47 protein-coding genes and 1 pseudogene (1 of these 48 running past the window's edge) are annotated in these 42,370 nt (G+C 56.8%); 28 read left to right on the top strand and 20 right to left on the bottom strand.

Translation table 11 applies throughout. The features are described 5' to 3' along the window. The 5 genes from ACQ4N7_RS11075 to ACQ4N7_RS11055 form a co-directional block, all read left to right on the top strand. Positions 1 to 905, top strand: a 905-nt coding sequence (locus ACQ4N7_RS11075; RefSeq protein ID WP_430711657.1) for a HEAT repeat domain-containing protein, incomplete at its 5' end; no start/stop codon positions are given. A gap of 50 nt (positions 906 to 955) precedes the next feature. Beyond that, positions 956 to 3,127 (top strand): pentapeptide repeat-containing protein, encoded by a 2,172-nt coding sequence (locus tag ACQ4N7_RS11070; RefSeq protein WP_430711656.1) that lies wholly within the window; start codon positions 956 to 958, stop codon positions 3,125 to 3,127. Between the two features lie 133 nt (positions 3,128 to 3,260). After that, a complete protein-coding gene (locus ACQ4N7_RS11065) occupies positions 3,261 to 3,845 on the top strand; it encodes a DUF981 family protein (RefSeq protein ID WP_430711655.1) in 585 nt (194 codons plus the stop codon). A gap of 82 nt (positions 3,846 to 3,927) precedes the next feature. Then, complete coding sequence (locus ACQ4N7_RS11060) at positions 3,928 to 4,590, top strand: class I SAM-dependent methyltransferase (RefSeq protein ID WP_430711653.1); 663 nt, start codon at positions 3,928 to 3,930, stop codon at positions 4,588 to 4,590. Beyond that, complete coding sequence (locus ACQ4N7_RS11055; protein ID WP_430711652.1) at positions 4,587 to 4,853, top strand: helix-hairpin-helix domain-containing protein; 267 nt, start codon at positions 4,587 to 4,589, stop codon at positions 4,851 to 4,853. The genes ACQ4N7_RS11060 and ACQ4N7_RS11055 overlap by 4 nt, the downstream gene beginning before the upstream one ends. A gap of 188 nt (positions 4,854 to 5,041) precedes the next feature. Here ACQ4N7_RS11055 and ACQ4N7_RS11050 read toward each other — a convergent pair whose 3' ends face one another. The 3 genes from ACQ4N7_RS11050 to ACQ4N7_RS11040 are packed head-to-tail and all read right to left on the bottom strand — an operon-like array spanning position 5,042 to position 7,142. Then, complete coding sequence (locus ACQ4N7_RS11050) at positions 5,042 to 5,671, bottom strand: SRPBCC family protein (protein WP_430711651.1); 630 nt, start codon at positions 5,669 to 5,671, stop codon at positions 5,042 to 5,044. Between the two features lie 3 nt (positions 5,672 to 5,674). After that, the gene (locus ACQ4N7_RS11045; RefSeq protein ID WP_194052265.1) at positions 5,675 to 5,815 is read right to left on the bottom strand and encodes a hypothetical protein; all 141 of its coding nucleotides are present in this window, start codon (positions 5,813 to 5,815) and stop codon (positions 5,675 to 5,677) included. A gap of 4 nt (positions 5,816 to 5,819) precedes the next feature. Further along, positions 5,820 to 7,142 carry a sensor histidine kinase gene (locus ACQ4N7_RS11040; RefSeq protein WP_430711650.1) on the bottom strand — a complete coding sequence of 441 codons (1,323 nt, stop codon included), beginning with the start codon at positions 7,140 to 7,142 and terminating at the stop codon, positions 5,820 to 5,822. Positions 7,143 to 7,466: 324 nt separating this feature from the next. Between ACQ4N7_RS11040 and ACQ4N7_RS11035 the strand changes: the two genes are divergently transcribed. Next, the gene (locus ACQ4N7_RS11035; protein ID WP_430711649.1) at positions 7,467 to 9,155 is read left to right on the top strand and encodes an ATP-binding protein; all 1,689 of its coding nucleotides are present in this window, start codon (positions 7,467 to 7,469) and stop codon (positions 9,153 to 9,155) included. A 59-nt stretch (positions 9,156 to 9,214) separates the two neighbouring features. Here ACQ4N7_RS11035 and smpB read toward each other — a convergent pair whose 3' ends face one another. The 3 genes from smpB to ACQ4N7_RS11020 are packed head-to-tail and all read right to left on the bottom strand — an operon-like array spanning position 9,215 to position 11,406. Beyond that, on the bottom strand, positions 9,215 to 9,685 hold the full coding sequence (gene smpB / locus ACQ4N7_RS11030; RefSeq protein ID WP_430711648.1) for an SsrA-binding protein SmpB: 471 nt from the start codon (positions 9,683 to 9,685) through the stop codon (positions 9,215 to 9,217). Positions 9,686 to 9,696: 11 nt separating this feature from the next. Beyond that, positions 9,697 to 9,963: a YciI family protein gene (locus ACQ4N7_RS11025; protein ID WP_430711647.1), complete on the bottom strand. Its 267-nt coding sequence runs from the start codon at positions 9,961 to 9,963 to the stop codon at positions 9,697 to 9,699. Positions 9,964 to 9,996: 33 nt separating this feature from the next. Next, positions 9,997 to 11,406, bottom strand: coding sequence for a glycosyltransferase (locus ACQ4N7_RS11020; protein ID WP_430711646.1), 1,410 nt, complete (start codon positions 11,404 to 11,406; stop codon positions 9,997 to 9,999). Between the two features lie 280 nt (positions 11,407 to 11,686). Between ACQ4N7_RS11020 and ebsA the strand changes: the two genes are divergently transcribed. From ebsA to ACQ4N7_RS10965, 11 genes are all read left to right on the top strand, one after another. Further along, the gene (gene ebsA, locus ACQ4N7_RS11015) at positions 11,687 to 12,061 is read left to right on the top strand and encodes a type IV pilus biogenesis protein EbsA (RefSeq protein WP_430711664.1); all 375 of its coding nucleotides are present in this window, start codon (positions 11,687 to 11,689) and stop codon (positions 12,059 to 12,061) included. A gap of 190 nt (positions 12,062 to 12,251) precedes the next feature. Next, a complete protein-coding gene (locus ACQ4N7_RS11010) occupies positions 12,252 to 13,349 on the top strand; it encodes a phosphotransacetylase family protein (RefSeq protein WP_430711645.1) in 1,098 nt (365 codons plus the stop codon). A gap of 69 nt (positions 13,350 to 13,418) precedes the next feature. Continuing rightward, entirely contained in the window at positions 13,419 to 13,946 is a 528-nt protein-coding gene (locus tag ACQ4N7_RS11005) for a DNA recombination-mediator protein A (protein WP_430711644.1), read from the top strand. 23 nt (positions 13,947 to 13,969) lie between these two features. Further along, complete coding sequence (locus ACQ4N7_RS11000) at positions 13,970 to 14,386, top strand: MAPEG family protein (RefSeq protein WP_430711643.1); 417 nt, start codon at positions 13,970 to 13,972, stop codon at positions 14,384 to 14,386. Positions 14,387 to 14,418: 32 nt separating this feature from the next. After that, positions 14,419 to 14,910, top strand: coding sequence for a YajQ family cyclic di-GMP-binding protein (locus ACQ4N7_RS10995; protein ID WP_106868924.1), 492 nt, complete (start codon positions 14,419 to 14,421; stop codon positions 14,908 to 14,910). A gap of 87 nt (positions 14,911 to 14,997) precedes the next feature. After that, a complete protein-coding gene (locus ACQ4N7_RS10990) occupies positions 14,998 to 15,462 on the top strand; it encodes a YraN family protein (RefSeq protein WP_430711642.1) in 465 nt (154 codons plus the stop codon). Positions 15,463 to 15,679: 217 nt separating this feature from the next. After that, positions 15,680 to 16,240, top strand: a complete 561-nt coding sequence (locus ACQ4N7_RS10985; protein ID WP_430711641.1) for a hypothetical protein — start codon at positions 15,680 to 15,682, stop codon at positions 16,238 to 16,240. Positions 16,241 to 16,264: 24 nt separating this feature from the next. Continuing rightward, positions 16,265 to 17,023, top strand: a complete 759-nt coding sequence (locus ACQ4N7_RS10980) for a RibD family protein (RefSeq protein WP_430711640.1) — start codon at positions 16,265 to 16,267, stop codon at positions 17,021 to 17,023. A 6-nt stretch (positions 17,024 to 17,029) separates the two neighbouring features. Beyond that, complete coding sequence (locus tag ACQ4N7_RS10975; protein WP_430711639.1) at positions 17,030 to 18,202, top strand: GNAT family N-acetyltransferase; 1,173 nt, start codon at positions 17,030 to 17,032, stop codon at positions 18,200 to 18,202. 117 nt (positions 18,203 to 18,319) lie between these two features. Then, on the top strand, positions 18,320 to 19,873 hold the full coding sequence (locus tag ACQ4N7_RS10970; protein ID WP_430711638.1) for an adenylate/guanylate cyclase domain-containing protein: 1,554 nt from the start codon (positions 18,320 to 18,322) through the stop codon (positions 19,871 to 19,873). A 100-nt stretch (positions 19,874 to 19,973) separates the two neighbouring features. Continuing rightward, positions 19,974 to 20,381 carry a DUF4346 domain-containing protein gene (locus ACQ4N7_RS10965; RefSeq protein WP_430711663.1) on the top strand — a complete coding sequence of 136 codons (408 nt, stop codon included), beginning with the start codon at positions 19,974 to 19,976 and terminating at the stop codon, positions 20,379 to 20,381. Here the strand turns inward: ACQ4N7_RS10965 and ACQ4N7_RS10960 are convergent. Both ACQ4N7_RS10960 and ACQ4N7_RS10955 read right to left on the bottom strand, forming a co-directional pair. Beyond that, the gene (locus ACQ4N7_RS10960) at positions 20,378 to 20,749 is read right to left on the bottom strand and encodes a hypothetical protein (protein WP_430711637.1); all 372 of its coding nucleotides are present in this window, start codon (positions 20,747 to 20,749) and stop codon (positions 20,378 to 20,380) included. The two genes, ACQ4N7_RS10965 and ACQ4N7_RS10960, sit on opposite strands and share 4 nt — an antisense overlap. Before the next feature lie 365 nt (positions 20,750 to 21,114). Beyond that, on the bottom strand, positions 21,115 to 21,516 hold the full coding sequence (locus tag ACQ4N7_RS10955) for a YidH family protein (protein WP_430711636.1): 402 nt from the start codon (positions 21,514 to 21,516) through the stop codon (positions 21,115 to 21,117). 133 nt (positions 21,517 to 21,649) lie between these two features. Here ACQ4N7_RS10955 and ACQ4N7_RS10950 point away from each other — a divergent pair, with 133 nt between their 5' ends. Continuing rightward, positions 21,650 to 22,045: a YidH family protein gene (locus tag ACQ4N7_RS10950; RefSeq protein ID WP_430711635.1), complete on the top strand. Its 396-nt coding sequence runs from the start codon at positions 21,650 to 21,652 to the stop codon at positions 22,043 to 22,045. 117 nt (positions 22,046 to 22,162) lie between these two features. Here ACQ4N7_RS10950 and ACQ4N7_RS10945 read toward each other — a convergent pair whose 3' ends face one another. Together ACQ4N7_RS10945 and ACQ4N7_RS10940 are read right to left on the bottom strand one after the other, a co-directional pair. Then, the gene (locus ACQ4N7_RS10945; protein WP_430711634.1) at positions 22,163 to 22,546 is read right to left on the bottom strand and encodes a YidH family protein; all 384 of its coding nucleotides are present in this window, start codon (positions 22,544 to 22,546) and stop codon (positions 22,163 to 22,165) included. A gap of 4 nt (positions 22,547 to 22,550) precedes the next feature. Beyond that, positions 22,551 to 24,017: an LCP family protein gene (locus ACQ4N7_RS10940; RefSeq protein ID WP_430711633.1), complete on the bottom strand. Its 1,467-nt coding sequence runs from the start codon at positions 24,015 to 24,017 to the stop codon at positions 22,551 to 22,553. Between the two features lie 397 nt (positions 24,018 to 24,414). Between ACQ4N7_RS10940 and ACQ4N7_RS10935 the strand changes: the two genes are divergently transcribed. From ACQ4N7_RS10935 to ACQ4N7_RS10925, 3 genes are all read left to right on the top strand, one after another. Further along, on the top strand, positions 24,415 to 25,473 hold the full coding sequence (locus ACQ4N7_RS10935; protein ID WP_430711632.1) for a mannose-1-phosphate guanylyltransferase: 1,059 nt from the start codon (positions 24,415 to 24,417) through the stop codon (positions 25,471 to 25,473). Positions 25,474 to 25,668: 195 nt separating this feature from the next. Next, the gene (locus ACQ4N7_RS10930; protein WP_430711630.1) at positions 25,669 to 26,508 is read left to right on the top strand and encodes a hypothetical protein; all 840 of its coding nucleotides are present in this window, start codon (positions 25,669 to 25,671) and stop codon (positions 26,506 to 26,508) included. A gap of 145 nt (positions 26,509 to 26,653) precedes the next feature. Continuing rightward, the gene (locus ACQ4N7_RS10925; protein ID WP_430711629.1) at positions 26,654 to 26,800 is read left to right on the top strand and encodes a hypothetical protein; all 147 of its coding nucleotides are present in this window, start codon (positions 26,654 to 26,656) and stop codon (positions 26,798 to 26,800) included. Positions 26,801 to 26,991: 191 nt separating this feature from the next. Here ACQ4N7_RS10925 and ACQ4N7_RS10920 read toward each other — a convergent pair whose 3' ends face one another. Continuing rightward, positions 26,992 to 27,381 (bottom strand): hypothetical protein, encoded by a 390-nt coding sequence (locus tag ACQ4N7_RS10920; protein ID WP_430711628.1) that lies wholly within the window; start codon positions 27,379 to 27,381, stop codon positions 26,992 to 26,994. A gap of 525 nt (positions 27,382 to 27,906) precedes the next feature. On the opposite strand from ACQ4N7_RS10920, the gene ACQ4N7_RS10915 reads away from it, so the two are divergent. From ACQ4N7_RS10915 to ACQ4N7_RS10900, 4 genes and pseudogenes are all read left to right on the top strand, one after another. After that, positions 27,907 to 28,908 (top strand): nuclease A inhibitor family protein, encoded by a 1,002-nt coding sequence (locus tag ACQ4N7_RS10915; RefSeq protein ID WP_430711627.1) that lies wholly within the window; start codon positions 27,907 to 27,909, stop codon positions 28,906 to 28,908. 297 nt (positions 28,909 to 29,205) lie between these two features. Further along, positions 29,206 to 29,415, top strand: a complete 210-nt coding sequence (locus tag ACQ4N7_RS10910) for a hypothetical protein (RefSeq protein WP_430711626.1) — start codon at positions 29,206 to 29,208, stop codon at positions 29,413 to 29,415. Between the two features lie 5 nt (positions 29,416 to 29,420). After that, positions 29,421 to 29,828: a hypothetical protein gene (locus ACQ4N7_RS10905; protein ID WP_430711625.1), complete on the top strand. Its 408-nt coding sequence runs from the start codon at positions 29,421 to 29,423 to the stop codon at positions 29,826 to 29,828. Positions 29,829 to 29,957: 129 nt separating this feature from the next. Continuing rightward, a pseudogene (locus ACQ4N7_RS10900) lies at positions 29,958 to 30,413 on the top strand (GFA family protein). A 202-nt stretch (positions 30,414 to 30,615) separates the two neighbouring features. Here the strand turns inward: ACQ4N7_RS10900 and ACQ4N7_RS10895 are convergent. The 3 genes from ACQ4N7_RS10895 to hemE all read right to left on the bottom strand — a co-directional run bounded on the left by ACQ4N7_RS10895 (position 30,616) and on the right by hemE (position 34,924). Further along, positions 30,616 to 32,649, bottom strand: coding sequence for an elongation factor G (locus ACQ4N7_RS10895; RefSeq protein WP_430711624.1), 2,034 nt, complete (start codon positions 32,647 to 32,649; stop codon positions 30,616 to 30,618). A gap of 355 nt (positions 32,650 to 33,004) precedes the next feature. Then, complete coding sequence (locus tag ACQ4N7_RS10890; protein WP_430711623.1) at positions 33,005 to 33,802, bottom strand: PD-(D/E)XK nuclease family protein; 798 nt, start codon at positions 33,800 to 33,802, stop codon at positions 33,005 to 33,007. A 60-nt stretch (positions 33,803 to 33,862) separates the two neighbouring features. Then, the gene (hemE, locus tag ACQ4N7_RS10885) at positions 33,863 to 34,924 is read right to left on the bottom strand and encodes a uroporphyrinogen decarboxylase (protein WP_430711622.1); all 1,062 of its coding nucleotides are present in this window, start codon (positions 34,922 to 34,924) and stop codon (positions 33,863 to 33,865) included. Between the two features lie 295 nt (positions 34,925 to 35,219). Here hemE and ACQ4N7_RS10880 point away from each other — a divergent pair, with 295 nt between their 5' ends. Continuing rightward, a complete protein-coding gene (locus ACQ4N7_RS10880; protein ID WP_430711621.1) occupies positions 35,220 to 35,738 on the top strand; it encodes a phycobiliprotein lyase in 519 nt (172 codons plus the stop codon). Here the strand turns inward: ACQ4N7_RS10880 and ACQ4N7_RS10875 are convergent. Together ACQ4N7_RS10875 and ACQ4N7_RS10870 are read right to left on the bottom strand one after the other, a co-directional pair. Beyond that, positions 35,731 to 35,979 (bottom strand): hypothetical protein, encoded by a 249-nt coding sequence (locus ACQ4N7_RS10875; protein WP_430711620.1) that lies wholly within the window; start codon positions 35,977 to 35,979, stop codon positions 35,731 to 35,733. The two genes, ACQ4N7_RS10880 and ACQ4N7_RS10875, sit on opposite strands and share 8 nt — an antisense overlap. 185 nt (positions 35,980 to 36,164) lie before the next feature. Further along, positions 36,165 to 36,506 (bottom strand): NfeD family protein, encoded by a 342-nt coding sequence (locus ACQ4N7_RS10870; RefSeq protein ID WP_430711619.1) that lies wholly within the window; start codon positions 36,504 to 36,506, stop codon positions 36,165 to 36,167. Between the two features lie 230 nt (positions 36,507 to 36,736). Here ACQ4N7_RS10870 and ACQ4N7_RS10865 point away from each other — a divergent pair, with 230 nt between their 5' ends. Then, positions 36,737 to 38,224, top strand: coding sequence for a hypothetical protein (locus tag ACQ4N7_RS10865; protein ID WP_430711618.1), 1,488 nt, complete (start codon positions 36,737 to 36,739; stop codon positions 38,222 to 38,224). 24 nt (positions 38,225 to 38,248) lie between these two features. After that, the gene (locus ACQ4N7_RS10860) at positions 38,249 to 38,932 is read left to right on the top strand and encodes a helix-turn-helix domain-containing protein (protein ID WP_430711617.1); all 684 of its coding nucleotides are present in this window, start codon (positions 38,249 to 38,251) and stop codon (positions 38,930 to 38,932) included. A gap of 350 nt (positions 38,933 to 39,282) precedes the next feature. Here the strand turns inward: ACQ4N7_RS10860 and lysS are convergent, their stop codons facing one another. The 4 genes from lysS to upp all read right to left on the bottom strand — a co-directional run. Continuing rightward, entirely contained in the window at positions 39,283 to 40,824 is a 1,542-nt protein-coding gene (lysS, locus tag ACQ4N7_RS10855) for a lysine--tRNA ligase (RefSeq protein ID WP_430711616.1), read from the bottom strand. A gap of 180 nt (positions 40,825 to 41,004) precedes the next feature. Then, on the bottom strand, positions 41,005 to 41,289 hold the full coding sequence (locus ACQ4N7_RS10850; RefSeq protein WP_035985781.1) for a YggT family protein: 285 nt from the start codon (positions 41,287 to 41,289) through the stop codon (positions 41,005 to 41,007). Between the two features lie 120 nt (positions 41,290 to 41,409). Beyond that, a complete protein-coding gene (locus ACQ4N7_RS10845) occupies positions 41,410 to 41,733 on the bottom strand; it encodes a hypothetical protein (protein ID WP_430711615.1) in 324 nt (107 codons plus the stop codon). A 301-nt stretch (positions 41,734 to 42,034) separates the two neighbouring features. Beyond that, positions 42,035 to 42,370: the 3' portion of a uracil phosphoribosyltransferase gene (upp, locus tag ACQ4N7_RS10840; RefSeq protein ID WP_430711614.1), read on the bottom strand. The gene runs 318 nt beyond the window's last position; 336 of the gene's 654 nt are visible here — the last part of the coding sequence; the start codon falls outside the window, past its right edge; the stop codon is at positions 42,035 to 42,037.

The raw sequence follows: 42,370 nt of genomic DNA, 5'->3' as shown, positions 1-42,370 counted from the left end.
ATCAACAAGATCGCAACGCTGCGGCAAACGCGCTCGGTGGAATAGGAGCTGATGCAAAGGAGGCAGTTCCTACGCTGATTTCGCTCCTAGAGTCTCAACATCAGGAGGATCGCAGCGCTGCGGCAAACGCACTGGGCAGGATAGGAGCTGTTGAAGAAGAAGTAGTCCCCGCTCTCATAACGCTTTTAAAGTCTGCAAATGTAGATGACCGTTATAGCGGTGTTGAAGCCCTAGGCAATATAGGGCCTGATGCAGAGGAGGCGGTTCCAGTCCTGATTCCGCTTTTGGCTGACAACGCTGTGGATTCAGGGGCCGGTGTTTTCCCTGTTTCAGAGGCCACTATGGACACTCTAGGAGCGATTGGTCCAAAAGCAAAAGCCGCCATTCCTGACCTAGTGGAGCAACTAGGAAATCCGAACGACAAAGATAATGCACAATCTAAAAGCAGGGTGGCTGCCATAAACCTGCTTCATATTGATCCCTTTCTTAATGTGTTGCTTGAAAATTTGACCTCAAACAACAACCTGGCTCAAGAATCTAGTGCCTTTGCGCTTGGCCTAACAGGGTCAGCAGATCAAAGAGTAATAGACAATTTGCTTGGTATTGTAAACGACCAAGCCGAAGTTATAGAAGTTCGGCTGGCGGCAGCTCAATCGTTAACGCTATTCAATCAAGATGTGAGTTGGTTTTATTCTGAAAATGGGTTTGATTCAATTTACAAGGAATGGCTTAGTTGCCCAGTTCATCCGTTGGAAGGAGTACCAGCAAAGGGTAGTAAATTATTCTTCGATCCCGGCTTACGTGAATGCACCGACCTTATGACAGGATCTGGGACAGGACCCGGCCCTTTAGTCATTGGCGATAGGATTCTGCCTCCGCCGCCACCTCCGGCAGGCAAAAACTGATGACTTGAAGTACATTCTTCATTTGGTCCAAGCCTATTTTTTCTGTTTCCATGATTCCCAACTTCAGACGCCAGAAGCTGCGAAAGCAAAACTTTAAAGGGCAGGATTTATCGACATCAGACTTCGATGATGCTGAGATTAAAGGAATCGATTTCTCAGATGCCATTTTATTAGATGCTAAGTTAAGACATGCAAAGGCCGGGCTAAACCCAGTGTGGGATTTAGGTCTTAAGCTCAGCCTAATAGTGTTATCGATACTTTATAACTTCGTCATCGGCTACTCTGGGACATTTATGGGCGCATGGCTGCCACGAATTGAATTTTTAGCAAATAAATTTCTGGCACTTACCTTCGGGCTAAGCTTATTTATTCTGTTTATAGTGGTCGCCATTCGACGAGGACTTGGCGCAGCTCTGTCATCGTTTGCAATTATTGTAGTTCTTGCTTTAACTGTTTTAGCAGCTTTACCGGGAGATAACAATACCAAAGCAGGCATAATCTTTTACGCAGTGGGAATCGCAGTCGGAATTTCTGGAATGGTTCCTGGAGCCATTGCAGTTTCAATCGCACAAATTCTTTCCGACAGGAAGATTTGGGCAGTCATTATGCTGGCTGTACCACTTGCTTCAGTAGCAGGCATAAAAGCAGGAGTCGTGGGAGATATATACGATGCTCAAACAATCAGATTAGCAGTAATAGGTGCAGTTCCAATTACGATCGCTTTAGTTGGCCTAAGTTTCTACATCGGTACACAAGCAATTTTAGGAAATCTTAAATATGGCTTGATTCGTAGAATTGCTATTGCTATTAGTAACTATGGCGGAACTAGTTTCAGGGTGTCTAATCTAACAAACGCAGATTTTACCCAAGCTGACTTGAGACAAACCGACTTCCGAGAGGCAAACCTAACCCGCACCCGCTGGTTTCAAGCTCAGAACTTAGCTCAAGCGCGTACAGATGATACTTATCTTGAGAATCCTAAAATTCGTCAGTTAGTCGTTACCCTAAACGGGCAAGATCAAAATTTTGATCATATGGACTTACGTGGCCTCAATTTGCAGGGGGCCAACTTAGCAGATGCCAGCTTCATTGGCACCAAGCTCAGCGAAGCAACATTAGAAGGTGCTAATCTTGATCGAGCAAAGCTTGTACAGACGCAGCTTTACGGCGCAAACTTGAGCGGTGCTAGCCTGACTGGGGCCATTATTCAAGACTGGAGCATTTCAACCGATACCAATTTTGAAGGAGTGAAATGCGACTACGTTTACATGCAGTTGCCAACCAAAGCAGATCCTGACCCTTGCCGCAAACCTGATAATCGCAACGAGAACTTTCAGTCGGGCGATTTTGCTGATTTCATTGCACCAATTATCAAAACCCTCAATCTTTATCAAACTCAAAATGTTGATCTGCGGATTGTCGCACAGCAGTTCAAAACGCTAGATTTATTTCACCACGAAGGCATTGACCCAACGGCAGCGGCAGTCGCTCTCAAACAACTAGCAGAACATCATCCTGAAGCCGACTTAGAAGTCGTTGCCTTGGAAGGGCGAGGAGAAGACAAAGTGCGGTTGCAAGCGAAAGTTAAAGGAGTTGCCGATCGCTCTATGCTCAGCACTGAGTACTTTGCGACGTATCGAAAAATGTCGGCCATGCCCTACGCCGACTTACAATCCCTACTAGCAGGAATGGCAGAAAAAGACGAGCGCATTCGCAGTCTCGAAAATATGGTGACGACAGCGATCAAAAGCGACAAGTTTTACGTGGAAACCTTATACAGCTTGGGGGATACCGTGACCGAAAAAAGCTCAATCAATATTAATGCAGGCGGCGACATCGGTAGCGTCAGCGGTATTGTGGGAGGCGATATGACTGGCGTCATGAATCTTGGTACCATCAGCGGCAACGTCACCAACTCCATTGGCCAGATCCCAGATAACTCCGTAGAAAAAGCCGAACTAAAGTCTTTGCTAAAGCAGCTTCAAGCCGCGATCGAAGCCGAGCCAACCCTTGAACCTGAGGATAAAGCCGAGGCATTATCACAAGTTCAGGTGTTGGCAGAGGCTGGTCAAAATCCTGAAGATGGTGCCATGAAAAAAGCTGCTAAAACAGCCATGAAAATCCTGAAAGGCACCACCGCAGGGTTATCTGAAACGACTAAATTTGTGGCCGAGTGTGCCAAACTGCTTCCTGCGATATCGGGTTTGCTGCTTCTGCTGTAGGCGCTTGGCCAGATTTTCAGGGTTGACTGTACGAGAGAGTTACCAAGAGCGGCAATCGGTGGAGGCGATCGCACCTCTGTACCCCTGTCCCATCGATCGATAGGATAAAGAGCATTGCGTTCAATCTGCCCCAATGTTTATCGACTACATCACCCTCATGCTGATCAATATGGTCGCGGGCCTGGTGCTGCTGGCCGACTTTGTCTACCGGGGGCTGGATGGGGCCAACCTGAAGCGATGGATACCGGGCTTTGGGCTGGTGGGGGCGATCGCCCTCGTCACTGGTCTGCACATGACGCTGACCTGGCCCGTGCCCGGCAGCTTCAACATTTCCTTTGGCGAAACCACGGTGCTGTTTGGCGGGCTATACATAGCGGCGGCGATCGCGATCGCCCAGGGCTGGGATTTGCTCTCGCTGACCGTTTATGGCTTCTTTGCGGGCCTCACCTCAATTGTCGTGGGGGCGCGGATTATCAATCTGGGGCAAACCCAACAGCCGCTGGTGGCGGGACTGGGCTTTATTATCACCGGGCTGGGCGGGGTATTAGCCGCCCCCACCCTGGTGTACCTGCGTAACAACAGAACCTGGCGCACGGTAGGAGCCGTGGTGCTGCTGGTGGCGGCGCTGATCTGGGCGATCATCGGCTTTCGGGCTTACTGGGGTCACATGGAAGGCTTTAGCGAATGGCAGCCTCCGGTGATGCGGGGCGAACCTTAAGGCGATCGCTCCAAAGAGCGCCGCCGTAGCCTCTGGCTTAATCTTTATTTACACTGAGAGCAGCCCCTAAGTTTCTCTCACTATGTTGCTTCAGCCTAACCAGCGCACCAAACTCGACGAGTCCAGCGATACTTTTTTCTACGATGCGCCCCGCTTTGTCACCCACGTAGACGACAGCTTTATTCAGCAGCTCACCGATCTGTACCGCGATCGCCTGACGCCCAACAGCCGCATTTTCGACATGATGAGCAGCTGGGTATCCCATCTGCCCAAGGACATGACCTTTGAGTGGGTCGAAGGCCACGGCATGAATGCCGAAGAACTGGCCAAAAACCCTCGCCTCGACCACTACTTTGTGCAAAACCTGAACGAAAACCCAAAGCTGCCGCTAGACGATCAATCCTTCGACGCGGTGCTGAACACGGTGTCGGTGCAGTACCTACAGCAGCCCGAGGCGGTGTTTGGCGAAATCTATCGCATTCTCAAACCAGGTGGCATTGCCATTGTCAGCTTCTCGAACCGGATGTTTTACCAGAAAGCGATTGCCGCCTGGCGCGACGGCAGCGAAACTCGACGGGTCAACCTGGTCAAGAGCTACTTTGGCTCGGTGCCAGGTTTTAGCACCCCCGAGGTCGTGACTCATACCCCCAGCGTTCCCGCCATTCTGCAAATGCTGGGTATGCCCGGCGGCGACCCCTTCTACGCTGTTATTGCCGAGCGGCTGGAGCCTCTGGCACAGCCATGACGTCTGACCTCACCGATATTCCCGGCATTGGCAAAACCTTTGCTCGCGACTTTGCCCGCCTGGGTATCCGGTCTCAGCGCGACCTGGTGGGTAAAGCTGCCGAAGATCTCTTTCAGCACTTGGTTGAGGCCAATGAGCGGGAACGCCACAAAACCAGCAAAAATTACCTCTACGTCATTCGTATGGCGGTCTACTATGCTGAGGGCGGGCGCGACCCCGAGCGGCTAAAATGGCACGCCTGGAAAGAGCCGCTCTCGTCCTAGAGCGCCCAATCTTCGGGTTTGCTGAATACAGGTATGAACCAAAAAATAAACGTCTCTTGTAGGGGCAAACGGCCGTTTGCCCTCACTCAAGTTCATGCCTTAATTCAGCAACGTCCCTTCTTCAATCGCTATAGTTTGGCATTGCAGAAGTAGCCCAGACCATTCAGGCTCGGGCAGCAAGCCTGCGGTTAAGTGCCAAAGACAATGGCAGTGCGATCGCTGATCGCTTTCAGATTGCGGGTCAGGTCGTGGCGAATGTGCCGCTCGATCAGCGCCACCGGCATGGCGCGGGGCGGCCGAATGACCAGGTCATAGCCCAAACGCACAGTTTCTCCCCGAGCGTCCACCACGGGCTCCAGCGTCCAGCGTCCTTCAAACTGGCGAAAGTCGCCCTCTACCATTGAAAAGCGCAGCTCTTTGGGAAAGGCTTCGACCATATCCAGCACAACGCGGGCGCAAAACTTGATGTTAAGGAAACACTGAGAGCCAATTTGCTCTAGCCGAATCCCACCCTCGGGGTGGTTGAGCCGCTGACTCAAGGACAGGTTAGGAATAAAGCTTGACAGGTTGTCGTAGTCGGTCAGTATTTGCCACACCTGTTCGGCGGTGAAGGGAATATCGGTGAAGGCGAGAATACGTCGCTGCTGACCTTCCAGCTTCTCAGTCTGAATCGTCACCCCTGCGGCCTGGGGGGTGCCAATATCCAGCCCCAAGTCTAGCCCAGCTGCTGCTCCAGACTCTATGTCTGCGACAGCGGTATCGCCAGCGCCCAGAGATAGCGCTTCAAGGTTAGTGGTGTCAGGAACGTTCGCAGTCATGGGTTAAAACCAGCCGATAACGGTGTAGTTTGGCCAGGCCACCACGCCTGTGCCCAGAATACCAGCAAATTTTGCTGATGCGGTGTTGCCCTCGTAAATTTTGGCTCGACTCAGGGCCCAACAAATTTGGCGTAAATTTGTCATAGCGCTAGACCTCGAGGGTAAAGCAGGTCTGCCAGAGCTGGGATGCGCTGGGCTGGCTCGACACCTTTATAGTGCCCTTAAGCTGCTCTACCAAACCACGCACCAGCGCTAGCCCAGTGCCGGTGCCCGCAATGCCATCTTTGGTGGCGCTGTGGCCCCGCCGAAACTTGTCAAAGATGTGGGGCAAATCGTCCGCCTCAATGGCCACCCCCAGGTTGCTCATTTGCAGGGCTACCCGTCCATTTTGAGGCCGAGCGTCTGAGAGTGAGAGGGTGACAGTCGTTTGCGGAGCCGAGTATTTGGAGGCATTGTCCAACAGTTCGCCCAGCACTTTGCTCAGTTGTTGTGGGTCTGTAGACAGCACAACAGGCTCAGGCGGCAGCTGCAAATCTAGAGTCAGCCGGGCCTGCTGGAGTTTTGCTTGAGACTGCTCGGCCAGTTCAGTGAGGAGTTGCCCCAGATCAGTGGCTTGATGAACGGCGGCTGACGCTTTAGACTCCAGCGTTTGCAGCATCAGCAGATCGTTCACCAAGTTAATTTCGCGGCTGCACTGCTGCTCCAAAATATCCAGGTACATGGCCGCCCGCTCAGGCGTGAGGTCGGGGCGGCGCAGCATGCGAATGGCCAGCATCATGCTGGTGAGCGGCGTGCGCAGCTCGTGGTTGAGGGTGCTGAGAAAGTCTTCTTTGAGATAGTTGAGGTAGCGCAGCTGCTCGCTATGGCGCACCGCCTGCCCCTGCAAATAGTGCTGATGAAAGGCGATCGCCCCCAGGCTGGCCAGGTTGGCCTGCACCGTTGGCTCAATTGCTAATCCGTTAGGCCCCAGCAGCAGCATTGCCCCCTGTAACCCTGAACCGTCTACGGCAATTGCGGTGCAAGCGGCAACGGCTCGCAGCCAGGCAGGGGGGTCGTTCTCCTCGCGCAGCAGCGCCGCCAGGCCCTGCTGCCATCGCAGGCGATCGCCTCCGACCGCTGGCTCAACCGTCTGCTGAATTAGCCCCAGGGCCACTCGACGCTGCCAGTCTAGCGGCGACCCGGCCTCAGCGGTGCCCAGGCAGCGACTGGTCGGAGCCGCGCCCTGGTGCCAGCAGGTATAGATCAAGTCGTTGGCACTGGGGTAGTGGCAGAGCAAGAGACAGGCTCCGGCCCCCAAATGGCTACCCAATACCTCAGCTAGGGCGGGCAGGGGGTTGGGATCGTTCAAAGTGGCCGCCAGAGCGTGAATCAGGGGCCATGTCTCCCGCCCGTCGGCAAGACTGGATGAGGTAGGCGCGCTCCCCTCGTAGGGACGAGCCTGGAACAATACGGGGGAATTTTCAGATGCCATGGGCAACCATCGAACAACGGGTTCCTGACCTCCTGAGCCGGGGGCGAGGCGAGGCTTCCCTGACCTCGCCTCCGACTATCCTTAGCCTATCTACTCCTCCGCCAGGCAGTATCCGTGAATTCGCCAATTTTTCTGCCGTCATCACATTAAAGATCCGCAATCTCCGTGTCCGCGTCGACTCAGCTTAAAGCTGCCTTATGTATTCTTTACAAACGAATAACGCAGCCCCTACCTTAATTACCAACAGGACATTAGTATTAATGAAGTCTGAACCAGGGCGCGTTCTCTAGCTAAACTGGCAGCAGGTTCTCTAGCGGGGTTTCTATGGCACGGTCACCAAAGACGTCAACGTCTCCAGTTATCGGCACCGTTAAAGGACCGGGGGAAAACGGCAATCAGTACGTGTTTATTACCGCCAATAACAACCAGGTCAAAATTGGCGAGTTTGTCTACTACACCGTCGATCTGACCGACACGCCCAACGCTCAAATTTTAGGCAAGATCTCTGACCGTCGCCTGATTGATCACCTGCCCGATCGCATTTTTGCCGACCCCGACATCGACCCAGAGGCGATCGCAGCCCTGGTTGGCTTTGCCCACCCCAACCCCGAAATCTATGAAGTCACCGTCGATGTGGTAGGCCACTTTCACCCCGCCCTGGGGTTTATGAACCCTAGAGTCTCGCCTAATCCTGGGACCAAAGTTACCCTGGCTGACGATGACAGCCTGCGCCAAATTATCAACAAGAAGCAGCCTCAGGATGTGGGCTCGGCCCACATTGGCTCGCTGCTGCTGCGCCCCGGTGGCCGGGTGCCTGTAGCCCTCGACGTAAAAGAGTTGGTCAGTACCCATATGGCAATTTTGGCTGGTACTGGGTCTGGTAAATCGTACACCGCAGGGGTACTGATCGAAGAGCTGCTCAGCCCCTACAACCGGGCGGCGGTGCTCATCTTTGACCCCCACGGCGAATATGGCACGCTGACCGACATGCGCGGCCACTCCAGCTTTGCCAGCGATGACGGCTACAGCCCCGAGGTTAAAATTCTTACCCCAGACGACATTCGCATTCGCATGTCGTCGCTCGACTACTACGACATTCTCACCCTGCTGCCGGATATGAGCGATCGCCAGCAGGCCATTCTCAACAAAGCCTTTACCCTGCTGGGCAAGCACAAGTTTGGCGAGCACCGCTGGGATGTGCAGGATCTGATCTCCGCCTGCTACGAATCAGACCGCACCACAGACGACGAGGGTAACGAGAAAACCGGCTCCTCAGCCCCGGCCCTGGAGTGGAAGCTGGGCAAACTGGAGCGATCGGACTACTTTCATCGGGTGCAGCACCTAGCCCCCAAAGATCTCTTTGCCCCTGGGCAGGTTACGGTACTGCAGATGAACGAGATTAGCCAGGAAGAGCAGCAGGTAATCTGTGCAGCCGTGCTGCGCCAGAGCTACCAGGCCCGCATGAACACCGCCAAAGACAAAATCACCGCCGAGGACGAAAACTACCTGCCCTATCCGGTGTTCATTTTGATCGAAGAGGCCCACCGCTTTGCCCCCGCCCACGAGCCAGCCCGCTGCAAGCAAATCTTGCGCACCATTCTCAGCGAAGGCCGCAAGTTTGGCATGGGGGTCGGCCTGATCACCCAGCGCCCCGGCAAGCTCGACTCCGACGTGCTGAGCCAGTGTATGAGCCAGTTTCTGATGCGTATCGTCAACCCCGTTGACCAGGACAGCCTCAAGTACGGCGTTGAGGCCGCCGGGCGCGACTTGCTGAAAGAATTGCCTTCGCTAACTAAAGGCCAGGTGATTGTGTCGGGGGCCTGCGTCAACACTCCGGTGCTGTGTCAGGTGCGCAAGCGACTAACCAAGCACGGCGGCGAAACCATGAATGCCCCAGAAGCCTGGTTGAGCCATTTTCAGCAACACCGCCAGCAGGCCCGACAGCTCGAAAAAGCGGCTCCAGCCCGCATCGGGAAAAAAGCTGAAACCTTCAGTGGCGTGAGTATTGAATAACACCCGCTGACCCAGGTCATTCCTCGTCTTTTCCTAGGCAGCAAGCCGTAAAAACCTGTTTAATCCCTTCCACTTAGAGCCCGTGCGGTTTCGCGGCCTTCCTGCTTGCGCTTGAGGCTTTCGCGCTTGTCGTGGAGTTTTTTGCCCTTGGCTAGAGCAATAGTGGCCTTCACCCAGCCCCGCTGGAGATAGAGTTTGAGCGGCACCAGAGTTAAACCCTTCTGCTCGACTTTGCCGATCAGCTTGCGAATTTCATCGCGGTGCAGCAGGAGCTTGCGCGTGCGCTTGGCATCGTGGTTGTAGGCCTTGTTAGTCATGGTGTAGGGAGAAATATGCACGTTGTGCAGCCATAGCTCTCCATCTCTGATTGAGGCGTAGCCGTCGCGCAGGTTGACTTTGCCCTGACGAATCGATTTGACCTCTGAACCCATCAGTTCAAGGCCAGCCTCGTAGGTTTCTAAAATTTCGTACTCGTGGCGAGCCTGGCGGTTGTCGCTGACTATCTTGTACCCGTCGCTAGAATCGGCCACAGCTTTTCCTCCTACTCCACGACCACCCGCCATTCATGCAGCTCGTACTCGACGCAGTGGTTTTGAATCAGCGGGTCGGCGGCTACAATGGCGCGGGCTTCGTCTAATGAACTGGCCTGAAACAACAGCATACCACCCCAAAATTCGGCCCAGTAACCGCTCTTGGCGGCATGGCCCTGGGCGATGAGGTCTTTGACGTAGGCTACGTGGGCGGGCACAAACTGATCAAAGACGGCTTTGTTGACAACACCTTTCTCAATTTTAACGAACCAGGGCATAGCGTGCGATCGCAGAATACTCCGGGAGCTAGCTTAGGGCAGATCAACTTGAATATCGTCTTCGTTGCCCAGGTGAGTGGTTTTAACCCAGCGCAGCCGCTTGGGCCGTACCGATAACCGCATTGTCATCGTAGCAATCACCAGCAGCCAGTGCAGCATGTAAAGGTTGCCCCACAGTGTTTGTAGACCGCTCACCCATATCGACTGCTGCCGGGTGCGCCGCAGTCCGCAAAACATGCCTACCATCGACAGGGTCAGGGCCAGGCTAGAGACTGGCAGAAACAGCGGTAGCCGGTGCCGCAGCAGCGCCATCACAAAGTCGGGCAACGCCACCGTGGGCAACCCGTACTGGATCATCCAAAACGCAGCCATATCGAAGGTTTTAGATGGTGCCAAGCGATGCTGAGCAATCAGTCGCCAGTAGTCGAGGTAGCGCTGGTAGCCCCCTTCGGCCCAGCGATTGCGCTGGTGCCACAGGCCCAGGGGTCGCTCGACCCCTTCCTCGCCCACAGCCGGGTGCAGTAAAAACTGAATCTCCCAGCCGCCAAAGTGCAGGCGCAGGGTTAAGTCGAGGTCGTCGGTAATGGTTTCTTCGTTCCAGCCGCCGCACTGGGCCAGGGCTGTCCGCCGCACAAACTGACCGTTGCCCCGCAGTTCGCCAATGCCGCCCAGGCTAATTCGCTGCTGCTGAAAGTAGCTGTCAAGCGCCATCTCGGCCTGCTGCCCCCGAGTCCAGAGGTTTTTGGCTCGGTTAACAATCGCTTTCTGCACCTGCACTGCCCCCACATCAGGCTGATCGAACATCGGCACAACGTGGCGCAGCAGGTCTTTGGGTACCCGCGCATCGGCGTCAAAAACACCGATGATGTCGCCTTTAGTGTCGGGCCAAACCTGGTTGAGCGCTCCTGACTTGCCGCCGCTGGCCCCGGCACTACGGCGCAGCACCCGCAGCTGAGGATAGCGATCGCGGAGAGCTTGCAGGCGACGGGCCGTACCATCAGTGCTGTGGTCGTCAACAATCCATACCTCATACCGGCAGGCGGGGTAGTCGAGCTGACACAGGGCGGTAACCAGAGGTTCGATGACGGTTTCTTCGTTTTTGGCGGCCACCAGCAGCGAGACGTAGGGCCAAGTTTCCCAGGCCTCGACCTCAGAGGCAGAATGAGCAACAGGGTGATCGGTTGCAGGCAGCGGGGCTGGCGGCAGCACGGGCCGAGTGAGCAGAATGCGGAGGGCATGGGTGCTCAGAATTGCCGTCAACCCCAGCACCAGCAAGGTGCCCCAGGACACCAGGTGCAGCACAATCGTGACCCCCCACAACAAGCTTAGGGTGAGGGCAGCCTTCGACCGACGACCAGAAAAGCCCGGAAAATCTTCGATTTCTAGCTCGTCAAGGGGAGTGAAAAAGCGTTCGGAGGCAAAGCGTTCAGGAAGATCAGCCATGAACTCAGGTAGTGAAGCACGACAAAAACGGCAACGGCCAGGTTGCCACGCCTGGAGAGAATACCTGCCCCCAAGCATGCCCCTGGCCCAGGTCTATCATCCCCGATTTTGCAAGAAAATATTGGTGATACACCCAGTACCATCCTAGGGAATGCTAGCTGTGTGTAAACAATCATCGGTTCACTAGACAGGGTAGGTATTTACTATCCTAAGCCGCTAAACCGGATGAACGCCGGCATAATCGTTGGTTAAAACTCGACCTAAGGCCAGACCCATGAGTATGACGTTTGAGGCAATTCAGCCCGCAGGTAAGCAAGATATCAGCGTTTATATGCCCTACTACCAGGGCAGTAAACGCAATGCGCTGCCCTACGCCATTTCTCTCTACAAGCAGGGCAATCTGGAGGGGGAGCGCCAGATTGAAGGAGGCAACAGCATTGCCTTCGTCGCCACCTGGAATGTCTCGGTGCTACCCGCCGACCTGACCCGCTGTCGCATGCAGTTTGATGGCGATAGCGATCTGAGCTACGAAATCACCATGGCGACCTTTGAATTTGTTGACTTTTTGTTTGACGTCATTGTGGCCCTGCGGCAAAAGCGCGCCGCTGATTTTTCCCAGGGGTTTTACCGTAAGCTACTCCGACTCGACGATTAGGCTATCCCAGTTCTGGCTGGGAAAGGGTTTTGCCAGGGCCGAACGCTACATCCGCTTAAGTGGCAGAATGAGTGTGGTACTGTGCCTACTGGCGTCACATTGCGGAATTTCAATGTGGTGCAGGGTTGCTGCACGGTGACAACGCCCGGCAGTAAAAGAGCAGTGCATTGCCCCACGGAGGAGTTGCAGCGTGCCCAGTTTAGCAAAGCCCAGTTCAGCAAAGCGTTTAGTGATTGGTTCAACCGAGTCCTACAGCGGCAAATCGGCGGTGCTACTGGGCGTTGGGCTCCAGCTGCAGGCGGCGGGCATGGATATTGGGTTTGGTAAACCCATGGGCAGCTCTATTGGCGGCAATGACGCTGACCCCGACCTAGACTTTATTGTTAAAACCCTGAAGCTGTCAGCTGCTCGGTTTTATCCACCGTCTATTTCGCTGACTGAAACGGCGGTCGCCGATCGCCTCGCTCACGGCGGCCAGGTGCCGACTCACTACAGCCTACAGAGCTACACCGAATGCCGAGGCGAAGATCTGCTGCTACTGGAAGGGCCGGGGAATTTGACCGAGGGCACGTTACTCAGTCTCTCGGTGGCCCACATTGCCGTCGAAATTGATGCAGCGGTGCTGCTGGTTACCCGCTACGACTCGCTGCTGCTGGTCGATCGCCTGCTGGCAGCCAAAGCTCAGCTGGGAGCCCGCCTGATCGGGGTGATTGTCAACGATATCCCTGCCGATGCGGCTGAGTCCTGCGCCGAGCTAGCCCGTCCTTTTTTAGAAAGCCAGGGGATTCCGGTACTGGCGCTGCTGCCGCGATCGCCGATTATGCGCAGCGTAACCGTGCGCGAGATTGTGGCTCGCCTCAATGCCGAAGTGCTCTGCTGCCCCAACCGCCTCGACTTGATGGTCGAAACGCTAACTATCGGGGCCATGAACGTCAACTCAGCCCTGCGGTATTTCCGCAAAGCGACCAATATGGCGGTGGTGACCGGCGGCGATCGCACCGACATCCAGTTTGCCGCCCTGGAAACCTCTACCCAGTGCCTGGTGCTAACGGGTCAGATTCCCCCCTCGCCAGAGATTTTAGAGCGCGCCTCTGACCTGGAGGTGCCCATCGTCTCGGTTGACTCTGACACCCTTTCAACGGTCGAGCGCATCGACGAACTGTTTGGCCAGGTGCGCCTGCACGAACCCATTAAGGTGCGCTGTATTCAAGACCTGATTGCTACTCACTTCGATATGGAACGGCTGCTGCAGCTGCTCGATCTAAAGCTGCCCGTATCGGCTAGCTAAGCTAGATCGACGCTCCCTGTAGCCTTACCCTCGCCTTCTGATACAATTAGCGCGTTATTCTCGCATTCGGTGCAGCCTTTGAGTCAGTCCATTGAAGCGTCGTCGCTCGAATCCGCTAAAGTCGACACGTTTTTGCAGGAACTCGCGGCTATTCAACAGTCGGGGTCTAAGCGGGTGGCCATTTTGGGGTCGCGCCATGTGCCTATCACGCACCAGCAGCTGATTGAGCTGATGACTTACGCCCTCGCCCTGGGAGGTAACCGCATCATCACCTCCGGGGCCACCGGCACCAATGCTGCGGCCATCAAAGGAGCCATGCAGGCAGACCCCAACCTGCTGACGGTCATTTTGCCCCAGAGCTTAGCGCGCCAGCCCCGCGAGTCGCGCGATCAGCTGGAGCAGGTGATGCACCTGGTTGAAAACCCGGCCAACGACGCCATGTCTCTCGCCGATGCCAGCTCCCTGTGCAATCAGGAAATTATTTCTCGCTGCCAGCAGCTGGTCTGTTTTGCCTTTCACGACAGCCACACCCTGCTTAAAACCTGTCAGGATGCGGAAGATCAGCGCAAAATTGTCACGCTGTTCTACTTCGACTAAAACGTTATTACGATTGAGTTCTCATGGCATCTGTTTTGATCATGCCGGGATTTTTGCTGGTCAGCATTGGGCTGGCGGCGCTGCTGGTGTACCTCCCGTTTTTGGCCGTTGGCTACGGGCGGTTTACGGTGGGCTATGACCAGGCGGCCCCCAGGGCGATGCTGCCCAAGCTGCCCCCCTACGCCCAGCGAGCCACCTGGGCCCACGAGAACGCTTTTGAGTCGATCATTCTGTATGCTCCGGCGGCGCTGATGGCCTATGTGACCCAGCAGCAGTCGGAGCTGGCTTTGGGGGCCGCGATCGCCTACCTAGTAGCCCGCACCCTGTACCCAGCGGCCTACATTTTCAACCTGCCGATCGGGCGATCGCTGATGTTTGCCGTCGCCAATCTGAGCACCTTTACCCTTTACTTCTTGAGCTGTCGGTCGGCCTTGATGTAGTCTGTTGGTGCGCAGATACCCGACATTGCCCTATGGCTTCTAGCTATTCCTTTGATATCGTCAGCGATTTCGATCGCCAGGAGCTGGTCAACGCCCTTGACCAGACCCGACGGGACGTGACCAGCCGCTACGACCTCAAGGATACTAAAACCACCCTTGAGCTGAGCGACAGCACCATCACCATTGAAACCGCCAGCGACATGACCCTGGATGCAGTCAAAGACTTGCTGCACCAGAAAGCAGCCAAGCGCAATCTGTCCCTCAAGATTTTTGAGTACGGCGATGTAGAAGCGGCCAGCGGCACCCGCGTGCGGCAGACGGTCACCCTCAAGAAGGGCATCGAGCAGGAGATGAGTAAGCAGATTACCAAACTCATTCGCGATAACCTCAAGAAGGTGACCGCCGCCATCCAGGGCGATGCGGTGCGGGTGACGGGTAAATCTAAAGACGACCTCCAGCAGGCCATGCAGCTGGTCAAGCAGGAAGACTGGCCGGTGGCGGTGCAGTTCACCAACTACCGCTAGCGTTGATTTGAGCGTTTAATGGCTCAGGGGTCATAGGCGATCGCCCCAGTTTGGGCAGGCTAAGAACAGCCATCTGCCGGAGCCGCTATGACTGCCGAACTCAGCAAAACCGAACTGGGCACCCTGGGCGAAACCCTAGTGGCCAACTGGCTGCAAACCCAGGGCTGGCGACCGTGCGATCGCCAGTGGCACTGCCGCTGGGGCGAACTCGATTTGGTCATGGCCAAGGGGCCTGCCAATCGCGACGGCCAGCTGGCCTTTGTGGAAGTCAAAACGCGCAGTCAGGGCAACTGGGATGCCTACGGCCTGATGGCGATTACCCGCAGCAAGCAGGCCAAGCTGTGGAAGGCTGCCCAGCTCTACTTGCTCAAGCATCCCCAGTGGGGCGAGGCCACCTGCCGCTTTGACGTGGCGCTGGTGGCCTGCCGCTATCAGGCAGGCGGAGCACCACCAGCATCACCCAACCCAGCTCGCCAGATGGCGTTAGACGATCGCCGCTACCTGGTGCTGCAAGACTACATCGACAACGCCTTTGATGTGCCGGGCCGATAGCGTAGAGCACTCTGCAAATTACTTCAAAGAGCACTTCGCGGCCAAGCCTTAAGTAAACAATAACGCTCTATTAACAGCATCTAGCCGGTTATAGCCTAAGCTGCTATGTAGAGGTATAGTCGTTGGCCTGCCTCTATCCCTAGCGTCTGCCTTTCTTTTGTTAGCTAGAGCAGGCTCAATACCGTACTTCCCAGCCCGTTGTTTCTCTGGGAATACCATGACCAAGTTTGCTATTTTTGTCTGCCCAACCGGCACCCTGGCTGAGCAGATCAAGCAGTTTCTGGCCCAGAGTGGCGATGCTGAAGGAGCCCCCGGAGCTAAGAGTTCTGTGCCTGGCTTTACCCTAGTTGAGGGCTTTGAGGAGCAGGGCAGTGCCGCCCCGGTTTACACCCAAAGTCTCGATCGCGCCTTTAACCGGGGTCTGAAATCACGCCCCTCCCCGGTCGTCACTATGGACGGGCTAGTGACCAAGCCCGACGGTTGCGGGATGGCGATTACGGCCCCCTGGCTGAAGCAGGTGATGGTCAATTTTGCCTGCACGGTCAAGTCACCCACCCGCAAAACGCCCCTCCGCATTCAAGAGGCACTGGATATGCCCCTGGCCTGTGGTGTTGACCAAAAGCAAATTGATGCCATTGTGGCTCAGGCCGAAGCCGCCATCGACTGCCAAACGCCCACCCAGTGGGAAATGCGGTTTTACCAGCGATCGTCGCCCAACCAGGGCTGGGTTTGCCACCGCAGCTGGGATCTAGGCGGCGGCCAACCCTCGCTAAACTAAAGAGGCCCTGCCTGACCTGTAGCCTTGGCGATCGCCCCCGAGTCTGACCCCGCCATCCCCCATACCACCCTGGTGCTGGCCATGAGCCTGGACGGCAAAATCGCCGATGTTCAGCGGGGGGCGGCGCGGTTTTCATCCGCCGCTGATTTGGCCCATCTAGAGAAACAGGTGGCGGCGGCAGATGGCGTGCTGTTTGGCGGCGGCACCCTGCGGGCCTACGGCACCACCCTCAGCGTGCGCGACGCCGAGTTACTGGCCCAGCGACGGCAGCGGGGCCAGCCCGAGCAGCCTATTCAGATCGTCTGGTCGCCCTCGGCCAATCTGGACCCCAACCTGCGCTATTTTCGGCAGCCGGTGCCCAGGGGCTTAGTCACCACAGCGGCGGGAGCCCAGGGCTGGCAGGCCGACCAGTTTCACCACATTTGGCCGATACCTAAAGACAAGACCCAGCCCTGGGATTGGGCCTGGGTTTTAGCCCAGTTCAGGCAGACCGGAACAAACCGTTTGGCGCTACTGGGGGGCGGGGGGCTGGCCGCCGATCTGCTGCGCTGCCACTGCGTCCACGAAATAGTTATCACGGTCTGTCCTCTGATTTTGGGCGGCACAACGGCTCCAACGCCAGTAGAGGGGGCCGGTTTTTTAGCGGATTTGGCTCCCCGACTCAGGCTGATTTCGAACCATACCGTAGGCGATGAGGTGTTTTTGCACTACCGGGTGCTGCCCCTGCATAGAACCGCAAATTCCTTTACCCTGGAGAATAACCAACCGTCTCCTACCGGCTAACCACCTATGGGCTACCCCGCCGTGCCGTCGCTCACCGCTACCTGGCTGCGTTCTATTGAAGAGGTGCCCGAAGCGGTGTGGAATGAGCTGGCCATGCCCCTGGCCACACCCTTTTTGGAGTGGAGCTGGCTGCACAATATGGAGCGATCGCACAGCGTGGGGGCAAACTCTGGCTGGCTGCCCTGCCATCTCGCCCTCTGGCAGGGCAAAACCCTGGTGGGGGCAGCCCCCATGTACCTGAAGGGGCACAGCCGGGGCGAGTTTGTGTTTGACCACCAGTGGGCCGACCTGGCCGAGCGGCTGGGGATAGAGTATTACCCCAAGCTGCTGGGTATGTCGCCCTTTACCCCGGCAGAGGGCTACCGCTTTTTAATCTCGCCCGACGCCGACGAAGCGGTGATTTGTCGAGCGATGGTAGAGGTGATTGACGACTTTTGCGATCGCAACGGCATCTCTGGCTGCCACTTTCTCTACGTGGACCCTCAGTGGCGGGCCACTATGACCCAGCTGGGGTTTTCAGAATGGCTGCACCACAGCTACGTGTGGCAAAACCAGGGCTTTCAGAACTTTGACGACTATCTAAGTATTTTTAATGCCAACCAGCGCCGCAACATCAAGCGCGAGCGCAAGTCGATGGAGACGGCGGGCCTGCGCCTGGAAGCTATTACAGGCGACGCGATCAGCAAAACCCTATGCAACCAGATGTACGACTTTTATGCCGACACCTGCGACAAGTTTGGCTGGTGGGGCAGTAAATACCTGAGCCGCAAATTCTTTGCGCTGCTGCACCACGACTACCGCCACCGCATGGTGTTTTTTGCGGCCTACGGTGACGACGACAGCGACCCGATTGGCATGTCGTTTTGCCTCACCAAGGGCGATCGCCTCTACGGTCGCTACTGGGGCTCCACCATGGATTTCAACAACCTGCACTTTAACGCCTGCTACTATGCGCCGATCGAGTGGGCGATCAGCCACGGCATTACCTCGTTTGATCCGGGGGCTGGGGGTCGCCACAAAAAGCGGCGCGGCTTTCCGGCTCTGGGCAACTACAGCCTGCATCGCTTCTACGATGGGCGGTTGGCAAAGCTGCTAACTCGCTACATTACTGAGGTTAACGAGCTAGAACAGCAGGAGATTGACGCTATCAATGCCGAACTGCCCCTCAAGTTACCCTAGCCAGCGCGATGGTTTGGCGCAGTCGCCCTGGATGGCTAGATCGGCCCAGTAGGGCGATCGCCCCGTAGCTGGGAACCCTAAACGCGGCGGCAGCAGGGCAAGTAATGGACAGGGGCAGTGGCAGAACTGGAGAGCATTGAGCGCAGCCTGCGAGAGCTGGTACCCGCTGACCTCTACGCAGCGCTGTGGGTTGACCCTTCTGCCCAGAGCTTAGGCAAGGTCTTTGACCACCTGCGCACGCTACAGCACGTGCTCATCGACTACGTGCCGCGAGATGTGTCTCAGCGGCCCCCTAGCCGTTCACAGGTGCGCCACCGCTGGCACCAGGGCAGCCTGTTGTTCACCGATCTAGCCGGGTTCACGCCCCTGTTTGCGGCCAACGCCGCCGCTGGGCCAGCCGGAGCCGAGGCTCTGCTGACCATCATCAACCGCTACTTTGCCCAGATGGTGGAGCTGATCAGCAAGGCTGGCGGCAATCTGCTGGAGTTTACCGGCGATGCCATGCTGGTGCAGTTTCGCCACGAAGCGTACCAGTCTGACAACGGCAGTGCAGAGTTGACCCAGGCTATCTACGCTGGGCTGCGCATGCAGCGGGCGATGGCCAACTTTGTCAACCTTGAAACCACCCAAGGCCCGCTGTCGCTGCAGATGCGGCTGGGCATTCACCCAGGGCCGTTTGTGGCGGCTGATATTGGCACCCCTATGCGTCGGGCCCACGTACTGCTGGGCCAAACGGTGCTGCAAGCTAAGCAAACCGAGGCAACCGGAGCCGTGGGCCGAGTCTGCCTCAGCCCAACGGGGTGCGATCGCCTGCAGGCCAACTCGCTGCTGCGGCTGGAGCCGAATTCTGGCGGCGGCGGCCTGGTGGTAGACGATGTCAGCCCTAAAGCCCTGGGCGAATACGACCTAACCCTGAACCGCCGTCGCGCAGCTGGCTCAGTGCTGTTTGACCGCAGCGCGCCCGGCCTGATGCAGGAAATTGAGGCCAGCCTGCAAACCCTGGAGCCGCTGGCCAGCTACCTGCCGCGATCGGTGCTACAGCTGCTGGTCAATACCGCCGCCGCCCGCCGCATTCCGCCCGCGTTTCCGACGGCGGCGGTAGCCTTTGTCAACCTGATGGGCCTGCCCGAGGCGGTAGATGCCGACTACCCCGACGATACCGACGGCATTGTCAGCTGCTTTTCCCAGGCCTTCGCCCTGATCAACGGGGCGGTAGAACGGCGGCGCGGTATTCTGCAAAAGGTGACCTACCACTCCATCGGCTCCGACATGCTGATTCATTTTGGCGTGCTCAATCCTGAGACCGACGCTCCCCAGCGGGCGGCCGAAACCCTGCTGGCCATTCGCGATCTAGTGGCTAACTTGCGCGCCCCTACTTGCCAGGGCCAGCCGTTGCCGATTACCTGTCGCATGGGCTTGACCTACGGCCAGGTGTTTGCCGCCGAAATTGGCGAACCCCGAGGGCGGCGGGAGTTTAACGTGCTGGGCGATACGGTCAACACGGCGGCACGGCTGATGAGTCGCGCCGCCCACAGCCAAATTCTGCTGGATGCGGCAACCTACCAGGCCCTAGGGGCCGACTCTAGCTACGACTGCCGGTTTTTGGGGATGCTGGCGCTGAAAGGTAAGGCCAATCCCCAGGCGGTCTACAGTTTAGCCAGCCGCCTCTAAGCCCGGTTCCCGACTGGAGAAAGCGTTGGGACGATAGCCTGACGCGCTACCATAGAAAGCCTTGACCCTGTACAGGCCGCGATCGCTGCGCCATCCTGCGATGACTTTACCCTCTAGCACTCAGCCCATTGATAAAGCCCAGCGCCAGGCCCTCGATGACCAGCTCTCGAAGCGCTACATCGAGCTAGACCCCGGCGGCTACTTCTTGATCTATTTGGATGTAGCGCAGGGGCTAATTTGCGCCAAACACTTTGCCAACATCATCAACGACAAAGGTCTGGCCTGCGACCCGGTCACGGGCAAACCCCTGCCTGTGCGAGGCAGCGTAGAACGGGTGCCTACCCGCACCTACAGCGGCCGCACGGCCAAAGAACTCTGCATTGCCATTTTTGAAGACCCGGATATCCCCTGCCCCATCACCTATCTAGACCATGCGGCCTACCTGGGGCGCGAGTTTGTGCGGGCCGAAGCCGCCCTGTCAGCGGGCGAGCCCTATATTCAAGATTAATGAACCCGAGTAGACAGCAGCTGTTCTTCTAGCGCCGCAATTCGGTTGTAGGCCGCCGTTAGCTGGGCCGTCAGCCGCTGAATTTGAACGTCTTGGGAGAAAGTAGTCTCTGTATTTTGGCGATCTAAGTCTAAATAACTGCTGTCTAGCAGAACATCTTTGTGTTCGCAAACACTGTCTAGCAGGCCAGGATTCTGCCGAGAGGACTTGCCGTAGGCAAAGCGCCCGGCCCCAGCATCGTCGGGTGTAATGGCACAGGCCTGGGTCGCAATTAGCGCCGAAACCTGATCGTTAACCTGATCAATCATGTGGTGCAGGGCGTCAATCTTGTTTGTCAAAAGAATGACTTGGGTTTGGATAGAGTCCATGTGACGCCTGGTTTTTTAAATTTCCCCATCATCCTAGACTCAAGCCTATGGATTACGGCGGGTCTCCTGAATCATTTAACCTTTATTAGCAAGGGTTCGCACAAGATCTTAAACCCCTGTGGAGGCTATCTCTCATCCTAAAAAGCGTGAAGAGAGGCTTTACTTTGTAAACTTATCTACCAGGATTGTTACATGCTGCCCCTGGCCAACCACAGCCATTTAACGCTTTATTCTACTTAGGAAAAATTAGATATTTAGCTCACAATTCAGTTGTTTTGATGGGTTTGAGTAGCCCTATCTCTTAGCTATGGCTGAGCTAACTCAGCCTGAAAAATGCTGGGCCTCAGCCGTGTTTACTCTAATTTTCAAGAAACTAAAGGGCCGATTAAAATACCGATAAAGGCGATCGCCCCCAGCCCCGCGAGAATGTAGGCCACCACCAGGGCTGGAGAACGCCGCGATCGATAGACCAGATCGTTGCGCTGAATGCGGCGCAGCTGATAGTTGTGATCGAGGGCGGCACTCAATAGGGAAAACGTGCCCAGCGCCACAAACGACAGCCCCAAAATTCGCGACAGGGGCAGAGGGTTAACGGCATCGCCCAGGGTTTGGTAAATAGCGGCAACAATGCGCTCAATGCCAAACCCAAACCCAATCAGCGCCAGTGAGGTGCGAATCCAGGCCATCAGCGTGCGCTCTTCGGCGGCGCGATTGCGCTCTTTGGCCAACTCGGTGGCGGGGTTTGGGCCTCGATTAGACGCACTCATGGCAGCACCGGCCTGAATAAAGCCGCAAAAACTCAACTAGAGTACTGTACTCTCAGATTAGCTAAATCTAGCCCCCAGGCCGTGCTCTGCCGCCATTTTTCCCTGACGATTTACAGGGCCGCAGCCCAGATCTATGCATGACGCACCACCGCCCGAACAGGTGAGCACCACAAACGAACTCGCCCGAGAACGGAACCGCGCCGCCGCCGAACGCACCCTCAACGCCTGGATTGGCCTCTGCCTGAGCCTGATTGGGTTTGGGGTTGCCTTTGAGCAGATCGGCCGCCGTCTAGGACAGCAGGCCGTTCTCAAGCTGGTGCCAGCTAACTCAACCCCGATGGGCATCGGTTTTGTGGGGGTGGGGGTAGTGCTGCTGGGGTTAGCGCTGGTTCAGCATCGGCTGGCGCTGCGGGCTATCGAGCAGCAAGACTACGTGCTGCTGCCCATTCAAACCCTAAATCGCTGGGCCGTAGTCACCATTGTGCTAGCAGGGGTTACAGGGTTAGGGGTAACCCTGCTGTGGCCATAGCCGCCAATGCCAAACATAATGGTGCTGGCCACAGGTGCTGAAACCGCATCTAAGGGAGCAGAGCCTTCACTGGATGCAGTTGGAAGCCTGTCCTGACCATTCTGGCGATCGCCAGGTTCAGGAGATCAGGTCTAAACTTAACCAGCCCAGGGCTACCGCACCGATCGCGAGGACAGCCAAGCCGGTGGCCTCGGCAATGGACCAGCGGGGCCGGTAGCGGTAGGTCGGCGATCGCAGCCGTCTCCGCTCAGTCTGGTAATCGGCGATGGCCAAGACCAGGCTCAGCACCCCCACCCCGACGTATACCAGGCTCAGGCCATAGACCCAGGCATCGATCGCGCGATCGCCCGCCCCGATCGCCGTCAAAATCTGATCCAGCGCAACGCCAAGGCCAATCAGCGTCAGGCTGCTGCGCGCAAAGGAGAGCAGCGTCCGATCGGCGGCCAGGCGGTTGCGATCGCGAGCCAGTTCAGCTTGGACATCGGCAGGGGGGCTGGGCATCGGGCTACTGGAGCGGAGCCTCAGGGGCTTGGCTGGCGCGCTCCACCCAGTCTTGCCCCACCCGAATGGTAATGTCAGAGCCCAGGTCGCCGGTTGACTCCGACAGCGCTCGCCCCGTGCCCAACAGCGACTCAACGACACGGGCGCTATCGACATCGCCCTGCTGAGCTACCACTTCCGTACGTGCTATGGTGCCAGACCAGTCATTGATGGTGTAGACGTTGCTAAACCCGTTCTCGCGCAGGTAGTCGGCCACCGAGGCTGCCTGATCGGGCTGCCCAGAGGCATTTTGAACCGCGATCGCCAAATCGGCCACGTAGCGCTCCGGGGAATTGTTGGCGTAGACGCCAATCGCTTCGGCCTCAAAGAAGTTCTGCATCACCGTGGCCGAAGCTTCCCAGTTGGGCAGCCAGTAGCTGGCGTTAAACTCGGCTGGGGTGCTAAATCGACCGGGCAGCATGACCATTTGCAGCTGATCAGACTCGATCTCGAGGCCAAAGTTGGCGATCGCCAGCATTTCTTCCAGGGTGAGGTTGGTATCGACATAGCGCTGCAGCACCCGAATCGCCTGGGGCAGTTTGGGAATAACGGCAGGGTTGGTCAACCGCTCGCGCAGGGCTTTGAGCAGCATTTGCTGACGCTGCACGCGGCCAATGTCGCCGCTGTCTTTGCGGTAGCGGGCAAACTGCTCGGCCTGATCGCCATTGAGGGTCTGCCAGCCGGGGTAGAGATCGATGTAGAGGCCCTGGGTGCGATCGGTGTACTCCATGCGAGTAGGCACATTGACCTCAATGCCCTCCACCAGATCGACCATCTCCCGAAAGGCGGCGGTGTTGATGCGCACGTAGCGGTCGATCTGAATGTTGCCCAGGTTATAGCCCAGGGTTTGGGCTACCAGCTCTGGCCCACCCAGCACGTTGGCCTGGTTAATTTTATCCATGCCGTAGCCCGGTATCTCCACTCGGGTATCGCGGGGAATTGACATGACATTGAGGGTACCGGCCTCAGCATCAACCCGCACCAGCAGCAGCGTATCGGTGCGGCCCGAAAATACCTCGTCTGAGGTGGGCTGAGCATTAGGCACTTCGTCGATGCCCATGACCAGAATGTTGACTGGCCGCGTCACCTGGTAGCGAAAGCCCGCCTGCCAAAGGTCGCCAAAGCTGCCGGTTCGGTTGGTATCGCCGCCCAAAAAGTCGGGCAGCGGCGCGGTGAGCGCGATCGCCGCCCCCACGACCGCCGCCCCCGCCGCCGTGCCCACAAACAAACTACCCCACAGCAGTGAGTTGAGCAGACGCCGCGCCGCGCTGGGCTGAGGAGTCAGATTGACCACAGTCGTCCCTGGCTGAGTAGGATAGCTGACTGAAACAACCGGCTCGGCCTGTTCAACGGTTGGCTCGACACCGGCCGACGGAGCGGGGTGGGCGGGGCTATCTGGCTGAGACTCAACGTTTTGCAAAGGGGTTGTCATGGATACCTACTTAACCTGCTGCGACGCCCTACCAACATAGCCCCTGTCACGACCTGCCGCTGTAGCCTCAGCACGGGTTTAACGCTAAAGGGCAGGCTAGGGCTAAATTACGCCGTCCCTGTAGGCAGGACCGGAGTCAACCCTGGAGCCCTGCTAAATCTTCGCAGCAGGTGATGTGTTAATCAATATTAAGCGAATTTTACCCTTAACTCTCCCCCTAGGGGATAGGATCAAGCCACTTAATGTCGGTGGATCTACAGGTCAACGAGCGCGCGGTGGTAACGCTGAAGCCCAAAAAGCTGATTTCAACCTGAGGCCAGCTATTTTGGCTATTTCTCAGGATCACCGCTGCACTACTGCGACTACATCATCTTTAAACTCTAGAGACAGAACTATTATGGCTGCACTTATTCCTATTATTTTGGCTGGGGGCAAAGGCGAACGGTTTTGGCCCGTCAGCCGCCTGGCCCGCCCCAAACAGTTTTTGTGCTTAGACGGCAGCGATCGCAGCCTGCTACAGGCCACCGCCGATCGCCTGCTGCCCTTAGCCGAGGGCTGGGAAAATATGTGGGTGATTACCGCTGCCCACCTGGCCGATCGCGTACGCGAGCAGCTGCCCGAACTGCCCGAAGCTAACTTGCTAATCGAGCCAGTGGGGCGCGACACTGCCCCGGCGGTGGCCTGGGGCACGCTAGAGGTGGCCCAGCGCTACGGCGACGATGCCCTGGTGGGCTTCTTTCCGGCTGACCACTGGATCGCCGATCAAGACGCCTTTTGCCAAACTCTAGAAGCGGCAGCAGAACTGGCGGGCCAGGGGGCGATCGCAACCCTCGGCATTGCGCCCACCTACCCGGCCACGGGCTATGGCTACATCGAGCAGGGCCAGGCCACCGGCACCTACGGCGACCTCAGCGCCTACACCGTCAGCCGCTTCACCGAAAAACCCGACGCCCTCACCGCCCAAACCTTTATCGACAGCGGTCGCTTCAGCTGGAACAGCGGCATGTTCGTCTTCCCTGCTGGGGTCATGATCGACGAGCTTAAAACCCACGCCCCCGACCTGATGCAGGCGCTGATCGCCCAAGGGGTAGAGGCCTACCCCAGCCTCGACAAGCTCAGCATTGACTATGCCGTTATGGAGCACACCGATCGCGCCCAGGTCATGCCTGTCACCTTCGGCTGGGATGACCTGGGCGACTGGAACGCCGTCGAGCGCCTGCTGAAGCAGCCCGGCGATCAAAATGTGGATCTGGCTACCCACGTGGCCCTCGATACCGCAGGCAGCATCGTCTACTCGGCTGACCCCGACGAAGTAGTGGTCACCATTGGCCTGGAGGATGTGGTGATTGTGCGCGACGGCAACGCCACCCTGATTGTGCGCAAAGACCGCACCCAGGACATCAAAGCCGCCGTCAAACAGCTCGGCGCTGAAGACCGCTTTCAGCACCTGCTGTAGCCTGGCCACAACCCACGGCTGATCTCCATCCCAAGACCTGTATCGAGACACATGTTGGGATGGAGATCAGGGTCGGGATCCTCAGCCTTTGCATCAGAACGATCCAGGTTGGACAACGGTTGATATAATTTCGGGATCAGCCGTTTATACCTGCGCTATGCTGCGGAACTCTGTGGCGTGCGGCAGCTTTGAGCCATGCATCCAACCATTGACGACATTGACTTCCAGGCCCGCCAGGGGAGTGTAGCCGCCATCATTCAGATTTTGAATGAGCACTTTGCGGAGGAAGGCATTCGCACCCGCGCCATTCAAGACAACGGCATTCTCCAACTGTTAGTCGAAGCGCCCAGCGCCGATGCCCTGCCCCGAGAGGCCGTGGTCGACCAGGTTCGTCACGTTCTGGAGACGATTAGCCCCAGAGGCATTAGCCGCGTCAATATCAACAGCCGCATTGTGCAGGAGCAGCAGCTGCTGTGGCTCGACGAAATTAAGCGCGACCCCGAAAACAGCCTGCTGTGGTCAGAGCCGATCGTGCTCAAGCGCCCCAACCCAGCGGCTCGTCTCTGGCGCGACCTGCGTGCCCCCCGCCAGCGCAACCCTTTCTTAGACGACGTCTACAAAAAGAAACCGACCAGCAGCCGCAGCGCCTTCTGGCGCGGAATTATTGGCGGAGCCAGTTTGGCCCTGCTGCTGCTGCTGGTGGGGTGGGCCACCAAAGACTGGCTAGGGGTCGATCTGAGGTTGGGCGCACAAAATGGCACTCCTAGCGAGGCTGAGCCCACCGCTGCCCCAGCCGCCCCAGCGGGGCAAGACCCCTTTGTGCTGGCCGTACGCATTGCCCAACAGTCGGTCGAAGACGGCAAATCGGCCACTACGGCTGCCGAATGGCTAGACTTGGCCGTGCGCTGGCAGCGGGCAGCTGACTTAATGGCCGAAGTGCCGCCTGAGGATGAGCGCTACCCGGTCGCTCAAGATCGGGTGCAGACCTACTCTGCCAACAAAGCCATGGCCCTAGCGGAAGCCGAAAAGTTCTAGTTTTCTCAGCCTTTTGACATAGATCTGGGGCGAGCGCCCACTTCTATGCAAGACCTAGCCAGGTCGATGCAAAGGGCGCATAACGCCGTAGCTAGCGCCTGGAGAGATTTGTTATATCAGAGCTATAGAAGCTCTGTATATTGCTATGTCTACTTTAAAGTCCTCGCAGCCCGCCTCTGCCCCCTCTACCTCCGCCCGCAACGCCCTCGAAAACCGCGAAGACTTTAGCCTCTGGGCCGAGGCTGTCAAGCAGCAAATGCTAGAAGCTCTGCAAAAGCGTCAGCGCAGCTAGGGTCTGTCATGAGTGCGATGCGATCGCAAGCTGCAATCAGCAATCTGAGCCTCTAGATTTTTAAACTGCTGTGCCACATTGGCGATCGCGGGGCACAGATTACAAGCAGAGGCGATCAGGTACCGGGTTCCTGGTACTGTTGACCAAAACCAGGCGACAGCCGGGGAACCCGGTACCTATAACAACGAGACTTACTCAATCAAAACGGTTTTGGTGAGAATCGCCATCCACGTCTCGGCTCCGCTCGACGACCTCGGCTCGTCTCCGCTCAACGATCGTGGCTCGTTTCCGGTCGCTGAGCGGAGTCGAAGCGACCAGGTTGCGTCACCCGCGACTCCGTCGGGCGGCGCGGGGATGGGTTCGCTCCAGTCGTTGGGGTCGGCGTAGCCCAGGGCGTAGAGGATTTTGATGGTGCGATCGATGCCCGCCAAACTGCCAAAGAGCATATGGCGCACCTTCTCGGGGTTTAGGAGCCGGGTCCCTTTGCCTTGGCCCCCAATCCCTGGCGGCAGCGGTAGGGACCCGGTCCCTGGGTTGGTCTCTTGGTTGTCGCTGGCTTCTGGTTCGAGATATTCAAACATCGGTTCTGTTTCCTTGTATTTGGGGAAGAAAACAGAACGCGAAAACCCTAGCCGCCCGCAGCGCAGGTGCAAACTGAGGGGGCTAGGGTACCATGGGCCTAGCCTCGCAATCTGCTTCGGAGACTTGCGGGGTTAGCTGTCTGTTGGTGTTGCAACCACCTTCAGACAGCGCCAAGATTTTCGAGTTCTGTGAAGTCACCGCTCTGCTGAACGGCTTAACGTAAAAGAGTACTGATACAGACGCTCTCCGTCAACCGTACAGGTTGGCACGATGCTCTAGCGGCTAGTTTTAGGCAAGATAGGTCTACCTATCTACCCTTAAGAAGGCTACTATGCAAATTAGATCAGTCCAATAACTTGTTAAAAGTAAGAATCTTACAGTTTTAGCAAAATACGGGTTTTCTTACTGAATAGAATAGCTGAAAGAATTATCTAGGAAGAGTTTATGAGAAATACGATTAGGATATTCTCCCTTTGACGGAATTGATATGTTTCAGAATTTCATATTGAATAATAGTAATGTGCATGAAGCTAAATACTGCAAAATTACTCAAAGAAATTGAAAAAGCAGCACAAGGATCGTCCTTTGGCAGTGCAAGCGATCACCCAATTCTGCCGTTTATCTGGGAATTTGATCAGAAAGGCATTCTTACACCAGATAAGTTACTGATTTCGGAAGGATTTCTTCGAAAAGAAAATATTGATGATATCTTTCCGCAAAACCTCAAATCAAAAAGGATAGATCTCATTGAGGCAATCCAGGGGGATGATCAACTCCGACAGGAAACTTTTGACTTCTTGTCGTCAAGCAATATAAGTGTTGATGACGTCAATGTCAACAATATTTATCCACAAAAGCTTAGATATCTTTTCTTGGATAAAAAAAGTCTTATTGAGAAAATGCATAAAAATGATCAAAGGCAGAAAGAATTATTAGATTTTTTATCGTCAAATTGCAAATTAGTTGAGGCCTATAAGGCAACGAAATGTGATACTGATGATTACCCAGGCAATGAATTTGAATCATTTCCACTGATTGTTGCAGAATTTTCAGTTAATCAATGGATTGGTTTTGTGCCAAAGATAGATGTAGATTCATCTGCATATAGGGCAGAAAAAATACGTGATGATGCTATATGTTTTTCAAAGCAAAAAGGAGAAACAGATGAATCTCTGGATTTCTTTTTGAATGAGGTCGTGGAACGACTCTCTAGCATGAAATTTATTACTAGACAATATTATGAACCAGACCATGAAGTTGACACATATATTTTGGAGACTGCTAAAAATAAGGAAACATTGCTTTCTCGATTGATGTATTCGAATGGATTTATAAATATATGTCGATTTGAAGATTTTAGTAATGAATTTGAAAATCTGAAGCCTCTAGATGAACTTCTGAGATCTAATCTAACTGACTTGCGAGAGTATGTCGTTGGATGTATGTCCATTTTTTATCTCTATGATGTTGGACAGACTATAAATGGTGATTGGGTGGGTGTTCGGACTGCTGCTGTCTGGACTTAGTATCCTCTGTTCTCCCTCATCGCAAGTAAATTGATTCGACAGCGATCGCAGATCTCCTGTAGGTTGGGTTGACGAAGGAAACTCAACAAGCCCGAAAGGATCTTACTCCCAAACCATCGTGTCTTGAAGGGTAATCTCTATCAGTTCCACAGTCATTTTGACTGAATGGTTGCATCGTTTTTCTAGGTGTTGGGTTTCGCTAGCTCAACCCAACCTACTTACTATCTAAGATAGCTGAATCATTTGAGAAATAAGGGTTAAAATTTGAACATGGCTTTTCTGTATGGAAACAAGCGTATGACTTTGTCTGAAGTTCTACCCTCCGTTCGCCAACTCTCCATCACCGAGAAGCTAAAGCTGATTCGGATTTTGGCAGAGGATCTAGAGGCAGCAGAAGATATCTCGCCCTTAGAACCCTTCAGAACCTACGGTTTACCGACTCCCTACAACAGCTTTGGGGCTGGCGCTACTTTGATGCAGGCTTTAGAGTCAGCGGATCAGGCTTAACGGTTATGCACTTCCGCTACTCCACCATTGATCTCTCCCAAAATGAGTTCGATAGTCTTCCACGGGTACCGCTGATTCTTCGTCGCGAGGGGCGTATAGTTGAAGCTCTGGGCTTAGTTGACAGCGGCGCAACCGTCAACGTTATGCCCTACGAACTGGGCCTACAGCTTGGGGCCACCTGGGACGACAGCAGAGCCATCATTCAACTGGCAGGAAATTTGGGCAACCAACCAGCCACACCGTTCTTCGCGATGGTTCAAGTAGGGGATTTTGCTCCAGTTCAATTGGCCTTCGCCTGGACTCAAAGCCGGAATGCGCCGCTGATTTTAGGGCAGACTAACTTCTTTATAGAATTTGATGTGTGCTTCTACCGTTCCAAGATGGAGTTCGAGGTTAAGCCCAAGTCGCCGTAAACGGTCTAACACCTCAAAGCAGCGGACAGTATAAAAGTTCTGGCTGAGCTGTATATGTTATCTACCGCCGCTGGCTTTCATCGTTAGGACAAAAATTCTGTTGGCGAACGAAGCGCTAGGGAGTCAGTGATGACAGACAGTAAATCTCACAAAACAGGTCAATGTAGATGCGGGCAGGTGCAGTTTGAAGTCAGCGCAGAACCGCTGATGACAATGGCGTGCCACTGCACCGGGTGCCAGCAAATGACCGCCAGCGCCTTTAGTTTGAGCACCCTTTACCCCAGCAGCGGGTTCAAAATAACGCAGGGTGAACCTGCGATCGGGGGTCTGCACGGCGCAACGCGCCATTATTTTTGTGCCCACTGTATGAGCTGGCTATTCACCCGCCCCGAGGGTATGGATGACTTCGTCAACGTGCGATCGACCATGCTGGAAGGTGCCCAATCTTTTAGTCCATTCATCGAGACCTACACCGACGAAAAGCTACCCTGAGCAACAACCCCTGCCGTCCACAGCTTTGAAAAATTTCCACCGCCAGAAGCTTTTCCGGCGCTGCTCGCTGAATTTTCTGAACAGGCTAAATAGTTTGCATCCGTAGGGTGGGTTAGGCGGCACCTTACCCCGCCGCCAATCATTAACCTGTCGCACCGCCGTAACCCACCGCTCACTCGTAGCAAGAGTCTCCATTTGGGTGAGCGGTGGGTCCGGTGATTGGCTACGGCGCAGGGGTGAGTCAACAGCGATGACCCACCCTACGGATAAGTAAGGCGGTGTTGAGCGAGTGAGGTTAGCGATCGCCCCCCGTACTGGCCAGTATTCTCTCCGTCAGCTTCTCAGGCACCGGGTCGAGGTGGTCGTAGGTCCACTTAAAGAAGCCCACGCCCATGGTCAGCGATCGGAGTTCCAGAATCATGGTCTGCATTTCAGCCTGGGGCAGGTGCCCCGTCACCACATCCCAGCCGGGCCAGTCGGCTTTGCCCTCGTAGCCCAAAATCTGCCCGCGCCGCCCAGTAATCAGCTTCAGCACGTTGGAGGTGTAGAGGCTGGGTACCGAAATTTCGACCTGAGCGATGGGTTCGAGCAGGGTGGGGGTGCAGGCTGCCAGCCCCTCCTGCATGGCGATACGGGCCGCCTGCTTAAAGGCATTGTCGGAGCTATCGACGTTGTGGTACGAGCCATTGGTGAGCGTCACCGCCACATCCACCACCGGAAAGCCCAACGGCCCGTGGTCGAGGTACTCGCGCACACCGTTCTCCACGCTGGGAATGTACTGCTTGGGCACCACGCCGCCCACAATCGTGTCGCTAAAGGCAAAGCCATCGCCGCGCGGCAGCGGCTGAATGGAGAGGTACACATCGCCAAACTGGCCGTGGCCGCCGCTCTGGTGCTTGTAGCGCCCGTGTACAGAGTCTTTGGCCTGGCGAATGGTCTCTTTGTAGGGCACCTGGGGCAGGTGGGTGGCCATGGGCAGGTTGTACTTGCGGCTGAGGCGATCGATCGCCAGCTTCAGGTGCACATCGCCCTGGCCCCAGAGAATCACCTCGTGGGTGTCGCCGTGCTGCTCCCAGAACAGCGAGGGGTCTTCTTCGAGCAGCTTGGTGAGGGCGGCGCTGAGCTTAACTTCGTCGCTGCGCTTGGCGGGGGTAATGGCCAGGGCGTAGACCGGGTCGATGACTGGGGCCTTGGGCAGCGGCGTATCGGCGTAGTCGCCTGCCGTGGTCAGGGTGTCGCCAGTTTGGGCACCCTCCAGGCGAGCGACGGCGACAATGCGACCGGCCTCAGCCCGGCTGAGGCTGCTCTGCTGGGTGCCCATCAGGTCGTAGAGGCCGCCCATGCGGTCACCATTCAGGCTATCGCCATCCTTCAGCTCGCCGCACCACACCCGCACCAGCGACAGCTTGCCGCCCTGGGGGGTGTAGTAGGTTTTGAGCACCTGGGCCAGGGTATCGTCATCGCAGGCAATGCCTCTGCGATCGCAGGTAATGCTCGGTTCAGGCGCTTCTTTCACCAGTGCGTTGAGCAGGGGCCGCACGCCGTAGTCAGCCAGGGCCACGCCAATAAACACGGGCACAATCAGGTCGGCCCCCAGCTCCATTTTCAGGTCGCGAACAATTTCGTCTTCCGGGGGGGTAATATCCTCCAGCAGTTCTTCGAGCAGGTGATCGTCGTAGTCGGCCAGGGTTTCGAGCATTTCGGCGCGGGCGGCCTGCTCCTCTGCCTGAAGTGAAGATGGCAGCGGTACAGGGTCGGCGGGGGCACCGGGGTGGTAGTGAAAGGCCTGCTCAGTGACCAGGTCGATGAAGCCCACCAGGTCCTGATTTTGGCGAATCGGGTACTGCTGCGGAATCACCGGGCGAGAGGAAACCTGGCGCAGGGCGGCCAGCACCTCGGCAAAGGTACCGTTGGCGCGATCGAGCTTGTTGATCCAGATCAGGTGCGGAATTTCCCAGGTGTCGAGAAATTGCAGCAGGGGCGAAAGGGTGAGCACCTTGTTGGGGTCGGCTTCGCAGACCACGATCGCGGCATCGACCCCCATCAGGGCATGGTTGGTTTCCTGCTGTAGCTCAACCGATCCGGGGCAATCTACAAACGTAAAACAAATGCCGCCGTACTCAGTACTGGCGGCATTTAATTCGACGGTCATGGCGCGGGCGCGGGCCTCCGGGGAGCTATCGCCGAGGGTATTGCCCTCATCGACGCTGCCCTTGCGGGTAATGGCTCCAGTGACCGAGAGAATGCTTTCGAGTAGGGTTGTCTTACCGCTAGAGTAAGCACCCACCAGCGCCACATTGCGCCGGCCTGAAAGGACGTTTTGGGTCATCATAAACTCCTTGCCATGTAGCGATGGCATGTAGGGAAAGGCCTACAAAATGCAGGCTGGACGAGCTTGATGTGAAGCGACTCAGCTGTGTCTAATTTCAGGTTAACCCGACCCTAAACCCTTGCTTAACCAGGTTCTAGAAAGTTCACCTGTTGAAGTTTTGTGGTGAAGTTTATCGTGAGTTTTATCGGTGTGTAACGGTACATTTAGAGTAACCGTCCCCTGAGCGGAGTCGTAGGCTTTGCCGCCCCTGAGGGGCTAGGGGATATCTCGGGTAGGCTTTGGCTTTCTCCCTTTGGGAGACGCAGAGCGAACGACTTCGCTCAGCCAGCATAATTTTAGGGACAATTACCATTTAGAGGGGCACCTCGGCGATATCGGCGATCGCAGGCAAAACCATTGCCCCTACGTCCCCAAATCGCTCAGTCCACCGCTGGCAGCGCACCACATAGGAGCAATCGGCGCAGTAGCCCTGAGTTGGATCGATCTGAGGCAGATCGCCACCAGAGGCTAGCAGATCCGTGAGCCGATCGGTCAGCCGCCGCAAATCAGCCTCGGTGCGGCGATGCTGGGCCTCGCTGTAGGCGATCGCAATGCTGCTGGGCGGCTCAGAGCGGTCTGCTGCACCGGCCTTTGAATTGGGAGGAGCGACAAACCAGTAGGTCATCGAAACTTGCTCAGGCGTCAAATCGCCAGTTTCGACCAGCAAGTAAAGATACAGACGCGTCTGCCACGCTTTGGTCAGCTGCGCCTGGGTGGAGGGGCGCTGATAGGTCTTCCAGTCGATAATTTGGCCCCGACCTGGCTCCAGCAGCAGCAGGTCGTAAATAGCAGTCAGGAGGTAGCCATTGAAGGCCAGAGTGCGGCGATGCTCGCTCTGGCGAAAGCGATCGCCCTGGGGCGCAAACAGCTCCGGCGCAGCGGTCAGCAACCCCTGCACCGCCGCATCCAGCGCTGCATCTGCCTCAAGAAAGCCCTCAACAGGCAGGCCCAGCTCGCGCTGCTGCATCACCTGGTGAAACTGGGTGCCCCACCGCTGCCGCTCCAGCATTTCCGGGTCGGTAGGCACCGGCACCTGCTCCAAATAGCCGTACTGGTAGCGCCGGGGACAAACTTCTAGCTGACGCAGGTGGCTCTGGGTGAGGGTAAGCATGGCCTGGGACCCTGTGTAGGGGCACAGCATGCTGTGCCCCTACTAGAATGACACGGTGAATCAGACAGTTGCCAGCAGTTTATCGACGTTCTTGGCCGTCTCGAAGAAATAGGCAGCATTTTCTTCGGGGGTGCCGGGCAAAATACCGTGGCCCAGGTTGAGAATGTGGCCCCGGTTGCCCGCTTTTTGAATGGTGTCGAGAATGCGATCGCGGATCAGCGCCTGAGAGCCAAACAAAATCGCCGGGTCAATGTTGCCCTGCACACCAATGCTGGGGCCGAGGCGACGGCGAGCCTCCGCCATATCCACCGTCCAGTCCACGCTGACAATATCGACGCCCGACTCGCCCATCAGGTCAAACACGCCAGCGCTGCCGCTGATATAGAGAATCAGCGGGGTGTCGGGGTGGGTCTGCTTCACCTGCTGCACTACCCGCTGCTGGTAGGGCAGGGCAAAGGTGCGGTAGTCCATCGGGCTGAGCTGCCCGGCCCAGGAATCAAACAGCTGCACCACCTGCGCGCCGCAGTCGATCTGGTAGCGCACGTACTGGGCGATGTTGTCGGCCAGCTTGCCCAGCAGGGTGTGCAGCATGGCGGGTTCGCTAAAGGCCATACCCTTGATGTTGGTGTAGCTCTTCGAGGTCTTGCCTTCCACGGCGTAGGCCGCCAGAGTCCAGGGCGAGCCCACAAAGCCCAGTACCGCTGCATCGTTCCCTACTTCGCTGCGCAGGGTTTGCAGAATGGTGCGAATGTAGGGCAGCGCCGTCTCAGGATCCAGCTCGTGCACCGCGTCGATCTGCGCCTGGGTGCGGATGGGCGGATCGATGATCGGCCCCTTGCTCTCGACGATGTCGAAGGGAATGCCCATGCCCGGCAGCGGCGTCAGAATATCCGAGAACATGATCACCCCGTCGGGGCGAAAGGCGCGCCAGGGCTGCAGCGAGATCTCGATCGCCAGATCGGCGTTTTCGGAGCGATCGCGAAACGACGGATACTTATCGCGCAGATCGCGGTACACCTTCATATAGCGCCCAGCCTGGCGCATCATCCACACGGGGGGACGCTCCAGCACCTCGTGGCGAGCGGCGCGGAGCAACAAAGGTACCTGGTTCACTGCGGTCATGGAAGGCGTCACCAATTTTTTACAGAACAGCGGTTTATCAAGAACAGCGTTGTATAAGCGCCAGTTCAAACGTGAACTTAAAGCGTAACCGTTAGCTTATCACTGTGTGATGCTCTCTAATTCTTACGGGAAAAGGGGTTCAGCACTTTTTGTATCGCAACATTTGTACACAATTAGCCAGCCCCTAGAGAGCACCGTTTTAGCGTCAATAAGCGCCAATTTTCGCTCTAGAAAAGGTGCGCTTCACCGTAGAATTAAAGACTGTGACTATGTTGGCAAACCGCAGATTATTTCCATGGACATTGTGAACTTTTTTGAAAGCCTGGCTGGAAAGTGGTTTTCTCAGCGCACGACCCATAACCTGGCTGGGCAGAGTTCTCAAGCGGGGCAGTCTAATCTGGTGATTGAGTTTTTGGCCGCTACCGATAGCGAGCTCGCCCAGGTCTGTGCGCCCCTGAGCCATGACTCCAACCAAATTGCCTGCGGCTTGCGCGTTCACCAGGACAGCCAGCTCGATGGGCAACCGCAAAAAATGCAGAGCACTGCCCTCATGGTAATTTTTGCCCCTACGGAAGCAGGGGAGGGAGTATTGGTGCAGGCCGCCGGGTCATCGGTCCTTGAGGGACGTTACCGAGTTGAAGACGAGGTGCTTTCCATTACCACCCCTACCGAAACCGGGCAGGTAGAAGAACGCCTGTGGTTTGTAAACCCCAACCTGCGCATGCGCACCAGCGTCGTCAAAGTCGGTGATACCGAACAAATAGCCTCGTTTTGCTCCGAAATTCGCATGGGGGTGAGCAAACCGGCTACCTGACCACTGCGGTCACAATCGTCGTCATGGTAGCGATCGCCAGCAGACCAAAGGCCAGGTTTACCACCCACTGTGAGGCCTGCTGATAGGCCGCAAAGCGAATGCTGAGTTCCTTGGTTTCCTCGGTCAGCTTTTGAATCGCTTCGCTATTGTGCTGAATGGCTTCGCTGTTGTGCTGGATGGCTTCGCTGTTGCGCTCTACCAGAGCTTCAATGCGATCGAGGCGGTCTGTACTGGCGGCCATAGGCTGCTCTCCCTTACCCATTGCAACTATTGCCCAAAAACCAAAGAAAAATCCCCCGGTTATAAGCGGGGGACTTGTGGTGGTGGCTTTGGTGTGCTGGTTTGAGACCGCTCAATTCAACGGGGTGATGGCGGTCTGCTAATTGTTGTGATTCCGCCGTCAGCGGCTGCACCTGTGTAGGTTTGTTATGGCGTGGGCAGCTGGTCGGGATGGCTGGGCTGCGGGCTGGGTAGGGGTCTGATCATCAGTTCATTGCCTTTGCGGCCCAGCACGGCCACCAGATCGCCGGGCTGAAAGTCGACCCCCGGCTCGACCGGAATGGCGGTCCAGTAGGTGGCCTCATACTTAACTTGGTAGCGCGATCCGGGTCGCAGCACGTCGGCCACCTCGGCGGTGTAGTCAGACCAGGTGCCTTCAAAAACCTCCTGAATCTCATCATCGTCTTGTCCCCAGGGCACATGCTCAACGGGGCCTGGCTCTAGGGGAAATTCATCGGGCTCGGGTTGGGCTGGGGAGAAGTTTGTCATGGCGATCGCACCTCAGTGCTAAAAAGATATGGGCTAAGCGAGTATGGGCAAGAAACCGGGGATGATCGATGGCTCATGATCGATGGCTCATGCCCTGATGTCTCCCCAACGTTTGCCGGTCGCGCAGTAGAATGCCACCAGCAAACATCACCATTTATGATGAACCAATTGCGACGGCTGTGACACTGTCGTGCAGTATGAGGCTTGGAATGTGAGGGTAGTGGTTGGCTATGGCAGGGTCTCAAATTGAACAGTGGCAGGAGCCAGAACTCCAGGTTGACGGGGCGGTCGAGGAGGCCGCAACGGCGGCGGCGATTACGCTAGCGCCGCCACCGCCGCTGCCGCGACCCCGCTGGCAACGGCGATTGGCGATCGCGGCTGGCGTCGGTGCCCTGGGCGGGCTCGGTACCCTGTTGTGGTGGTTGTTTGGGCGTACACCGCCCCATCCCTATGTGATCGACCTGTCGCCCTCCCAGAGCGAATATGCGACAGCCGAGGCCGAGTCACCCCGGCTGAGCTGGCAGGTCAGCCATCCTCGCCAGGTCGAAACCATGCTTTTGCGGGGTTATGCCCCCGATGGCACGCTGATCTATGGGCCTGAAACCTACGACTTGTCTGACGGGCTGCCCGTTAACCTGTTGCCCTACTGCACCCAGACCGGTCGGCTGCTGACCTGTCGCGAAGTTCCCCTGGAGCTGCGCGAGCCAGGTCAGTACCGCTTTGAGCTGACTCTGCTGCCCGATATAGCGCTCAACCTGCCCCCCGTGGTGGCCGAGAGCAGCCTGGTGACGGTGGCCGACCTGCCCCAGCCCACCGTGGTCGAACTCGCCCCCGACCAGGTCATTTACTCCGAGGCAGGTACTCAGGTTGGGGCCAGCAGCGCCGATATGGCTCCCCCCGTTACCGAAGCGGGCATTAGCGTCAGCTGGATTGTTACGCACCCTGAAACCCTGCAAGATTTGCTGCTGGTGGTCAAACGACCCGATGGTGCCACTTTGGGGGGCCGTCGCTTTAGCCTGCGCGACCCCGAAAATCCAGGCCAGGTGGCGCTGCCCGATGCGCTGCAACCCTACTGCCAGCTGCAAGACCGTCTGATCTGTCAGGGCGTGCCCACCGGCATGCTTGAGGTGGGTCAGTATCAGTTTGAGCTGACCCCGGTGCCGGTTAATCTGGGCGATCGCGAGCTGCCCGCCGCCAAGCAGAGCGAGGTCGTCACCATTGAACCGCGCCCGGTGCGCATCGCCTCATTCACCATCAACGGGCGCGAGGCCCAGCCTAAATACCTGGTGCCGGTCGAGCCTGGGCAGCCGATTCCTGGGTTTCAGGTGGCCTGGCGGGTAGAAGGCGGTTCTACCGCTAAAGTTGAGCTGCTGCCCTCCCCCGGCACCGTTGGCCTGCAGGGAGCCCTGGCAATGCCGCTGAGCCCGGCGGGCACCACCACTGTTACCCTGCGGGTAACCGATGGCCAAAACCCACCTCTGATACGCGCCGTTACCTTTGAAACCTTCAACCCCCGCCCCAACCAGCCGGTAATTATCAATCAGGGGGGCGGCGGTGCTTCCAGCGGTAGTGAAGACGCTCCAGCCTCCCAGCCTGCGGCCCCCGCTCGGCCCCGCGATCCGCTGGGCGAAAGCCTGCGCGATCGCGATTCATCGGCTGACCAACCCCTATCCGATTTACAGACCCGCCCCCCCGAAGACCTGGATTTGAAGTTTTAGACGGTATTTAGCCTGGGCGGGGTTATGGCAACAACAGATCTTGACTCGGTAGACTACAGCCCGGTCCTGCGATCGCTGATGGCCCAGGCCGGTCTGACCAGCTATCGATCGCTCAGCCGTGCCAGCGGCGTCCCTCGCTCGGCCCTTGATGCCCTGCGCCGGGGCCAGGTCGGTCGGCTCCAGGTATCCGCCCTGCAGCGCCTTAGTCAGACATTAGGGGTGCCCCTGGAGGCGCTGGTAGCCAACTTTAGCTCCACACCATCCCTAGAGGTACCACCTCTGAAAGCAGCCAGCGATGGCACCGAAGGCATCAGCCAAATTAAGGCCCTGCGCCAGGAGTGCGATCGCCTTCAAACCCAGCTTGCCGCTCAGGCCGACGCCGTGCGCCAGCAGGTGCAGCAGCAGGCGATCGCCCAGCTAGAGCCCTGGCTGGTGCAGTGGCCTACCGCCGTCCACGCGGCCCAGCAAAAGCCCGACCTACCCGCTCAAAAGCTAGTGCCGCTGGTGCGGCCCGTAGAAGCCCTGGTGCAGCAGTGGGGCATCACCCCCATTGACTCGGTCGGGGCTGAGGTGCCCTTTGACCCCCAAATTCATCAGCCCAAAGCTGGCAACCCTGCACCAGGGCAGACGGTGCGGGTTAGCCATGTGGGGTATCGGCAGGGCGATCGCCTGCTGTATCGCGCCAAGGTTAGCCCAATTCAGCCCTAGACGTTGGAGTTCCCCTGTTGGTGCCTGCCCACGGCATTTTTCATGCCCGCTTTAAAATTTCCATAAAGTTTTAGATTTGCCTTCGATTTTTTACGGAATTTGGGCCTCAGCGTGGGAATCTTATGCGTGGGTGAGTCAAAACCGGGCAAGCCCAGCTTACGTTGCTATACAGAACTCCACTTTCTAGCCGAACTACTTATATCTGAAAAGCTCCTGGCCCTCGGGCCGGGAGCTTTTCGCTGGGGCAAAGCAATTTTGGATATTAGATTAGCGATTTTGGATTCTCCCCTTACCTCCTCATCACCTCACCTTCCTCATCCACCCATCCACCCTCCTACCCATCTACTCCCCTACTCCTCTCGCTCCGGCTTCAGCAGCGGAAAGGCAATCACATCGCGAATGCTGGGGCTATCGGTGAGCAGCATGACCAGGCGATCGATGCCAATGCCCTCGCCGCAGGTGGGCGGCATACCGTGCTCCAGGGCCGTCAGAAAGTCTTCGTCGACCCCGGTAGCCTCCAGGTCGCCCGCCGCCTTGCGGGCTGCCTGTAGCTCAAACCGCTGGCGCTGGTCAATGGGGTCGGTCAACTCAGAGAAGCCGTTGGCGGTCTCGCGGCCCGCGACAAATAGCTCAAACCGTTCTACCACCCCAGGCTTGCTGCGGTGGGGCTTCGAGAGCGGCGAAATTTCCACCGGGTGGTCAATCAAAAAGGTGGGCTGAATCAGCGTTGCCTCAACCTTTTCTTCGAAAACTTCATTTAGCAGCTTACCCACCGAGTCACAATTATCCAGGCCAGGCAGGTTCAGGTCTTTCACCGCCGCCTTGGCTGCTTCTAGAGTGGCAAACTGGTGAAAATCTAGGCCGGTGTGCTCCTGCACCAGGTCGTGCATTGAGACCCGTCGCCAGGGCGGGGTGAGGTCAATATCGACCCCCTGGTAGGTAATCTTGAGCGTGCCCAGAATGTCTTTGGCCAGGGTCGCCACCAAATCTTCGGTGAGCGCCATCAGGTCGTGGTAGTCGGCGTAGGCCTGGTAAAACTCGACGCTGGTAAACTCAGGGTTGTGGCGGGTCGATACCCCCTCGTTGCGGAAGATGCGGCCAATTTCAAACACCTTCTCAAAGCCGCCCACCACCAGCCGCTTCAGGTGCAGCTCGGTGGCAATGCGCAGGTACAGATCCATCTCCAGAGTGTTGTGGTAGGTAACGAAGGGGCGCGCCTCGGCACCCCCGGCCTCGCTTTGCAGCACCGGAGTCTCAATTTCTAAAAAGCCCCTGTCTTCGAGGTAGCGGCGAATGCCCGTGGTAATCAGCGCCCGCTTGCGAAAGGTGTCGCGCACGGTGGGGTTGACGATCAGATCGACGTAGCGCTGGCGGTAGCGCTTGGCCACATCGGTGAGGCCATGCCACTTGTCGGGCAGGGGCAGCAATGCCTTGGTCAGCATGGCATATTCCTGCACCTTGACCGAGAGTTCGCCCTTTTCGGTGCGCTTGATGGTGCCGCGCACGCCAAGAATGTCGCCCACGTCGGTGAGCTGCTTCAGGTGTTCAAAGGCCTGCTCATCGGTGGCGGCCATCGCATCCTGAATGGTGGTTTTATCTAAATAAAGCTGAATGGTGCCGGTTTCGTCTTGCAGACTAAAGAAGGCGAGCTTGCCAAACACCCGCCGGGCCAAGATTCTTCCGGCCAGGGAGACCTCAACATCCACCTCTTCGCCAGCTTCTAAGTCGGCATACTTGGCCTGCAGCTCGGCGGTGTTGGTTGTGATGTCCCAGCGATAGGCAAACGGGTTTTGGCCCAGCTGCTTGAGATCTTCGACCTTTTGCAGCCGCGCCGCACGAATGTCTTCAAGGCTGGAGGCGCTTTGGCCAGAACGGTTGGAGTCAGACGACATAGCTAGGGGCAGATGAATGGCATAAGGTCACAAACCCCCATTATAGGGAACTCTGGCCTCCGCACCGCCCAACAGTCTGATCTTCTACAGGCGCTCTTTAAAGCATAATCAGCCCAGCCGCAGCACCCTCAACAGCAGGGGAGATGCAGCTAGGCTGATGAAGCAAATAGGGATAGTGGGCTAAAAATAGGCGTAGGAGGAGGCGGTAGCAGCTGCGATCGCAACCAAACCCTGCCGCACAAACGACAGCAGCAGAAACGCCAGAATGGGGGACAGGTCAATGCCGCCCAGGGGAGGAATAATTGAGCGAAACAGGTTGAGGTAAGGATCTGTCAGCTGGCTGAGCACCGAGAACGGAGGGCTAAACCAATCCACATTGGGAAACCAGCTCAGTAGAATACGAACGATCAGCAAGATCGTATAAATCGATAGAAAAGTCGTGAGGGTTTGTACCAATATGTCCATCTGAGAACCTCGGCAGTAGTCGTTTCCAACAATACACGGAACGTCTTTGTCTGTCAGTTAGTGTAACGGTTTGCTTCGCCCAGGGCGTCGTCAACCCGGTAGATTTGCTTAAGAGTTCGCTTAGTCAACGCGAGAGGGGTTCTCCCAGGGGCGTTCAGAGTGGCCGTTAATGCCGCCCAGCTGCTGCCTGACATCGTCAATGGCGTCGTTGAGCTGAGCGATTTTGGCCTCCAGACCCAGGCGGGCAGCCTCAATGCTGTCTTCGTCGGTGTCGTCAAACTCGCCAAAGGCCAGGTTGCTGTTGTCCTTAGGCAGCGAGGGCTTAGCCTTGCCTGCCCCCGACTGAATCCGCGAGGCCGCCAGGGCACCGACAATGCCCCCCAGTGCTCCGCCCACGACGGTACCGAGCAAAAATCCGCCGACAAAGTTGTCTTGCTGACTCATAGACTGCTATCCACCTAACCCAAAGAACCGATGCCTAGGATACTCTATTGTGCCAAAGCCCAGGCCTGACCGCAGCGCGGGCTCCAGATTCCATTGTGACGAATTTTTGGCGCAAGTAGGGCCAAGGGTGAGCCATTGACCACCTATAGCACCTACGCGTCGGCAGCATTTGCGGCAGCTACACCATGCTAAAAACCTATCCCAATACTTTGATTTGTGCTGGTGGGCAGTGCCCACCCTGCGGTACACCAAGGCTTTTGGCAATCTACCCGATCGCTTGTTTGCGGTTCTTGGATAGGCTCTAAGTGCCAAAGGTGCGATCGCCCGCATCGCCCAGGCCCGGCACAATAAACCCGTGCTCGTTGACCGTTTCGTCGATCATAGCCGTGTAGATCGTCACCGTGGGGTAGGCGACCGCCAGCTTTTGCAGCGCTGGCGGTGCCGCCACAATTGAGATGATTCGCACCACGGCGGGGTCAATGCCTCGCTGAGTCAGCTCAGCCATCATCGACATAATCGTGCCGCCCGTTGCCAGCATGGGTTCACTAATGATCACTCGCGTCGCTGGGTCAAGCTGATCGGGCAGCTTGTTGAGGTAGCAGCTGGCCTCCAGGGTTTCTTCATTGCGCACAAAGCC

It is taken from the genome of Nodosilinea sp. AN01ver1 (assembly GCF_050565655.1).
In the GTDB taxonomy this organism is placed as follows: domain Bacteria; phylum Cyanobacteriota; class Cyanobacteriia; order Phormidesmidales; family Phormidesmidaceae; genus Nodosilinea.
The sequence above is the reverse complement of the archived record's forward strand: the minus strand, read 5'-3'. Positions and strand labels throughout refer to the sequence as shown.

Coding starts and splice junctions, on each gene's coding strand:
- ACQ4N7_RS11070 (WP_430711656.1), top strand. CDS start 956: ATGATTCCCAACTTCAGACGCCAGAAGCTGCGAAAGCAAAACTTTAAA.
- ACQ4N7_RS11065 (WP_430711655.1), top strand. CDS start 3,261: ATGTTTATCGACTACATCACCCTCATGCTGATCAATATGGTCGCGGGC.
- ACQ4N7_RS11060 (WP_430711653.1), top strand. CDS start 3,928: ATGTTGCTTCAGCCTAACCAGCGCACCAAACTCGACGAGTCCAGCGAT.
- ACQ4N7_RS11055 (WP_430711652.1), top strand. CDS start 4,587: ATGACGTCTGACCTCACCGATATTCCCGGCATTGGCAAAACCTTTGCT.
- ACQ4N7_RS11050 (WP_430711651.1), bottom strand. CDS start 5,671: ATGACTGCGAACGTTCCTGACACCACTAACCTTGAAGCGCTATCTCTG.
- ACQ4N7_RS11045 (WP_194052265.1), bottom strand. CDS start 5,815: ATGACAAATTTACGCCAAATTTGTTGGGCCCTGAGTCGAGCCAAAATT.
- ACQ4N7_RS11040 (WP_430711650.1), bottom strand. CDS start 7,142: ATGGCATCTGAAAATTCCCCCGTATTGTTCCAGGCTCGTCCCTACGAG.
- ACQ4N7_RS11035 (WP_430711649.1), top strand. CDS start 7,467: ATGGCACGGTCACCAAAGACGTCAACGTCTCCAGTTATCGGCACCGTT.
- ACQ4N7_RS11025 (WP_430711647.1), bottom strand. CDS start 9,963: ATGCCCTGGTTCGTTAAAATTGAGAAAGGTGTTGTCAACAAAGCCGTC.
- ACQ4N7_RS11020 (WP_430711646.1), bottom strand. CDS start 11,406: ATGGCTGATCTTCCTGAACGCTTTGCCTCCGAACGCTTTTTCACTCCC.
- ebsA (WP_430711664.1), top strand. CDS start 11,687: ATGACGTTTGAGGCAATTCAGCCCGCAGGTAAGCAAGATATCAGCGTT.
- ACQ4N7_RS11000 (WP_430711643.1), top strand. CDS start 13,970: ATGGCATCTGTTTTGATCATGCCGGGATTTTTGCTGGTCAGCATTGGG.
- ACQ4N7_RS10995 (WP_106868924.1), top strand. CDS start 14,419: ATGGCTTCTAGCTATTCCTTTGATATCGTCAGCGATTTCGATCGCCAG.
- ACQ4N7_RS10990 (WP_430711642.1), top strand. CDS start 14,998: ATGACTGCCGAACTCAGCAAAACCGAACTGGGCACCCTGGGCGAAACC.
- ACQ4N7_RS10985 (WP_430711641.1), top strand. CDS start 15,680: ATGACCAAGTTTGCTATTTTTGTCTGCCCAACCGGCACCCTGGCTGAG.
- ACQ4N7_RS10975 (WP_430711639.1), top strand. CDS start 17,030: ATGGGCTACCCCGCCGTGCCGTCGCTCACCGCTACCTGGCTGCGTTCT.
- ACQ4N7_RS10965 (WP_430711663.1), top strand. CDS start 19,974: ATGACTTTACCCTCTAGCACTCAGCCCATTGATAAAGCCCAGCGCCAG.
- ACQ4N7_RS10960 (WP_430711637.1), bottom strand. CDS start 20,749: ATGGACTCTATCCAAACCCAAGTCATTCTTTTGACAAACAAGATTGAC.
- ACQ4N7_RS10955 (WP_430711636.1), bottom strand. CDS start 21,516: ATGAGTGCGTCTAATCGAGGCCCAAACCCCGCCACCGAGTTGGCCAAA.
- ACQ4N7_RS10950 (WP_430711635.1), top strand. CDS start 21,650: ATGCATGACGCACCACCGCCCGAACAGGTGAGCACCACAAACGAACTC.
- ACQ4N7_RS10945 (WP_430711634.1), bottom strand. CDS start 22,546: ATGCCCAGCCCCCCTGCCGATGTCCAAGCTGAACTGGCTCGCGATCGC.
- ACQ4N7_RS10940 (WP_430711633.1), bottom strand. CDS start 24,017: ATGACAACCCCTTTGCAAAACGTTGAGTCTCAGCCAGATAGCCCCGCC.
- ACQ4N7_RS10935 (WP_430711632.1), top strand. CDS start 24,415: ATGGCTGCACTTATTCCTATTATTTTGGCTGGGGGCAAAGGCGAACGG.
- ACQ4N7_RS10930 (WP_430711630.1), top strand. CDS start 25,669: ATGCATCCAACCATTGACGACATTGACTTCCAGGCCCGCCAGGGGAGT.
- ACQ4N7_RS10925 (WP_430711629.1), top strand. CDS start 26,654: ATGTCTACTTTAAAGTCCTCGCAGCCCGCCTCTGCCCCCTCTACCTCC.
- ACQ4N7_RS10920 (WP_430711628.1), bottom strand. CDS start 27,381: ATGTTTGAATATCTCGAACCAGAAGCCAGCGACAACCAAGAGACCAAC.
- ACQ4N7_RS10915 (WP_430711627.1), top strand. CDS start 27,907: ATGAAGCTAAATACTGCAAAATTACTCAAAGAAATTGAAAAAGCAGCA.
- ACQ4N7_RS10910 (WP_430711626.1), top strand. CDS start 29,206: ATGACTTTGTCTGAAGTTCTACCCTCCGTTCGCCAACTCTCCATCACC.
- ACQ4N7_RS10905 (WP_430711625.1), top strand. CDS start 29,421: ATGCACTTCCGCTACTCCACCATTGATCTCTCCCAAAATGAGTTCGAT.
- ACQ4N7_RS10895 (WP_430711624.1), bottom strand. CDS start 32,649: ATGACCCAAAACGTCCTTTCAGGCCGGCGCAATGTGGCGCTGGTGGGT.
- ACQ4N7_RS10890 (WP_430711623.1), bottom strand. CDS start 33,802: ATGCTTACCCTCACCCAGAGCCACCTGCGTCAGCTAGAAGTTTGTCCC.
- hemE (WP_430711622.1), bottom strand. CDS start 34,924: ATGACCGCAGTGAACCAGGTACCTTTGTTGCTCCGCGCCGCTCGCCAC.
- ACQ4N7_RS10880 (WP_430711621.1), top strand. CDS start 35,220: ATGGACATTGTGAACTTTTTTGAAAGCCTGGCTGGAAAGTGGTTTTCT.
- ACQ4N7_RS10875 (WP_430711620.1), bottom strand. CDS start 35,979: ATGGCCGCCAGTACAGACCGCCTCGATCGCATTGAAGCTCTGGTAGAG.
- ACQ4N7_RS10870 (WP_430711619.1), bottom strand. CDS start 36,506: ATGACAAACTTCTCCCCAGCCCAACCCGAGCCCGATGAATTTCCCCTA.
- ACQ4N7_RS10865 (WP_430711618.1), top strand. CDS start 36,737: ATGGCAGGGTCTCAAATTGAACAGTGGCAGGAGCCAGAACTCCAGGTT.
- ACQ4N7_RS10860 (WP_430711617.1), top strand. CDS start 38,249: ATGGCAACAACAGATCTTGACTCGGTAGACTACAGCCCGGTCCTGCGA.
- lysS (WP_430711616.1), bottom strand. CDS start 40,824: ATGTCGTCTGACTCCAACCGTTCTGGCCAAAGCGCCTCCAGCCTTGAA.
- ACQ4N7_RS10850 (WP_035985781.1), bottom strand. CDS start 41,289: ATGGACATATTGGTACAAACCCTCACGACTTTTCTATCGATTTATACG.
- ACQ4N7_RS10845 (WP_430711615.1), bottom strand. CDS start 41,733: ATGAGTCAGCAAGACAACTTTGTCGGCGGATTTTTGCTCGGTACCGTC.